We start from the raw sequence: 44,026 nt of genomic DNA, 5'->3' as shown, positions 1-44,026 counted from the left end.
AGGCATTTGTCTTGCTTTTAAAGGTTATTAAAAATATTAAATCTATATCTTAGATTTAACCCTTTAAAAGTTCACTTTTTGCTGACACTATACAACAAAAGGACAAGTTGGTTATTTAAAAAAGAAGTCTTCAACTAATCAAGCATGTTGTGCAATGATTTGTGAAAATGAAATTAAAAGTGCATACCTATACTATTATTTTAGAGTTAATAGAGATGAAATTGTAAGTCATGCTATTGGCGGAGCACAACCCAATCTCTCTAAACAGTTAATTGAAAAATTAATGATAATTGAACCTGTATTTGAAATTATGCAAAAACATCCATTTGTTCAAATTTTAAAGAAAAGAGAGAGCCTTACAAGACAAAATTCAACTTTAGAAAAGTTAAAGGAATTACTTCTCTCAAAAATGACCAAGGTTGTGGTTGAGGAAGAATTAATAAACTAAAAATATAATTATGGAAAGAACGCCAGTTAGCTCGTCAAATTTAGTATCAGTAGGGTACAACCCAGAAACGAATACCTTGGAAGTTGAATTTAAAGGAGGTACAGTTTATCAATATTTTGATGTGCCTTTAGCTATTTATGAAGAATTAATTAATGCAGGTTCCTTAGGAGTTTATTTTGCTGCAAATATTAGAGAGAACTATGATTTTGAAAAACTTTAATAGATGTATTTAGAAGAAATTATCATTTTTAATTACAGGAGTTGTAAGACCATAAACTTGGTGCTGTCAGAAGATAACCCAAATATTTATATTGGCTTGAATGATAGTGGTAAGTCTACTATTTTACAGGCATTTGATTTATTGCTAAATGCAAAGTCTAAATATAATTCATTAGGTGAAGGTAATTATAAAAGCGACTTGTCAAATACTTCAGAAGAGACAACCAAACTTAATGAGTTGCTTGCCAAAAAAGGGTTGCCAAATTTTGAAGATGATGGTGCTTCAACATATATAATAGGAAAGTTTGTATATGACGAAGATGAAGGTAAAGAATATACAGAAATGAATTTGTCAACACCATTAAAATGGTCCATAGAAAGCAATGACGAACGAGTAGTATGGCTGGCTAAAAAATTTAAGGGAGGGATGTCTAAGACTTTTGCGTTAATGAACGATTCAGAGGATTCTGCCGAATTATGGAATTTGGCCGTAAAAGCACTTGATAGCAAAATAAAGGAGCATGAAGTTACTTCTGATGAAATAGAAAATGAAAATGGTAAGGGCAGATTTTCAAATCTTGAAAAGGTTAGGGCTATTTACACTAAAACAGATTCTAAACTTCAATGGTCAGTGTATAAGTTAGCAAAAAGCGATAGTGATATTTTTCCTTCATTTAGCTTATTTGATTGGAATACTAGTTTGGATGAAATTATTGCAACTGCAAATGCAATAATGAAGGAAGAAATAGATGTTCATTTAAAACCTATTAAAGCCGAAGCGGTAGAGTCTGCAAAAAAGGCAGAAGAAGCCATTAACAAGAAGTTTGGCGAAATTAGCGATATAATTAGGGAGGTTGCTAAAGATGTTGAAGGCATAAATTCAAAAGTTTATTTTGATGTAAAGGAGAAAATATCTGATGTAATGGTTACAAAAACTTATAGTGATGGTCCAATACATCTAGAAAATCAAGGAGAAGGATTAAAAAGACAAATTTGGTTTTCATTAATAAAAGCAAAAGCAGATACCGATAAGGAAAGTATTAATAAGTTTATTTGGGCGTTTGATGAACCAGAAACACATCTTTATCCTAAAGCTCAACGAGAATTTTTTGACATACTAAATAAAGTTTCAGAAGGAAATGTTCAAACTATAATAAGCACACATTCTACAATTTTTATAGATAAATCGAATCTTGATAAAATTAATAGTGTAATTCAAGAGGATGATGGTTATTCAGTTATTAATGGATGTGATGATGTTGAAGCAATTTATTCTTCGCTAAACGTAAAGAATAGCGACTTCCTTTTTCATGATAAATTTTTAATCGTAGAGGGTGACACTGAACAGTACTTGGTTCCAAAACTTTATGAATTATATTCTGGTAGCACATTAATTAAGGACAATATCCAATTAATAAACATTCAAGGAAAAGATAAATGGCTAATAAATAAAGCTTTGTTGGATAAAGTAATGGATGGTTTTAAAAAATCAGATGAGCAAGTAGTCTACCTATTTGATAATGATATGAGCTTTGTAATTGGTGCAGCCGCTATTAAAGACAATATGTTTTTTATTGGTATTCAAGACATAGAGGATTCAATTGAAAATGAAGTTTGGCTTGATATTCTCAAGGATTATTATAATGGTGTGTTTGAGTTTAATATTGAAGAAATTAATGGATGGAAAGCGGAGATTCCAAATGTGAAATGTAATAATAATCAGAAGTTTTATTCCATTTTAAAAAGAGGTGTTTATGATAAATGTCTAGTTGATGATGTAGATTATGATACTTTGATTAGGCTACCGTCAAAAGGAATTGATTCATCTGAATTATTGCTAAAGCATATCAATCATATTGATAAAATTCCAAAAAGGATTATAGACGCATTTGATAAATTAAGAGAATAATGACAAATCTAAAACTCAATCAAAAACTGAAACGTGTAGAAGTTCAAAAGTTTGAGCTAGACAACGAAATAGTCTTTAACTATTTTGATAAGCTGCCAACTAATGAGCGTGATAATAAGTTTATACGTGCTTTATATATTGGTGTTTTGGCACTTATGGAAGATAGACTGTCGGCTTTTCTATCCAAAACATCCAATGAGTTGGGTACAGAGCTAGAAAGCCTCAAGATGATTTTTGATATGAAGCAAGAGCTCTTTTATAAATCCACTATAAAAGGCACGCTTGCAGAAGATGAAGTGGCAGAAGCTCTTAATGACTTCTTTGGTTCTAAAAACATGAAGGATGTAGCATTGCTAACAGGTAATGCTGCTGGCGAATTAGCTAAAAACAAAACAGGTGATATAATATGCAATGTCAATGGTGACAGTGATTTAAAAATTGCCATAGAGTGTAAGTTTGATAAAAGTATTAGACTTGGTGAGATAGAAACCAAGGATATTTTTATAAGAAAAACAGATACTGCTTGGAGTCAACTTATAGAAGCTAATGCCAACCGTAATTCAAAGGCGAGTCTAATTGTATTTGATATTTCTTTGGTAGATAATGCTATTTTAAAATTTACAGAAAATGTAGGTTATATTCCAGAGGTTGGGTTCATTGCTATAATAGATTCACAAAAAGGGAACTACAATAATCTATTTATTGCTTATATGCTTGCTAGGGATATTGCATTAAATGCTAAAACATTAGATTTAGATAAAGATTTGTTAGCCATACTAGTTACACGAATCATTAAGGATATATCAGAAGTTAAAGCAATAAAGACCTTAGTAGAAAAAAATATTGACGCGAATAAAGAAATTTTAAAGCATCTAGAGAAATCCATGTTACTAATGGAGTTCAACCAACAGTATTTAACCAAGTTTTTGGAGACAGGCACTTTAACCAAAAAAGACTTACTCGATTTTTATATGGGTGAAGAAATTAAAGACCAGTTTAAGTTGATTGAGAAGGATATTCAAGAACTGTAGATATGACAACTAGAGAGTATCAAAACATAATCGTACCATTACTTCAAAATAAACTACCAGAATTGGAAGTAGTTCCTGAATGGACTGCATTCCGTGGTTACAGTAACCAGTACTCACCAAGAGTAGATATTGCGGTTGGCCCATTTTCTACAATAGCTGGAAATAATCAAATGAATGTCTATAATAGACTTATTAGAAAACTTCATATTCGTAATTTTCTTAAATCAATTTATGATCTACACATTTTAAATATAGGCGAAGAAATTAATAATGAAATAAAAATATTACCTTTTAATAGGGTTCTATCTAAAAACCAAAATGCCAGATGTTTTCTTTCGATAGAAGTAGAAAATAAAAACTCTAAAAAACATTTTATAGGAAGTCTTATTAATGCTGCCTCATTGGGAAGAATAGGTATTGGTGTTGCATATAATGATACTGCTTTAAGAACCTTTATTCGAATAATGAATTATTTAGGTTTTTTGAAGAGGGTTGAGAAAAACACCTATGATACGGGTAACTTTTTATTAGTTACAAAAGATCAATTCTCAAATTTGTTAGGACACAATTTAGACTAAATGAAATTCACCGAAGCACAATTAGAACAAGCTTTTATTGATCTTTTAGCAGAGCAAGAGATTCCGCATGTCATAGGCAATACTATTACCCGAGAACTAGATGAAGTTTTAATTCTTGACGATTTAAAGGTTTTTTTACTCGATCATTATAACAAAGAAAAGCTAACCGAAACAGAAGTACATCAAATAATAAGAGAGTTACAAGTTTTGCCTGCTTCAGATTTATATGAAAGCAATAAAACGTTTATGACAAAGCTGTCTAACGGCTTTAAATTTAAGCGTGAAGACCGCAGTCAAAAAGACATTTGGATATACCTTATAGACTTCAGTAAAAAGAATAACAATACCTATAAAATTGTTAACCAGTTAGAAATCGTAGGATCTAACAAACGAATCCCTGATGGAATTTTTTACATCAACGGTTTACCAGTTGTTGTCTTAGAGTTTAAAACGGCCATTAAAGAAAATACTACCATTCACGATGCTTTTGTACAATTAACCGTGCGATACAAAAGAGATATACCAGAGCTGTTTAAATACAATGCTTTTTGTGTGATTAGTGATGGTGTCAACAATAAAGCCGGTTCTTTTTTTGCACCTTATGAGTTCTTTTATGCTTGGCGTAAAATTGAAGGTTCTAAAAAAGAAGTGGATGGTATTGATTCTATGTTTACTTTAATACAAGGTATGTTTCATCAAGACAGGTTAAGAGATATTATCAGAAACTTCATTTATCTACCCGATTCCTCTAAAAAAGATGAAAAGATTTTAGCGCGTTATCCGCAATATTATGCAGCTAATAAGCTCTATAAAAACATCATAAAACACCAAAAACCCCATGGTGATGGTAAAGGTGGCACCTATTTCGGAGCCACAGGCTGCGGTAAGAGTTTTACCATGTTATTCTTAACCCGCTTGTTGATGAAGTCTATTCATTTTTCAAGTCCAACCATTGTTTTAATAACCGATAGAACAGATTTAGATGATCAATTATCGGGTCAGTTTACCAATGCCAAAGGTTATATAGGTGATAATTTTGTAAAGTCCGTAGAAAGTCGAGCCGAGTTAAGAACGTATTTGCAAGACCGTCAAAGTGGTGGTGTGTTTTTAACCACCATACATAAATTTACTGAGGACACACAATTACTAACCGAAAGGACTAATGTGGTTTGTATTTCAGATGAGGCACATCGCAGCCAAATCAATTTAGAGCAGAAAATCAGAGTCACAGAAAAAGGAGTTGTTAAGACCTATGGTTTTGCAAAATACCTTCATGATTCTTTACCCAACGCCACTTTTGTTGGTTTCACCGGCACACCAATTGACGCTACTTTAGATGTATTTGGAGACATAGTGGATGCCTATACCATGACAGAATCTGTAAAGGACGAAATTACAGTTCGTATCGTTTATGAAGGTCGCGCCGCTAAAGTATTGCTAAAAAACAGTGAGCTTCAAAAAATAGAAGAATACTACGCAAAATGTGCAGAAGAAGGTACCAACGACTATCAAATAGAAGAAAGTAAAAAAGCATCTGCCAATATGAACAGTATATTGGGTGATCCTGATATACTTAAAGAAATAGCACGTGATTTTGTAAATCATTATGAAAATAGATTAAATGAAGGTGCCACGGTTAAGGGAAAAGCCATGTTTGTTTGCAGTAGTAGACCAATTGCGTTTGAGTTTTATCAAAATGTAATTGCCTTACGTCCCGAATGGGCAGAAGTTAAAGTAGCAGAAGAGGGAGCAGAATTAACAGATAAGGAGAAGCGCGACATAAAACCAATGGAACGCATTAAAATGATTATGACCCGAGGTAAAGATGATCCTAAAGAAATGTATGATGCCCTAGGCAACAAAGACTACAGGAAAGAACTTGACCGACAATTTAAAAATGAGAAGTCAAACTTTAAAATTGCTATTGTGGTAGATATGTGGCTGACTGGATTTGATGTCCCGTTTTTAGATTCCATTTATATCTACAAACCAATACAGCAACATAATTTAATTCAAACTATATCCAGGGTTAATAGAAAGTTTAAGGGTAAAAATAAAGGTCTTGTTGTCGATTATATTGGTATTAAGAAGCAAATGAATTTAGCTCTGGCACACTACAATAAAGCCGATAGTCAAAACTTTGAAGATATTAATCAGTCTATAGTAGTGGTGAGAGATCATCTCGATTTACTAAACAAGATATTTCATTCGTTTAACGCCTCAAGCTACTTTTCTGGTAAACCACTCGAGCAACTAAATACCTTGAATAATGCAGCTGAATTTGTTCAACAAACGGAAAGTTTAGAAAAGCGTTTTATGTTTCTAGTAAAGCGTATGAAAGCGGCATATGATATATGTTCTGGTAGTGGGGAAATTACCCAAGAAGAAAAAGACTATATCCACTTTTATTTAGCGGTTCGCTCCATCGTTTTTAAGTTGACTAAAGGTAATGCACCTGATACAGCTCAAATGAATGCCAAAGTCAGGGAAATGATAAAAAATGCTTTGGCGAGTGATGGTGTCGAAGAAATTTTTAAACTAGGTGAAGGAGACAGCACTGAGTATGATATTTTTGATGATTCCTATCTCGCAAAACTCGAGAAGATTAAGCTGCCCAACACAAAAATTAAACTCTTACAACAACTATTAGCAAAGGCGATAGAGGAGTTTAAAAAGGTGAATAGAGTAAAAGGTATCGATTTTTCACAAAAGATGAAAGCCTTAGTAGACCGCTACAATGAGCGTAGAGAAGATGATGTGTTGCGAAGTGAAGTATTAGAGGACTTTACGGATGAAATTATCGATTTATATCATGCCATTAAAAAGGAAAAAGGTTCTTTTAAAGACTTGGGTATTGACTTTGAAGAAAAGGCCTTTTACGATATTCTAAAAGAACTCTGTGTTAAATATGATTTCACCTATCCAGAAGATAAATTAGTTGAGCTGGCGAAAAAAGTGAAAGTAGTCGTTGATGATAAGGCCAAATATACAGACTGGAGTAAAAGAAATGATATAAAAGCAGAACTCAAGGTTGATTTGATCATCCTACTTGCTGAAAACGGCTATCCACCAGTAGATAGAGATGAGGTATATCAAGAGATATTTGAGCAAGCAGAGAACTTTAAAAAGTATAATTGAATTTAGATTTAAAATTCGAATATTAGAATTATATCAAATAGGTATAATTGTTCTATAACTGTAAATTTTTATCGCCGGATACTCTAAAAAGCAAAACTAAAGAAGCGATTAAATACAATATTAAACCCTGGACAGTAATAGTTAGTTCTCAATAAAGTTCTTTATCACCTCCCCCACTGCCAGAGGTAAATCTGCTTTTATAATTTTGTGTTTCTTAATTCCCATAGCCGTAAACCAGTCAGACCAATAGGTACGCATAATATCTAGAGCAAACGGGTTATTGGGGTTCTTACTCTCAATGCCCAGCACCAATACTTCCAAATCTTCCAGGCCACTAGCCACAGGTATAAAGCCTATCTCTTTTTCCTTCATTAAAGAATTCCATCCTACAGAATTTAAAGGTAATGCGCTTAAGGATCTTGGAGTAAGGTAGGAGGACTGGTTAGCAACATCAATAACGGCATTCTTATGATACATATAACCGTCTGTCAGGATAATTAAAATATTTCTATGGCAACTGCTCATCGCATAATTCTGAACATCGTCTTTAAAAAAATTATAAATATCAGCCCCAGGATATTCTCCAGATTTTTGGGCCAAATCATAAATCTCAAAGGGAATTTTGGCATACCGCTGCTCTGTTAAACCAAGCTGGGATTTGGGAGAATCTTTGTTGAATTCCTGCTTTAATTTTTGAGCCATGGCATTGATCTCTATGGTCTGCGGCACCGGATTAAAAAAGACCTGTATTCTATCTTGCATCAAGACTAATTTCTTTGTTTTAACATGATCTGTAAAAGCCTTGGCAATTAAACTTAAATAGGCCGTATCTTTTGAAATGATACCAGGATTGGTAATCCTATCAGACAAATCTAGAAAAACACTCAGATTAAGATTATTCTCTTTATTCTTAAGGATGTAGGGTGGGCAACCTGATTTATTGATGCTATGAGTAGCTTTCGCCTCCTCCTGCTTTTCTGAAGGGTCTTGTCTACAATTGGCTAATCCAAATGCCAGAAGCAAGAATAAAACAATAGGAACATATTTTTTCATACTAGAGCGATTTGGTATAGACCTTGTTCTGGTAGGTATCGGTATCCAGGTCTAGCTTTTTTATATGCTTGTCATACACCTCTCTACAAGCATTTAAATACTGCCGGGTTTCTTCATGCCCCATGGCAATTAGGGACGACACGCATTCCATCCAGCCCTGTAAATACTCAGAAGAAAGTGCTTTGTAATTCCTGATGGGTAGAATAAACCCATCAATAATATTTTCTAGTTCACTACAACGCACCTTTACTTCATCTATACCCTTTTCTATAGCATGGATTTCTTCTTTATGCTTTTCCCTTTTCGGTAGTATATTCCTAATTTCCTTTTCTAGGGTAGCGATGTAATTCTGGATTTTATCCCGGTCTGCGTGTTCCTTCATCACCATATCAAAAACCAATCCCCAGATGGCATAGGAAACAAAACCTGCAAATATGATGACCCAAAAACTTGGACTGCTAAATGCAATGCCCACCGAATAAATAGGATCTTCAAAGGTCTTATCCAGGTTGTATAACTTTTCATCAATAAGATAGGCCAATAAGGCATCAAAAATAAAGGTGGTGATAAAAAGCAGTAGCACTTTTAAGACATTAATGGTGCTCTTCTTATGCCAAAACATATGAATTAGGTATCCTAATCCAAAAAATACAAACGGAATAAAAAGAATAAAGCCCAGTTCCAAAGCCCCAGCATCATATGCTTCTTGCAAGGCTTGTGGATAAAACATACCGCTGAATAATTCCGTAGAGGGGTTAAAAGTTCTAAAGAAAGCAGAGAAAGAAGTAGATATATAAAAGATTAAGATGTAGACAGTGAGAAATGCCAATAATAGCAGCCCGATCCAGAATTTAGAAGTGGATCTTCTATCTGCAGAAATACCGTAAGCCCCGGGATCTCTCCGGACTCCGATAATATCACTTCTAAGATTTTCAATTTGGGTTTCAGTAGCTGCCAGACGTTCTTGCTGTCGTTCTAACTCTTCTTTTCTAGTGATGATAAAGGTTTGCTTGCCCTTTAATTCAGTGATATATGGATGCTTTAGTTTGTTTTGTTCCAGTTCTTGCTCCCTACACTTGTTCTCATATCGGTTATAAATGGCTTCCATACTAGCTGCCAAATTCTCTGGCCTACCCTGGCAAGTTTTACTGGTGTTAAATCCGTCTTCATGATAGGTTTTTCTTTCTGCTTCGAAGGCATTCTCATCAGATATAGTTTCCGTATTATTAGAAGGTTTTATCTGAGCTATACTTTTTAAAAGTCCCATAATTACTTATTTAATTCTAACAATATGTCTTCTTTAGTTTTCCCTTCCTTGGCACTTTCTATCAGATAATCTGCCAAGGCCGTTACATTCTCTTCTAGAAATTCAAACTTGCGGCAATACTTTTTTAAGGTGGTATATTCATCTTCTGTAACTTTCTCATCTGCCCATATCATTAAGGCTAAATCATAGAGGTATTCTATTCGCTTCTCAACGGTTTCAGGAATGGAAATCCACCCGGTATGGCTCACCAATATCTTATCTAATTGCTCTTTGGAAATGTTGCGTTCACTTGCAAATTGATACAGTAGTTTCATCTCTAACTGACTAAATTCATCGTCTGTTAAAGCAATTTGGTAAAGACGTAAAAAATGACTTTTAATTTCTTCTGATATAAGAGAGCGCTCCATCATTAGGCAATTTTATTAATACATTTTATCCCTACCGTAAGATGTATTCTTCTTGTTACGGGAATAGGGTACATAAGATTTCTTCTTTTTAGTCTTAAAAGCATAGGAAACAAAAAGTAAGGCACAGATAATATCTACAGGCTGCCAAAGCGCTTTTTGATACAAATAAACTGGGGCAAAGGGGTTAAACAAATAGGCCACCAAAGCAAAACACCACAAGACTAAGAGCACTTTATATTCTTTAATCATAAGAACAATTGCGATGAGGCATATACAAATTCTTAGGAAATCATAATAAATTCCTGGCATGGGCAACGTAGCAAGTAACAGTAAAATGGCACAGCCAAGGGCCATATAACTAAAGACATCATTTTTAAAGACGTATTGCATAATGATGATTTGGTTTGATATCATTCCAAACCTAAAGGAATTTCTGAGGTTTACTTTACGGATTTCCGTAAGTCCAATGCTAAAATTCTACTACTTTCGCAGCCTATGACAAGAAGACTTTTACTCCTTTACTTCTTTCTTTCCTGCGCCATGGCATTGGGGCAGGAAGACCTGAAACTCATCTCCTGGAACATCCGCGACTTTGGTAAAAGCAAAGACACTGTTGAACTAGAACAGATTGCAGAAATAGTTCGTGATGCGGATATTTTGGCATTACAAGAAGTTGTGGCAGGCTACGGAGGAGCGCAGGCTGTTGCCCAACTTGCAGACCTCCTTAACCGGAAAGGCAGTAAATGGGATTACCTGATCAGTAACCCTACCGAAAGTCCAAAATACGCCACAGAGCGCTATGCCTTTCTTTGGAAAACGCATAAGATAAAAATCCGAAACCGAGGGACGCTGCTTAAGAAACTAGAAAAAGTCGTAGATCGGGAACCCTATCTTATGGAGTTTTATGTAGAAGAGCGGCTGATAACACTGCTAAATTTTCACTCCCGCCCTTTTAATAAGAATCCGGAAGCAGAAATCAGAGCAATCACCCAATATGTTTTACAGCATTTAAAAACTCCGTTAATTCTAGCGGGTGATTTTAATGTGGACGAGGCAGACAAGGTGTTTGATGTATTGAAATCAGCCGGGAAATTCCCTGCGATAACCAATAAGAAAACAACATTGAAAAGAATTTGTGAAGGCAACTATTATTTAAATTATGCCATCGATAATATCTTCTATTCGCAGGAAATTAAAAAAAGGGAAAGCGGGGTCATCGACTTTGTTGAAAAATGTGAGAATTTGCTGCAGGCCAGAAAACTCTCAGATCATTTGCCTGTTTATTTAAATTTCAGCTTAAACAAGTGATGCTTTTATCTAATTCTCATCATAAAAGAATTCGTGCAATTCTATTAAACTGCCACGCTTAATTTGAACAAGATCTTGGGTATCCTTAAGAAATATCCCCAGGGACCTTTCATTGTATACAAATTTCATATCATTAGAATAGTCTGTAACCACATACAAATCCCCACTCAGTTTATAAAAGGGGATAGTTAATTTACTTTTCACTTTTACGCCCTTGTTGACAATCTTCCCTTTAGATAAATTATCCTGCACATAGGCGTCTTCTGTCTCTTTAGATGCCACTTTTACATAGGATGTCATCATTTTTGTCCATTCTGGTTTGTCTATTAAAAACCATCTTACTTTTGTAAAATCAATCCCATATTCATTGATCCAACCCTGACTCGTAAATCCTAACAGAACAGACTTTTTCCCGTCCAATTCTGGGTCATCAGCCGGTTCAAATCCTTGTATTTTAAATGTGATTACAGAAGCGGATGACATATCTTTTAACTTCTTACCGTTAAAATCTATGGTCTTAAGTGAAAAACTTGTTATTTCGGGCCTATTGGCCAAGAGCCATTCTGTAGCGGTTAGTTCTGCTCTTTCCTTCATCTGCTCCACAGCTGCAACCCCAACCCCGATGGCTACAAGTGCCCCAACTGCGGCCCCGATTGCCGCATCGTCTTGAGAATTGACTTGTTTTGGCAGCAGTAGGATTACTACGGCGATAATTAAAAAAAATCGCTTCATATTACTATAACATTTGATTTAAATTATTTGGCCTAGTTGGTAATTATCTACCAAACTGTCGCTTTAGATGGATTATCAATTTTTACACCCATTCTTATCACAAGTGATCCTTGATGAGGTATTTAACCAATGACTTGGATGTTCCTTAGTATCAAAACCACATCCTGTAGTTCCTCCTTTATATCCTTTATGAACTTCATTTGTTGGTGTATGCTTAACTGCCATAGTATTTGCTATTTTAAGTTATTGGTATTTTAGAATTAGGTGGTTTCTAAAAAGAACTTTTTCGGGTTCCGTAAGTTTATATTTATCAGGTAGATTACCTTTTCTTTTTGGGAGCTCTTTGTGACAAAGCACTTCCTGCCGCCTTCTTACTGTCTTTCCCAGTTCTCTTATCCTTTAATACCCTTGATGCAGCAGAGCCAGCACTTTTACTTGTTTTTCTTTGTTTTGCCATTGTTTCAATATTTAAATCTTATGAAGTAAAATTAGGAGCAACGAAACAGTATGCCTTACGGAAATCCACAAAGAGTTAAAATAATAATCCTAAATCAGCCCCAAATCTTTAGTAATGGCTACCAAGTGGATGGCATTATTGGCTTTAAATTGAATGCGAAGTCTATTCAAATGTTTTTCTATAGAACTTAAACTGGAAGGGGAGATATCTTTTTGCTTAAAAAGATGGCTTATTTCATCTTGAGATAACCCCTTAGCCAGGTGTTTGATAAGCAAAATATCATAATCATTTATTTCCAATTCAGATTTTCGGCTAAGGGCATTACTAACCTCTGTAGACAAATAAAGCTGATTGGTATAGGTAGATTTAATAGCCTCAGCAAGCGATTTTAGTCCGGTACGGCTTTTACAGACATAAGCGTCTATTTTGTAATTGGCTATCAATGACCTCACTCTTTGTAAGCGATCTTCAACACTGTATACAATGATCTTGAGCTTCGGAAATTCTGCTCTGGCTTGTGCTACCAGCGCTTCTCCAGAAGCAAGCTTTTCATTTCTATGATCCGATTTAAATGAAAGATCTGTGATGAGTAGCTGAAAAGGATCCTTGTCAAAAACTCCTTTTTTTAGTTTTAAATGGGCATCATCACAATATTGAACCTGCTGAATCTCAGGGATCCCTAGCTCTTTGAGTAAGGAATAAACTCCCTTATTTATATCGTCCATGTCTTCAGCTATCAATACTTTTTCATACATACTCTAGGCAATAATTGTCGCTTTAAATCCTTTGTTCAATTGAGATTTAAAAGTAAGTGATCCACTGATTGAAGAAATACGGTTTTCCGCATTTTGCAGGCCATTGTGCTTTTTCAAAGCAGCACCCACACCATTGTCGCTATATTCTATAATTATTTTATTCCCTTTATTCCCAAAACTCAAGGTGGTTACTGTTGCCTTACTATGCTTCTTCATATTCGTCATCAGTTCTTGCAAAACCCGATATATTGCCGTTTTCCGGTGATTTGAAATAGTGTCCCAGTTAATTTCGGAGATATCTCTTGTTAGCACATTAACTTGCTCAGAATTATAACTCAATAACAAATCGCCCAGAAGTTCCACATAATCGTCTTGTACGTCTAGCGCACTAAGTTCTTTAGAAATATCTCTGGTTTTGCTATAGATAATATCCAAATCATCTAACCATTCTTCCTGTGCAGTAGATGCGTTTTGCAGCTTGGTCATCACCTGGTAAACATCATTTGCCACCTCATCATGCACCTTTTTGGAAATACGAGATTCCGTTTTATATATTTCTTCCAACCTCCCCTTTTTGTAACGATACCGGTAAACGAAATAAGAAGCAATTAATAAAAGAATAGCTCCCAAACTGATCACTTGAAATAGCTGTCGCTGCCGCTTCTCTTGTTCTTGTTGAAGCTTCAGGGCGTCTCCCCGTTTGCGCTCTTCTTCCAGGTTGTACTTGCGAAAGGCGTTTTTATTTTCTTCCAATTGCTTCGCCAAATCAAGACTATCTGAAAGCCTGCCCAATTCACGAACATTGGCATGCTCACTCAAGAGCATTGTTCGAGTTAAGGCATCTTTTAAATAGGTAGCACTGTTCAAGCTCTTTGCTACCTCATATGCCTGGTTGGCATATTGCAATGCCATACTGGTTTCATTCCTATCCATGTAATATTCAGATAGGTTACGATAACTGGAGTACAATCCTTCCCTATAATTTATTCGTTCTCGTAAAGACAGCGCCCTGTTTAAAGATTTTAAAGCTTGTGGATCTTCCTGCTTGGCTTGAATATACCCCAGGTTATCTAATACCATGGCCAGCTGAATGCTGTCTGAAGTAACACCTACTAATTTTAAGGCACTTTTATATTGCAATTCCGCATTTTTAAATTGATGCTGATCTTTATATACATTCCCAATATTGTTGAGGATAGTGATGCTATCCCTAGTTAGTTCTACTAATTCAAGGGCTTGGTTAAAGGCGTTAATAGCTTCGCCATAATTCTTAGAAGTTCTATAGGTGTTCCCCAATTGATTGTAGAGGCCTATTGCCGACTGCACCCAGGTATTGCCATGCTTGGAGGTCTTTATGAGTTGAAGCGCTTCTACAATACTGCTTTCGGTTTCAAATAGATCTCCAATTTTATTTTGTGCTATGGCAATCATCCGCAAGTCTCGGATTGCATTAAGGGTATCGTTGTTAGATAAATCTAATTTTTTCTTCTTATTGTAGAAGGAAATGGCATTGGGTAAATCTGTAGGCATTTTGGGGTTTAATATTGCCTGATAGTAATAATGCAGGCTATCCTGATTGGCTTGGGCAAAAGCATATGTAGTACTAAATAAGAGCAATACTAAAAAATGCGCAAGAAAAAAGAGGAATGAAATTTTTATTTTTCCCATTCCTCTAATTTAACAACTAAATCTTAGATGATTAACCGCCTCCGCCGGGTGGAGGTGGTGGGGGTGGTGGAATGTCACCACTATCACCACAGCAGGCTTCTACTTCTATTGCTTCCTCTACATAGCTCTCTGGCGTACAAGACAGGAAAGCCGTATTAAGGAAAACCGTAAATACAATTACATATATTTTTTTCATTTTATTATTGTTTAATTTTGGACATACCTCTGGCTGTCCGAGTTAATACTCAGTGAATTGCGCGATGATTTATCGCTTTAGAAAAATGAGGGACGTCTCCCTCGGTTGAGAAGTAGGGAGGGTAGAAGACCAATCCTCAGATTACTTCTCATGGATCTGATTCTTGATCTAAATACCCTCCGTATTAGCAATCAAAAATGGTTGCCATTTTTCGGCTTTTATTTTTAATGCTGAGACAAATGAAATGAAGAAAAAGGGGAAGGTTAGGAAATATGCTGGAAGCTTTTTGGAAAGGTTTAGGAAGTAAATTTCCAAGACAATTCCACCCCAGAATAGATAGTTTAAATAACTATAAACCAATACTCTAATGCATAAAACATTGATTATTAAAGCTTTTGAAGAAGCTTTAAAAAAACTAAAGGAGAGTGGAAATAATGACCCATCTAAGTTGGCCATTGGTGAAGAATTATCCGCTTATATATGGGAAAATGAGAAATTCCAAATCGGAAGCAGAATGCTTATTAACTATTTCAATAAAGCTGTAGAAATAAATGAAAAGGATAAAGACATTAGCATTAAGCAGTCGAAAGTAATAAATGGCTTAAGTCATTATTTAGGTTATGAAAGTTATTCGCAATTTGCAAAAGGTAAATTTGGTATTAGCAAGCGTATGAAACGGTGGATGATAATTATCGTATTAAGTCTATTGTCACTAATAGCAATTCTATATTTAACAATGGATGGTCAACGCTGGATGGTGTGGCAAGAAGACCGTTATGTGGAAGTGGAATTTGATCAGGAAAAAATGAGACAAGGCCTTTTGAAAATATACAAAGAAGACCGCATTCAACATTTTAGAAAAATAGTCCCGAATTGTAATACTGAGTTCTTTAAAAAAGATGGCAGTGAAAATCTCTGGTATGGGAAAAATGAAGATGGTGAGTTAGAGTATTTTACTGATCTTGCACAACACCCAGAAACAGGTAAATCTTTAGATCCTATGACTAAATATATGATTAGAAAATATGTTTGCGAAAGTTATCGCTGAGACAGAATAATATAAATTTTCTAGTTAGAACTTCATACGGGGAGAACGACATATCAATATTTGCGATTCTGAAGTAGAAAAAAATTTCCCCTATGCATCACTTCTGATATTATCAATCCCAACCAAATAAAACATGAAAAGCCACCCATTTCAATGGCTGGCTTTTCATAGCTCAAAGGAGTGGAAATTGAAGGATTGGCTAACCTGTTATAAATTATATAGAGCTTAGATAATAATTTGCTATAACTCGGCTTTAAAGAAGGTCGCTTGCCCGCCAAGGGAGGGTAAAGGCTTAATAAGCATCACTTCCAGATCATATCGGATTCTTACTTTACAACTACCAAAACCATTAGGGTCGGCCACGGTGACATCTTGCTCTATTAGGCCGGTTTCGGTCTGGAAGCCCAGCGATCTACTGTGCGTTCCTTTATCATCAGCATTGAGAATGCCATCGGTTTCCCTGAAAACAAAAGAATAGTATATATTATCCCCACCTACCTCATATTCGCGGGCAAAATGGCTGCCATCCAGACGGAAGTATTGAGAATCAGAAAAGAAATTATTGGAAGGTTTCCAACCCCATCTGCCGGTTTCTGTCCCATTAACATTCTGGGTTATTTCAAATTCACTTGTGCTGCCCCCAAAATCGCAGGGACCTAGCAATCTTACAGACGCCTGATAAACCGTCATTCTGTACTTTGGGGTAAGGGTAATGGTCTGTGATCGTTGGTCGACGTTACCTGCACCGTCCTCTATCCTCACGGTAACATGCCTTTCAAATTCCCTGCGGTCTTCGGGTTCCTGATAGGCATGGAAAAGCTCATAAGTGCCATCTGGTAAAGGGTTGGGTTCTCCAAAAACAGGCGACAAATCGATATTTATCCCTGGCCTGATCGTTAAGGTATCCGCCTCAAGATCTCCCCAATCCACACTTATTCGGCGGGTGGAATCGTTGGTGACTATCCGAACTTTTGCCACAACGCTATCTGTAGTAATGGCCAGATCCGAGAAGAAATTGTGAAGTTTACGAGGTTTAAGGCGTTCGATGGTTCCAAAAAGACCCGAATCTTTAGGGATAGTTTTCTTTTTCATTGACTTTGTTGCAGTTCTTTCCATAATTCAGAATTTAATTAAAGGTTTATAATACTCGTATTCAATAAACTGAACAGGGGAACGGCATTGCGCCAATAGAACAATTGGCGCCTTGACTTTAAGAATAAGCTATAGTACGAATTTTCCTGTTTTTCTTGTAGGTAAAATATATGGGTTGTTAAATATTATGTGTAAACCGCACTAAAAGAGCTAGTTATCGCTCAAACTCGAAAGTGAAATTATCGCAACAGGGATCTAAAAGTAAAAGCGAATTATTGTTTATTAATCTGAACTGCTGTTCTACCTGATGATCAAATCCCGGTCCCAATGATTCAAATAATGCCAAGGTGGTAAACTGAATTATACTGTCTTTTAATTGAATGACATAAGGCGAAGTATAGACCAGCTGATTGTCAACATATTTATTGAAGACCATATCTTGAGTGAATTCTATTTCCATAGTCTTTCCTGAACTCTCAGGGGTAACAGTAATACCGGCAATACTACCCGAAGAACGCACCCAGTGCCAGTTGCCATTTAAAGTGCCCTGTTCTTGACCTCCGGTGGTGCTTTCTGGTTCCCTATCAGCAGCAGTGCAACCACATATAGCTATGGAAATAATTAATAATAAATAATTCGAAATCGACTTTAACATAATCACATTTCTCTATATTATCTTAGATACAGAACGTTTAAGAACGTTGCTTTGTTACTCATCAATGGTTTAGTAACCAGCAGTTTGCCTAAGTCATTCTTTTACTAAAAGCATGTTAAACTACCCTTTTACCGGCTTAAAAAAATCAATTTTTTAATATCTTCCAATTGTCCGGATAGCAACCAGGCAAGAGACAGCGTTAGTCTTCTGTAGGTCAGAAGTACTGAGAACCTTAAAATTGAAATCTTATGAAAAGAAGAAATTTTACTAAAACGCTTGCCGCGTCGGCTACCCTGATGGGTCTTGCTCCTTATTATTCCTGTAATCAATCCGCTCAACCTCTAAATATTCTAGTTCTTGGTGGTACTGACTTTTTGGGCCCTGCAATTGTCAGGGCAATTCTTAAAAAAGGACATTCGCCAACGCTCTTTAACCGCGGGAAAACAAATCCAACTCTTTTTCCCAACCTGCCTCTGATTAAGGGAGACAGGGACAAAGGTGCGCCTAGCTATTCCACTTTAAAGAATACACAATGGGATGTTGTGATTGATGTTTGGCCGCAGAAATCGGCATTGGTCCAAGAGGCTGCTGCCTCCTTAACAGCGCATACCAAACATTATGTTTTTATATCCAGTGTTGCTGTTTACAAGGATTTCAATGATTCAGGGAGGGCCGAAGATTATCAACTGGTCCATTTACCTGAGGACAAAAGCAAATGGGACTATCCGGAAGAGAAGACCGCTGCGGAGATGCAGGTTATTAAAAATTTTCCCGGGAGGCATACCATTTTAAGACCAGGCCCTATAAAAGGTTGGCGAGACCCGGCTTATGATTTGCTATACTGGTTGATAAAATTAGATCGGGGAGAAAATATCCTATGCCCTGGTGATGGGCAGGACGGACTTCAATTTATTGATGTCAATGATGTGGGTGCTTTTGCAGTACTTGCAGCAGAAAAAAAACTGATCGGAGCCTACAACTGTACCGGACCTACCCCACAAAAACTCAGTTGGCGTTCTTTTTTGGAACGTGCTAAAAACCATCTTAAATCGCCCTCCGAACTGGTCTGGAGTACTCAGGCTAAACTTCAGGAATTAAATGTCTATCCCTGGTCAGATCTTCCGCTATGGGCGCCCACTACAGACGATTACTTTATGGAGATTAGTAATGCCAAGGCAGTGGCGGCAGGTTTTGAATATACCCCAATTGAAAAAACGATCTCGGATTGCCTGGCGTGGTACAATAAACAAGGTGCTCCTGATGTCACTTTTGGGGAGGGCAATGAGCCTGTTGGTATGGAAAGAGCAAGGGAGTTAGAGGTGCTGGAGTCACTTAAAAAGGGATAGGAAGTAATAGACCTCACCCCAGAAATGAGCACATCTTTAAAAATGGCTCGTTCATTAAGTTTTTGTTCCTGCTATTTTTGTACATTTAAGACAATAAGGATACTTGCTATTTTGGGTAGATAAGTTAGTTGTACAACAGAATGTTTCCGGCTTTTTCTTCCCATCCCTCTCTAGGTATCCTGCAAGCCTAGTTTTATGAATTATGAAGCAATAGACAAAATTGAGGCAGACATTTTAGTGATCACATCAGATAATGATCTACAATCTGATGTTTCCCTTTTCCTTAAACCACATGTACGTGCCATTAAATTTTTGGCTGTAACCCAATTCGACCAGAAAAAAATAGCTGAGGATAAGTCGAGCCTTATTCTTCTGGATATAAAGAACAATTTTGACAGCACCTATAGTTTGTGCCAAAAGCTTAAAACACATAAACGCACCAAAGAACTGCCAATAATCCTGATAGGCGATTTTAGCGATGAGAAAATATCTTTGTTCTTTGAAGCAGGTGCCGATGAGCTTATCTCAGCCCCTCTTAAGGAAATAGAGCTGATAGTAAGGGTTAAAGCGCAATTATCTCATTATTTTACCAGAAAGCACAACCAGCAACTGACCCTTACAGAACGGTTTCATACCTCATCAATAAAGGTAATTAAGGAGGGTTTTGTAGTTCATGATAAAAATGACAAAATTGTCTCTGCCAATGAAGCCGCGGCCCAAATACTTGGTTTAACTTATAATCAGCTCCTGGGGAAAGATTCTTTTGACCCCCGTTGGAAAGCGCTTCACGAGGACGGGCGCCCTTTTGCCCCTGAGGACCATCCTTCTATGATCTCACTCAGAACTGCAACTTCTGTGAACGATGTGATTATGAATGTACATACCGGGGAGAACGAACGCAAGTGGATCTCTATTAATTCTCGGCCAATTTTTGATAAAGACGGTAATCAGACCGGGGCGGTGGCCACCTTTCTGGATATTACCGAACGCAAGGAGGCAAACGAAAGACTCAATGAAACACTTCAGCAACTCAACCTATCTATTGATACCGCCAAACTGGGTGTTTGGGTTTTAAATATAGACAGTGGCGATCTGGAATGGAATAACAGACTACTCGAAATTTATGGCATTACCAGAGACGAATTTAACAATGACATTAATGGCTGGCAAAAGCAATTGCACCCTGAGGATGCCGAATATGCGAATGTCCGGCTCGGAGAAGTGTATGAGAATAAATCTGTTTATGATGTAAATTTCAGGATTCAACGCCCAAATGGGGAAATACGCTATATAGATGGCTCTGCTTCTCCAGTCTTTGTGAATAATACCCTGAAAAAAATAATAGGTATCAACCGCGATATTACAGATCAAAAAAGCACATTAATCGAACTTATTAATAGTGAAACCAGATATCGAACCTTATTTGAAAATGCCCGGGATGGATTTTTCTTGGTAAATGACAGTGGTAAAATCATAGATGGAAATTCTGCCATGATCAAATTGTTTGGGTATGATGAAAAATCGGAAATACTTAATTTGTCCGTTTGGGATATTTGTCCCTATCTTCAACCCAATGGCAGAATATCAAAGCAAATGGTGCTTGAGCAAATGAACGGTATTTTAGTTGGTGACTCGCAACTTCTTAACTGGGACCATCAGCGAAAGGACGGAACGACATTTAAGACAGAAGTATCTATAAATGCACTCCAGTACAATGAAAAAAAGTACATCCTGGGAAGTATACGCGATATCACAGACCGCGTTATGGCAGATCTGGCCCTAAAAGAGAGCGAAGAAAAATTTGCAAATGCATTTAACAGCTCACCAATTGCCCAATCTATCTTAAACTTAAGGAAAGGCCATAGATTAAACGTAAATCAGGCTTTCTGTAAATTATTTGGTTACTCCAGGGAACAACTTTTGAATATGAGTTTTAAAGAGAACAACTTGGCCGTTGACAGTAATCATCTTAAAACAGCTATCAAAAAAGCATTGACCACTGGTCAACTAGATGATTTTGCCTTTGACATGTATCATTCTAATGGCAGTATAAGAAACATCATTGTTAGTGCGACTAATACTTTTTTAAATGATGAAGATATATTTATAGTTTCCTATATAGATGTAACAAAAGCCAGGGAGGCAGAAAAGAAGTTAATAAAAGCAGAAAAAGACGTCTTTAATGCTATAATTAGTTCCGAGGAAAAAGAGCGGGCCAGGTATGCAAAAGAGCTACATGATGGTCTGGGACCTATTCTTTCTACTAGTCTTATCTACCTCCAGACCATGTTAGACGAAGAAGACAAGGAAAAACAGACCGGATATATTAAAAGAACCTGTGCCCTTCTGGAAGATGCCACACAAAGTATTCGGGAAATCTCATCTAATCTTAGTCCGGATATCCTGAAAAAATATGGATTGGTACAAGCCGTCAGATCCTTTATCGAGAGATTACAGGAGGTTTCGAACGTTAAATTCAAAATCAATGCCAATTTAACCCAGGAACTTGATGAGTTAATAGATTTTACCCTTTACCGAACACTTACAGAACTTATCAATAACTCTATAAAGCATGCAGATGCAGACCATATTGTGATTTCGTTTGACCAGTCTCCGACAGGCATAATTATAAAATATGTTGATGATGGCTTAGGATTTGATTATGAAAAAGTGAAAAAGGAAAGTAAGGGGTTTGGCCTTATGAACCTTGAAGGTCGTATTCAAAAAATTGGTGGTCATTACAAAATTGTTTCAAGTAAAGGTATAGGAACAAAAGTTGAAATTAATTTACAAACGATCAGCAATGATACGTATAGCTATAATTGAAGATTTACCAATTGTTCTTGAGGGTATTAAACTGATAATTAACAATATCAAGGACTTGAAGATTGTTGCAGAATTCTCTAATGGAAAAGAATTTACAGAACATCTTCCTTCGCTTTCTGCAGATGTTGTCCTCACAGATATTGATATGCCCATAATGGATGGCATCACAGCTACAAAAATTGCCCTGAGTTTAAATCCCAATCTTAAAATTATTGCTTTGTCTATGTACAACGATCGTAAATATTATTATGAGATGGTAACGGCAGGGGCAAAAGGATTTGTTTTGAAGCAGTCGCCGTCAAACGAATTAGAAACGGCCATAAGGGAGGTATATAATGGAGGTAATTACTTCTCAGAAGAACTTTTGAGATCTGTGATCATAGAAATGCAGAGTATAGAGAGTCTGCTTGTTGAAGAGAAAAAAAAGTTACTGAACCTTACTAATCGGGAAAGCGATATGTTAAACCTTATTTGTCAGGGACTCACCAATAAAGAACTGGCCAATGAGTTATTTGTCAGTGTGCGCACCATAGAATCTACAAAGTCGAGATTAATGGAAAAAACCAATACCAGAAATAATGCAGGTTTAATTATCTGGGCCATCAAAAATAAGATCGTAACCGTCTAATTTAAGTTAACACATAAGAGGAACGAATACGGGTTTTTTAAGGATAGCAAAATTCAGCAGATTTATGTTTTCAGTACCGTTATATTCCATGTCAGATATCAAAACTACCTCCTGACAGAAATCACTTATCCCTGATACACAAACATCCAAATCTTTTATATTCCTTATAATCAGGCATTTAAATTGTCTCCAATGTGGAAAACCACATTAAAAAATAGTGTTCTCCACCTAAACAAATGAAGTTTCCTTAGCTCCGATTTGATTCTGAGCGCTGTAATTTTGTGGTTATACTATATGTTTTTTGAATTAAGCCAATAACTGCTATACCAAACCTATGTCTTGGTAGCATGATTAGTTCCCCCTGCTACCAGGGCAATTTATTAGTAGATTAAACAACCAAAGATCAACCAAAGGCAACAGGAATGCTACTCTTATTGCCGCAAATCAGTTATAATATGGCCAGTATTAAAACCATAAAAAACATTATTCAAAATTGGCTGCATTTAAAATGCAATCTATTCAACACCCACAAGTATGTTCTGGAAAACAAATACTCGGATGATATTCTAAAACTGAACTGCAAAAAATGCAGTAAGAAATTTGGGGTCAATTTAAAGTCGTCCATGATTTTTGCATGGGATGAAGATATGACCTTCTGGCTCTCACTATATCAAAAAGACTTTAGGAAAAAAGCGAAATTACCGCAGACGAGCAATAGTATTGCTCCAATGAAAATTGTTGTTTAATTATAATATATGCCTTTTGGCATTAACTCTAGCTAAGATGCCGAGTTTAAACTGTGGGGAAAGATTTCTAAGTTGTAAGTAATGAACTTTATGAGCCGAATTAAAAATGCTTTAATAATTGATGACTGTCCTATTGATTCTTTCCTGAATGAAAAGGCACTTGCCAAATTTCATGAAGACATCAGGATCAGAACCATCAATTTACCCGTGGAAGCTTTGGCGTATTTAAAATCTATCTACGCCTTATCTCTAAAAAAACAATTGGCACTTAAACCAGATGTTGTTTTCCTCGATATCCATATGCCGAAAATGGATGGATTTGAAATACTGGATGAACTGGAGAGGAACCAGGCCTTTATGCAAAACCCTGTAGATATTTATGTGTTATCCTCATCGTGCCGTACTTATGATATTGAAACTGCGATGAACAAAAAACTCTGCAAGGGATACATCACTAAACCTCTGAACGACACAAAGCTTAACGACCTCTTTGGTTAACACCTTTTTGCTATAGCCGTTTCCAGGCAAAAGCAAGATTCTTAACAAATTATTTAGCCCGCTATCTTGGCCTTACTCAGTACATTAATGTAATACTTCTACCCTGATGGCCATAAAAGTTCTCCTGAGGCCTTTTCCCTTATCCGACCTAATGGCGGTTTCAGAAGATTAAATGACAATGGATGTCCTATCTGGCTTCAATTTTTTTAGGCGTATGGGCCAGAGTTTTCGATTAAAAGCAAAACAAAACTCATTACCGGACCAGGGGGTCATAGGACGATATTTTTGGCCCAGGGCACTTTTTTGTAGGAATTTTGTAACAAACTTTATAAGTTATGAAAGCAATTACACTCGCAATCAAAAAAGAGTTCAGAGGAGAAAATTTACTCGCTGCCATTAGCTGCTTAATCATCTCAATTACCATATTCTTTATTATGGGGGTAATTAACAGAGGGGTGCTTTTGTAAATCCCTATTTATATCGTCTTCAGTCATTAAAATGTTCTTGATTTAGAACAAAATCGGACTTATTTTCTATTAGGTTGGCGAAGAATTGAGCCCCTGATTTGGTCAGGTGTCTTGTATCCTGGCTTATAAATTTACAATTCTCAGTGAACACAGGAACTGTAAGATCCTTATCTATTACTAAGGCAATTAGGTCTATGTATCTGTTCTGCCAATCTTCTTTTAACTGCTTATTGAGTTGTAGATAACCATCTTCCATAGAGGTGCGTTGCAAACAATAGTCCGTACCACGGAAATTATAGAAACGCCCGTTATTAAGCCCAAAATTTTTGGTGCCTACGCACCATATCTTTTCGGCTGATTGCTTATCTAATATCAAATTGCCCATGTCTTCTTTTGAAAACTGAGACCAGAAGACAATATCCGATTCCTTTATTTGTATTAAAAGCGTATCCTGTTGAGTACGTTTGTCATCTCTGTATGCCAGGTCTAGATGGGATGCGTATTTGGACTCTAATAATACATTGGCCCAATCTCTTCCAAAACTATCGCCGATAACCAGCACTTTCGTTTTTCCGTTTTTATTAAAATCCCGGTCATACGTATTGATCCTGTCATTGTATAGGGCATGCATGCCCCTGGTGACATTACTTTTAGATATCCCCAATTCTGATATGTCTTTTATAACGCCCGCTTTATAATAGATAAACAGGGAAGAAATAGTGGTCAGAATTATAACGAAAGATAGCGTATATAGTACTTTGGGCGTACTCAATTTTCTTTTATCCCTAAAAGGTTGCTCTATAAAATAATAGGTCGCCACAGACAACAGTAACGTGACAACCAGCATCATTCCCATTATAGGGACCGTCAGTTCATCTAAAACAAAATAGCGGGAAAAGGCCAGCAAAACCTGATGCCACATATAAATACTAAAACTAATTTTCCCCAGGCCAACTGTAATTTTATTTTCCAACACCCGGGTCGATAGACTGTTTTGAGAAGCAGATGTAATCAGAATGGCCAATGTGAGTAAGACCACCAGGGGAATTAACAAAGCGTCTGGTAAAAATGAAAAATCAATACTGCATAAGAGTACTAACAAGCCGAGATAGAAAATCCTCATTTTAGTAATGATTAGCCTATTCCTGAACAGAACAGCACCAATACCACCAATAGATAACTCGTAAAACCTTGATGGTAAGAGATAGAAATTTGCAGCAGCATCTTCATTTAGAAAATAACATCCCAAAGATATTACTGTAAGGCATAGCAACACCGGCAAGACATAGCGCAATAGTTTACCTTTTAGAAGCAGAAAAAGGAAGGGGTACAAAAAGTAATATTGTTCTTCAATACCCAAACTCCAGGTATGCATTAAAGGCTTAAATTCGTTTACAACATCCCAATAATTCCCTGTTGTTACATACTGAAGTATATTGTTGCCAAAGAAATTTGTCGCCACAATGCTTTGTGCCAAATTTTCCAGATCATCTGGCAGCATCGTAAACAATCCTACCACAAGTGTCAAAAGACAAAAGAAAGAGACTAATGGTATAATTCGCCTTATGCGCCTTAGATAAAAATCTAAAATCGAGAATTTGTTATCAAGGCTTTTTAAATAAATAATCTTGGTGATCAGATAACCACTGATAACAAAGAAAATATCTACCCCCAGATAACCGACAGGGAGATAGCCGCAGTGAAATATAAATACAACGATTACAGCAAGTGCCCTAAGACCATCGATATCCTTTCTATAATCGGTTTTTTCTATAAAGGAGTACAATAAATTTCGAAATTTCTTTACAATTGTTAATAGTAGAAAAAACTACATTGGATCATTTCAGGAAACGGACAAAGGTTTCCCAAGCACAGGATATATTATAGTCAAAATGTATGCTCATTTGAACCATAGCCATAACCATAGCCATAGTTATAGCTTCTAGATTTACCTTGCCCTACTCCATTGAGTACAAAGGCCATATTTTTTAGTCTGTTATTCTTCTTTAACTCCTTTGTGAATTCGAGCAGACGCTTTTCCGTATGACCAGAACGCAACAAAAACAATGTCATATCCGCCTGTTCCGAAATTAAAAAGGTGTCTGTAACAAGAACTGTAGGAGCCGTATCGAGAATTATATAATCGAACTCTTTTCTCGCTTGCTCAATAAATTTTTTAAATCCTTTACCGGATAAGAGTTCGGTAGCATTAGGAGGAATGGTTCTGCTAAAACACACCTTGTGATAACCATTATCACCAATGCCAGGCTGAACAAATTCTCGCCAATCCAAGGTCCTGTGTGTTAAATAATCTGCCAACCCTTTTACAGGTTTCTTCTTATGTAAATATTGGTGGAGTTGAGGATTTCTGAAATCGGCGCCAATTAACAAGACATTTTTCTTCAGACTGGCATAAGCAAGTGATAAATTAAGAGCCACCATTGTTTTTCCCTCTCCTTTAATAGAGGAGGTGACATATATCACTTTGGCATCATCTGCCTTGTTTTCTGGCATCAAATAGTTAACGTTGGTGGTAAGAATTCTAAACGACTCTGCTAAAACCGATCGATCTGTAGTTCCGGAAAAGACCCTTTTTCCTTTTTTCAATCGAGGAATTTCAGCAGCTATTGGTACCTCAGGGCCCAACTTTGAAATATCGGCTCGTTCTCTGACCTTAGTATCTAATGAAAACCTCACAAAAAGCAGTAAAAATGGCGCAAGCAATCCCAGCATCACCGCAACCGGGTAGACCACAATACTATTCGGTGATAACCTCTCATTACTTGTCAGGGCATAATCTACCACCTTTATCGAAGGGGAAGTAGCCGCAAGATTGATAGCAGCTTCTTCTCTTTTCTCTAAAAGAAGTAAGTAAAGATTCTCTTTAATTCTTTGTTGCCTTTCTATGGCCCTCAACATTTTCTCCTTTTCAGGTATTCCGGAAAACTGCGCTGATGCTATGCTCTTCTCCTGATTTAACCTCCTTAAAGAAGATCTTAATTGTGCCTGATAAACATTGACAGATTTGATGATATTGACCTTACCTCTTTCTAACTGTTCCGATAACGCTCTCAATGTCGGGTGGTTAACACCTACATTGGGAAGTAATTTTTCCCGTTCCAGTGCCAATGTATTATAATTGTTTACCAAACCGTTAAGACTACTGTTTTCAAGACCTATGTCTGCTGGAAATAAGCTATAATCTACCTGGTTGATGACAGTTTCCTTTAGTATTTTGGAGAGCGAAATCTGGTTTTCTAACTTGAATACCTCATCTTCCGTATCCGATTTCCTTTGCAGTGTATTATCGGCATCAGATTCAATATAAGAAAGGCTATTTGTCCTTTTAAAATCTTCTTTTCCTATTTCTATGGAATCCAATTCTCCTGCCAAAAAGGCAAATCTCCTGTCTATTACTTCCAGGGTTCTCTTTGAAACCAATTGACGGTCTAAAATACCATCCTCGTCAAATTTTGCTATCAAAGAATTGAGTATAGATTCTGAACGATCAACACTTGTTCCCTTTATTGATAAATACAAAATTTCACTATTCTCATTGGCAGATCTGATATGTAGTGATTTATTCAATTGCATTACCGCTTCCTTGATAGGCTGCAGGATAATCTTATAGTTAAGACCCAGGTAATTTTTGATATCAATATCCTCCGCCAGGCTAACTTCAAAGGGGAATCCTGCTGCAGCTGTTTCATTGGTATCGTAAGAGAATATTGCTTCCCTGCCTTCAGAATTTGCAATGGTTAATTGCTTTTCACCAATAGTAGCAGAATAGGTTGTTGAATGCCTAATACTATCTTCTATAATGGGCTTGGTAAGTACAAAAGGAGGGTTCCAAATTTGTGAAGTTTTGACATTCCCTACCTGATAATAATCGATATCTAAACGGAGATCTCGCACTACCTGACTTAAAATGCGATAAGACTTTAATACTTCAATTTCATTCTCTAAATTAATAGTTGAGCTCCCCTCAAGTTTGGCAAGTGCTTCTGATGCAATATTGGTCTCCTTTTCATCATCTATAATCTTGATTTTCGCTACAGATTCATAGGTTATAGGGGCATAGCGCATATATAGAAATCCCAGAACTACGCTTAGAAGCACTACACCTAAAAACAACGGCCAGTAGTAGAGGTATTTCCCAGCTGCATCCTTTAGTGTAAAAGCATCTTCTTTCTCAATAAAATCTACGCTGATCTGTGATTCCTTCATCTCCCTTTTTATAGCTTTTGCAAGTCGCTAAAAATACTTAATAATAATCTATAAGGCAATCCTTCCCCAGTATAAATTAGGAGAAGTTATCAGCAAATTTATTAATCAGTTTGTATGCCAATATTGGCCGTACTATTGATCAATTCTAATGTTAAAAAAATTGATTGACCTTTGAAATGTTTTTTAAAAATAGGGCCAGCAAAGGATTGCGAATATGGTTTCGTTTTAAAATTTTATAATCTTCACGACTTTTTACAATTATGTTCTTCAAATTTCGGTTACTTGCCCCACCCATTCTCATTTTGGTAATTACTTCCCGCAGGAAAACAAACCTATATGAGGTATCTTTTAGCACCCTTAGCATCATGTCATAATCTGCTGCAATTCTATAATTAAGATTAAATCCTCCGTGCTTTACATACACTTCTTTTTTCAAGAAGAACGTAGGGTGCGCAGGCATCCACCCTTTGCCTAATAGTCCGGGCTCAAAATCGCGGCTTTGCCAGGACCGCACAACTTTAGTACTTTGCTGTTTATCAACATACTGCAGATTTCCATATACCCCGTCGTACGGTCCGTCATTAAAACAATTCATGATCTTCGAAACAATTTTAGGATCGGCGAGCAGATCATCCGAATGTACAAAACCAATTACTTCACCTGTTGCAAGGGCAATTCCTTTGTTAAGAGCGTAGTAAATGCCGTTATCACTATCAGAGAAAACTTTAATATTATAATTATGACACTTGAACTTCTCTACAACAGACAATGTATCATCCTCTGAACCTCCATCGATAATCAGGTGCTCTATATCATTATAATCCTGTTTCCACACAGAATTTAAACAATCCAATAAGACTTTACCACTATTGTAGGTTGCTGTAATTAAGGTAAGTTTCATGGTAACAATTTGTGATAAAATCAACTTGTTCTTATAATACCTGTTTTTACAAGAAATCCATATATCCTAAACATCAAATCAGTAAAATTCTTTCCCAGCCAGATGTTTTTATAATATAAAAACATTTCTAATTTGAAATGCAAAGGAAGGTGTTTCTTGGCGTTAGGGTAGTTCTTTTTGAAGAATTCCTTGTGATATAATTTATCTCTTGCCTTTAGGCCGCCTTTCCTGCAATAGCCAATCCACATCAATGATTTATATAAGGCAATTTCATCTTGCAAAACACTATTTAGGCCTTTGTCCGACAACATTTTTTCAACCATTTCAAATTCATCGAAGAATCCTTCAACCGGTCCTTCGCTTTTGGAATACGATATATTGGTTGTATGAATGATATAATTCAATACGGGTTCTTCGACAAATTCAATCTTCACATCGTGGTTACATAAAATAAAGAAGTTGGTCAGGACATCTTCTGAATAAACTCTTTTTGAAGGCAAATCTATTTCGTCCATCAAATGACGTTTAATTAATCGGCCCCATAGGTAATTCGAAATTTTCCCCAAGAGCATAAAGCTAATAGCCTCAGTTCTATCATAACTGGAGGGAGGGGTATTTCTCATTAACCGTTTTATCCCATTCCTATGTTGATAGTAATTGCCAATTACAATGTCCGCGGATGTTCTCTGCATTTTATTAACAAGTAATTCTATTGCATTGGATTCTAAATAGTCGTCTGCATCCAAATTAAAAATAACATCGCCCGTAGAACTTCTAACACCATTCATTCTAGCCAAATGTGTTCCCGTATTTTTTTGACTTATAAACGAAAGTCGGTTATCAGACTGGCTAATAGATTCTAATATTGAGAGTGTATCATCAGTGCTTCCATCATTAACAACAATAATCTCTATGTCCCGATAGGACTGATTTATTACAGAATTTACGCAGCGTTCTATGTACTGACCACAATTAAATGCTGGAATAATTACAGATACCTTCATTTTAATTTTTAAATCCATATTCAAATCCGATCATAAGACCGATTAAATTTTATACATACCATTTTGTGATGCATTTCCAGAAAGCAAATTCCATTATGAATTAGCATTGTTTCTTTTTAATTCATCATATTTAAGACTGATCATTTGCTCATACATCTCCCTCATCCTACAAAAATGATAGCCTGCTTTTCCGTCTAAAAATCCTCCCTTGAGGACATAAAACGCAAAAAACACAAACTGTGGCCTAAATGGCAGGTGATAGCTTAAACGTTTTTGTTGTTTTCGTCTGACAACGGGGTCCTTTGAAAACAGGCCCCATAATTTTAATGGTTCACCAATCTCTTTCACCATCAATTTGGCTTCCATTTGTGAATAGCGGTTGTGTTTCTCTATCCACCATGTGATGCCTTTGTTAAATGGATAGTGCAACAAATGTTCGTTAAGGCGCCCTTCACTGCCTGATGTAACATACTCTTCGTTTATTGCGCGCTCTACCCTAACATGACCATTCTTAAATAATCGGGGAAACCAGGTAGGATAACCACTGCTGTGCCGTAACCATTTATTTTGAAAAACATCTTTACGCCTCACCCTAAACATGGTATTTTCGCTATCGACTTCAATTCTATTCAGAATTTCATGCCGCAATTCATCTGTCACAATTTCATCTGCATCAACCATCAGAACCCATTCACAATCACTGGGAACTATATCAAGAGCAGCATTCCTTTGCCTTGCATAATTATCAAATTTTCTCTGATGAATAATTGCACCATGGCTTTTTGCTATGCTCAATGTCTTATCTGTACTAAAAGAATCAAAAACTATCACTTGTTGTACAAAATGCAATGCTGACAAACACCTGTCCAAAATCTTTTCTTCATCTTTAGTCAGGACGATAGCTGTAATTAAATTCCTATGCATCAGATATAACTCTTTTCTTGATAAATTTTGCCGGGTTACCCCCAACTACACTCCAATCCTGAACATCTTTGAATACTGCAGCTCTGGCACCTATAACGGCACCTTGACCAACCGTTACTCCAGGTCCTATAAATGAATCTACAGCCACCCAAACTTTATCCTTGATAATAATTGGTTTTGTAATTAAGCGATGTGATTTGTGATAGATGTCATGCGATGCCGTACAGATATGTACATTATGGGAAATGACGGTAGATTTACCTATATATATCTTATCAACATTATATAAAATAGTGTTATATGAAATGCATGCCGAATCAACTTCCAAATTCCAAGGAGCCCAGATTCTCACAGATGCAAAAATCTTGGTATCACCCGTTATTTTTGCTCCGAAAAGCCGTAAAACAAGGTTTCTCCATTCTTTAAAAACATTTCCAATAAAAGGTCTGAAGAAGATATAATAGGTCATACGCCAAACTAGTCTACCCAATTTATTCGAGAAACTTAGTTCGTTTTTATATCGGCTATTTTCAACAGATACTTCGTTATTCATAGTATATATTTTGTAATCATACTTTCAAAGTTTTATTCCATTAAACAATATCACATTTCATTTACATAATATTTTAATAAAGAAATTCAGGTCGGTTTGCAGCGCCAGATAACCATTCATACAATTCGTTCATTTGAGATGCAACAACTCTCATTGAATATTTTTGTTCTATCAAATTCCTGCCATTATCCCCCATTTTTCCGAGATCGTTTACACTGCAGGACAATGCCAGTTCTAAGGCTTTCATTAAAGGTTCAAGTCCAACATCGATCCACCATCCACACTCATTAGTAATCAAGTCTTCCCATGGAGCTCCTTTAGTAGTAATCACCGGTATCCCGCAAGCCAAAGCCTCGGCGACGACCATGCCAAAATTTTCACTATAAGTAGGTAAAACAAATAGACTTGCTTGCTGAAAAGCTTTTATCTTCTCTTCACCATAAAGCGGACCTACTAGATTAATAGTGTCTTCCTGTCCATTGGACTTTATCAATTTCCTAAGTTGATTAATATATTCTTTACGTCCATCACCTACTATCTTTATATTCCAGTCTTTTGTAATATGTCTCGACAATTTGGACCATGCTGTGATAAGCTCGCCTACTCCCTTATTCTCAACGACTCTCGATAAAAATAGAACTGTTTTTTTTGAATGACTTTGATTGTAATGTTTCTGAGGAAATTTGTCCATGGGAATTCCATTGGGAATAACTGCGATCGGATTGGTATAACCCAATTGGCGAAGGTCTCTTGCTTCCATTTTAGCGGTCGCATGCAAACATGAAGCAAGTTTTATATCTCTTCTTTGATATATTCCAAGTGCCAACTTCTTTTTCAAGCTTTTCTGGCGAAACGACCATGAATTTAGCATACCATGAGGCGAAATAATATAAGGAATATCATTTTGTTGAGCCATATTTGCCATTTGGTGTACTGGCAATTCCCATAATCCATGTCCGTGGAAAATAGTATTGGGAGCAATAGATATATTGCTACCTAATCCTGACAATTTTCCCAGTAAATTTCGCTTATAAAATGAAAGACTGAGGTTTGATTCCGAAAATTCGCTTATTATTGGATCGTTTGTTTCCCCACAATGTATATGCTGATAGACCGCCTTATTAAATTCGGCCAATTTAGTCACTAAGTGGGTTATACTGCGAGATGGACCTCCACTGGCATTGTCAATAGTTGAAATAACATGGTCAATTTTCAATTGGCTATATTTTAAAAGACTTTAATGATCTAATTTGTTTCAATAATTTATAGTTTCAATTCTCCTATTATTTCATACGGTAATTACACTACCATCACTAGGTTCATTAATTGCCGTTTCCTTAGTTTTAATCCGAACAAAAACCATATGCGTTAGTTTGTAAATAAAGAACAACTGAATAAAAAAGAATATCCGTACTCTATTCATAAATATCATTGGCCCACCTATTGCAGTAATAGCCCCTAATAGAAGAATAGAAAACATTAATATTCTCTCTTTATAGAATTTACTGTCTATTGATACGCATCTAATAAACAACTTTATTAAAATGGCTAAATACAGACATAATGAAATTACTCCACCTTGATATAAGATCTGCATATATTCGCTATCAAGATGAAGAAGCCCTGCTTGTGTAAAACCATTTCCAAATATTAGAGCAAGAATATCCTGATTTAAAACCCAGCTATAAATACCACTTCCAGATCCTAGTCTTCCGGCAGTAATATTATCAATACTGAAATTGGTAGTAATCTTAATGAACTGGCTTTCTAAGATCCTGAATCCACGCCAACCGCCTGTTAATAAAGGGACGAGTGTGGATAATGAAAATATCCCGACAAATAAGAATATCAATTTATTCCTAATACTACCAATCATAAAAAAAACCGCTACAAAAAGTATAGCTCCAACCATTAAAAAGACCTTAGAGACAGAGGCGATACCACCAATTAATATGGCAAGAAATAACAAGAATTCTAAGATTATTTTTTTATTCTTTTTCTGTGTAAAATTATATAACCAGGTTAATAAGCCCATAGAATAAGCCATTCCACTCTCCATAGGAAGATTAAACACTCCCATATAGCGACCCATAGAGTTAGTGGCCGTCCTGTACCCTTCTGCATCGTTTTTAACATAAAGCTCTAAAAAATAATCTGCGTAAGGGGTAAACATTTCAATCAATACTAATCCAGTATTCACAAACAGTAGTAGATGAAAGAAAGTATTTATTTTAATCATTCTTTCTATTGTAAAATACTCTCTTTTTATAAGGAGGCTGTTGAAAATGAGAAATAGAATCAATGTTTCTATATAATTCTCAAAGTTGGATAAAAACATGGCATCCGGGTCTAATCCATTGGCAAAAGAAATTGTCGTTATCAAATAGATTAACAAAGAAAATATTAATAATATACCCGAAAATGAACTCCGTCTAAAAAAGAAAAAATTATGTCTAAAAAATAATATTAAAAACATGGAATATACCACCAGATGTTCTATTCTTACTCCCGCATTTACAAACGCATAAGGCAGGAATGCAGAAAATAGAATGATATAATCTATCCTTTTCAATATGTATTTTCTCAACATCAAATTATCACTATAAATTTCCTGTTTATTCCAATCAAAACAGATTATGAATTAGTTTTAGTAGTACTATAGTTTTATAAATTTATAATAGATAAAACAAAGGTTAACTGTAAACGCAATACAGGTTGCCAATGCCGCTCCCATAATTCCAAATCTAGGGATCCATATTATGTTCAACAGAATATTAAAGAGCGCTGCCACCATATTCCCATACATAAGTACCTTTGTCCTTTCTTTTGCATAAAAAAGCAATTCAAATAATTGGGTAAGTGTAATTATAAAAAAGGCCAATGCAATCCAAAAAATAATATGAAATCCCTCCCTATAGTTTTCCGATAATAATATTTCGCCTATATAATTTCTAAGGAAATAAATCCCGATTAAAATTGGTACACTTATAATAATATAATACGCTGCGAATTTTTTAATGGATTTTTTCTTGAGATAAGTCCTTGATAAATCGTAGACATGAGGAGTTACTAATATCATAAAAATTGGACTTAATAATATGAAAAATTTCGAGCCTACACTATAACTGGCATTATAAGTTCCTACCTGTTTAACTGTCAAGAAATACTCTATGGCATATCGATCAAAATAATTATTTATCCAGGCCCAAATAGCCAGCAATAAGAGCGGTAGCGCAAAACTCAGATACCTTTTTATGAAGGTATCATACCCAATTTTAAGATAATTAAAAATCACCTTTTTTCGAGTAATGAAAAGGATACTTCCAACAAAAGCACTCATTAATTGAGCTAACCACAATATTTGAACATTGCTAAACCATTGAAATTGCCACAACAGCATTATTGCAAGGAACAAAAGACCGCATGTCGCATTGAGGATTCCCAATTTAGAGTATTTAATCAAATAGTCTTTTACATTTAAATAATTAATCAAGATGCTATTGATCATGGAGGCTGGAACAAATACTACCAGCACAATCACCAAACCAATACTTATTGACTGAAAATAGTATAGAAATAATATTAAGAGACAGATTGTTAAAACCGCTAAAATAGTACCCGTTACCCTAAAAAACATTCCCCCAATTCTTGGAATTAAGGTATTATTACTGGTTTTCGTAAATTCTATAAATGGTTTTAAAAAAAGTGTTGAGAAAAATATGTATGCCGCCCACTGAAGACTATAGGTGCCAAAATCTTCCGGTGGAATATAAATCGCTATTAACTTTCCCGTTATAAGTGCAAAAAGGGCTCCTAATACCTGGGACAATACCACATAGTTACGTTTCTTGTTTTGGAAAGTAGACCTATTTAATTTTAATAGCAACCTAATAAGATTTTGGTTATTTCTAAAGCGTTTCTATTGCTCCTGTTTTACCATCATTTTCTTTAAGGCCTCCAAACGCCTTGCGATAATCGATTGCATCTGTGGACTCGCCGATGGTTTGTTCTTCTTTGCCACTTCCTCTACTTGCTGTTCTTTACTTGTATAGTGCTCCAAAATAAGTTCTTCCTCCATTGGAGGATTATCCTTAAACACATTCAAGTTTGCTAAATCTTCCTTGGTTAATTTCAGCTCAGAAAGCTCTTCAGCATCAATAAGATCCAGGCTTCGAACAGTCCTGCTTTGCTTTCTTCCTAAAATAATAAGAGGTGTAAGATATAGAAGTGCACCCAAACCTACACTCAGTATAAGTTGAAGGCCGTTACTTAAATGATCCATAAATACTACCGCGATGACTATCAGAATATTGGAAAGTGCTACAAACATAGTTGCCTGTCTGTGCTCTAAGCCCAAATGAAGCAATTTATGATGGATATGGTTGCGGTCTGCCTTAAACGGACTCCCTTTTTTAGATATTCGAATGACAAATACACGTAAAGTATCTAAAAGTGGAAAAGAGAGGACCGCAATAAACATTATCTGGGCATTTGGCACCGTAAACACCGTATTTGGCAACTCATTTATTGTCAAAAAACTTACCCCCTGGTAGGCCAGCAAATAACCGATAAACATAGTCCCAGAATCTCCCATAAATAACTTCCGTGAATGCGATAAGTTAAATCGCAAAAATCCTATTAGTGCACCAATAAGCACAAAGGAAACCAATGAAAGAAGTACATTCCCATTGATAAGAAAGTAAATGCCGAAATATCCGCTGGCAATAATAGCAATAGTGCCCGCCAGCCCATCTATCCCATCTATCATATTATATGAATTATTGATCAGGATAAATACGAAGACAGTAAAGAGAACCGAAACAGGATACGGCAATGCTGTAATACCCAATAGCCCGTTAAAATCTGCTATACGGACATCTGTAAAAAATATTACGATTGCCACCGCAAATAGTTGTCCTATAAACTTTTTACGAGGAGAGAGCGCTAGCAGATCATCTTTTATCCCTAAAAAAAGCAAGACCATAGTGCCAGCTAAAAGCGTTAATAATTTAACCAAATCCACTCTGTCTAATTCTTTAAAGACACCAAAAAGTATCAGAGAAACTGCAAAGGCAACAAACACCCCAACGCCACCAAGGGTGGGAGTTTTGGTGCCATGTATACTGCGGTCACCAGGTTCATCCATAAGGTTTTTAGATCTTACCGTATAAATAATAATGGGAAATATCCTGTTAGCAACGAGAAAAGTAAGAATGATAGCAGCTATACTTAATAAATAGGAATTGGAAAGTAGGCTGCTGATGTAGGTCATTAAAAGATTTTAAGCTTATTGTCTTGATATATCTCCCAGGATTTAAACAATTAGAGGGAACATAAATCACATATTTGGATAATAGCAAGATATTTCAATTCCGGGTGAATTAAAGGATTTTACCTACAGAAAGTATTAACAATTGAGACAAGGATATTAACAAAACCTACCCAGCACATTATTTAAGGGGAGCTACTAATGGGGGTTTTTAATTGTTCGACTGGGCACTTATAGCCAGACTTTTTATTTATCTATCCAACGGCAGCCATTGGCTGCGCTCAATAGGTTCTTGTCTTATTAATTATGCGTCTTTGAAATTTCTTATCATCCTCCATTACTTCAAAAAATTCGGCCAGATAATTCCTGGCTTCATCAAATCTTCTGGTGTTATTAAACTCGGTTTCAAGTGCATCTACCACAGCAAATAACTCCGCTTTATGGGCAATATAATCTTGCCTCACTTGCTGCAAGAGTAAATCATCCCGATCGTAGCCTTTGTATACACGTTCTGTAACACTAGCAATGCTTCCCTTCATATTCTGCATGCCTGAAATGGTGGCATAACTCGCATTTACAAGGCCAGACATATCAAAATCATAGGGGATGGGGATGTACTTATTATCAGCGTATAAGAGCTGTTCGTTGTGTAGACTTCTGCTAGAGAAATCGGTATTTCCTATAAAATACTGAAACATTTCATTCTGTAATGAAGTTAAATGGTCTTGCTGCAAGGGGTGTACCCTCTTTTTCATTTCACGACCATTAAAACGCTCGGCCAGTTGATCCATATCCTCTATCAAAATGGCCAAAAGCTGATGTTTCTTCCTCCTTTCTCCCTTCTCTTCAATATATTCGAAACTTGCCAAACGTGTCTTAAGATGATAGGGAGATATCACTTCAAACAATTTGTAAGCCAAATATTCTTTTAATAAATAATCATTATTGTCCATTTCGCGAAGGCAGGGAGAAACCAGCTTCATCTTACGATTCCCTTCAAAGATGGTTCCTCTCACCCTGGACTTACCTATCTTCAGTTTTAGGGGCACATAGTAGCAATTCTTCTTCCTGAAATGACCACGTGCCCTGATCTTTATTTTAATTGAATCCCAGGCTGCATCACCCACTTTGTAACTAAACATAGAAGCAACATAGGTGCTGTCATTTGTTTCGGCTTTTATTTTCTTAGTCGAAAATTCCAGTTGGATGGTTAAAGGCCTGTCATCGTCAAAAAAAGGAATATCGGGTGTTGCAGATTCCATACCAGGATCTTCCTGCGAAGAAACCTCCTGGATTGGGATGCCAAGGAGCACCAGAATCAATATAAATACCAACTTTTTCATTTCAAGGCATTTAACCTGATTAAAGCTAATGAAATAATGCCAAATTCAGGGCGGTAAGGGTAAAACTAATCGCATCCCAGTATATAAGGAGTCAAACAGCAATTACTTGCAGTTGTCGCCAAGTAGTTCAAAGACACCGGTTAAACCATGCACTTTAAGTAAACACCCTTATCTACATTCAATTCAACTCAAAGTTCTTATGCATTTTTTAGTTATTTTTAGTTATGCATATATCACATCGTTTCAATTTTTTATCTGCTCTCTTTAAATCCCGGACATATATTAATTTTCTTTTCTGCATTTTGGTGATGCCCGCCTTCTATAATTGCACCTCTAACCCTCCTGCCGGACCCTGGGATTTTAATATCGATTTTGGCAATGAGCAATCTATGGGAGTAATGAAAATTGAAAAAGAAGCCGGTGAATACAGGGTATCGCTCATCTCACTGGATTGGGGCACGAAAATCCTGGAAAATACCGCTCTGAACGCAAAAGAGCTGTCCGGAGAATTTGAATTTTACGGAGATACAGTTGCCCTAAAAGGCAACTTTCAACCAGGGTATTTTACAGGAGAATTACATTTTACTGAAGAGGTTTTTCCAATAAATGCTACTGAACAATCTCATGATGCCATTGTAATTAACAGATCCCATTTGTCCTATTTACTCCAGGAAACTGATCTTCCGGAATCTGAAAAAAATATAGATCATGCCGGTATTCTGAGCGATAGAGACAAGGAAGGCCTTAAACGAGGCGAACGCATATATAGCTCAAATTGCATCAATTGTCATGGAAATCAGGAGGTGGAGGGCTCTATTCCTTCCGCCGCGAAGTTTTGGGAAGCATCTTTTAAGGCTGGTAGCGACGCTTATTCTATGTATCAGACTATAACTAAAGGGTATGGAACTATGCCGCCACAACCCGTACTTACACCCCAGGAAAAATACGATGTTATTGGCTATATCCAGCATAACTTCGTCAGGCACAATCCACAAGAGGAATTAATTACCAACAGCCCGGGCTATCTGAGCCAATTACCTAAGGGCAACTCCCGAGGCCCCGAAGTTAAACCATATAAACCCTGGGCCGATATGGACTACGGGGATTTCCTGATCAACACCTATGAACTGGCAGATACTGAAACCGGCATCCCGCGGTATCACTCTCCAGGACCGGCGCCCTTTCCGGATGAAGACTACCTTAAAAATAACTTTGCTTACAAAGGAATAGCCATAAGGTTAGACAAGGGAAAAGGAGGGGTCTCTAAAGGCAAGGCATGGATGCTATTTGATCATGACCTCATGCGGGTTGCCGGCGGGTGGACCGGCGACGGGTTTATAGACTGGAATGGAATTTTGCTCAATGACCAGCACGAAACTTACCCCAGGAACATTGGAAAACTGCATTTTGAAACCCCGGTTGGTCCGGGTTGGGCCAATCCTGACACCGGCTCGTTTGAAGACCCCAGATTCAGGGCCAGAGATGGGCGGGCTTTTGGACCACTACCAAAATCGTGGGCAGATTACAAAGGACTCTACCACTTTGAAGACCGTGTTATTCTAGCCTACTCCATAGGCAATTCTGAGGTATTGGAAGTAATGGGCATGCAAAAACAGGACACCACAACTATATTTACAAGAACATTAAATATATCAGGGTCACCCTCCCTTTTAAAAATGAGAGTCGCTCCGCTTACAAATAAAGTAGCCTTGCGGGGCGAAGGAGCAACATTGATCAAAGAAGAGGGGTATTATATGTTGCTGGTAGAGAAAGGGAAAGCCGCAAAAGTAAAGTTGTTTATCAGTGGTTCTGAAATTTCAGGGTTAGACCAATTTGCTGCTTCTGCTGCACCTCCTGAAGAACTATCACAATATACACAGGGTGGAGGACGGCCTCATTACCCACAAATTCTGAAAACTACAATCACCAGAGGCGCAGATAAAGGTGCCTTTGCCGTTGATTTGCTTACCCCGCCTTTTGATAATCCCTGGGCATGCAGAATGAAGTTAAGCGGAATAGATTTCCTGGCAGATACTAACAAGGCCGTTGTTTGTGCTACAGATGGCGACATATGGCTTATTTCCGGACTTACAGATAATTCAGGGGAATTACAATGGCAACGGATCGGATCCGGACTTTTCCAGCCACTGGGGATTAAGGTCATAGATGACAATATATTTGTTATTTGCAGAGATCAGCTAGTGCGGCTGCGCGATTATAATGGGGATATGGAAACCGATTTCTACGAATCTTTTAACCATGATCATCAGGTAACCGATCATTTCCATGAATTTGCCATGGGATTACAGGCAGATGCAGCGGGTAATCTCTATTATGCCAAAAGCGGCAGGCACGCAAGGGAAGCATTGGTACCTCAGCATGGCACCTTATTAAAGGTAAGCAAAGATGGCGCTACAACCGATATAATTGCCACCGGATTCAGAGCCGCAAATGGGGTCTGTATAAACCCCGATGGAAGTTTCCTCGTTACGGATCAACAAGGATACTGGAACCCAATGAACAGAATAAATTGGGTAAAAGGCAAAGGCAATTTCTATGGAAATATATGGGGCTACGACCCACCAAAAGACACTACCAGATTAGCCATGGAACCTCCCATGGTTTGGCTCGATATGAAGTTCGACAGATCACCTTCGGAATTACTTTGGGTTGATAGCGACAAATGGGGGCCGCTCAATGGCAGTCTTCTGAGTTTCTCCTATGGGTTTGGCAAGATTCAGTTGGTCTTACCTGAGCAAATTAATGGGCAAATGCAGGGAGGGGTGATAGATCTGCCCGGAATTAAATTTCTGACGGGAGTTATGCGCGGAAGGTTTAATCCCGGAGACCAACAACTTTACGCCTGTGGTATGTCTGCCTGGGGCACCAATCAAATGTTGCGTGGGGGCGGTTTATACCGCATTCGTTATACCGGCAGACCCTTAACTACACCCGTAGGGCTAAAGGTAACCAGAAGTTCCATAGTCCTAAGCTTTGCCAGTGCATTGGATAAGAAAACAGCAAGTGAAATAAACAATTTTGAAATCAATAGCTGGGACCTTATAAGAAGCAGTGCCTATGGTTCTGACAGATATGAGGAAAAAACACTCAATATATCGGCCGCAGAACTCAGTGAAGATGGTAAAACAATTAAACTCCTTGTAGATAGCCTCCAGAAAGTAGATGTAATGACCATAGATTATGAACTTCGGGATATCGCCGGAAACATTCTAAAGGGGACCGTTCAAAATACAATCCATCAACTTAATGAAGAAATGAATTAGCGGTCTTTCTGCTTAAAATGAAGCTTAAATTTCTATTGTATATTCCAATAGCTGTTGTATATTTAAATGGCGTTCCCTCCATTAATTTATATACTATTATCACAAACAATCTTATGAGAAGTACATTTTTTTTGCTATTAAGCTTTAGTATCCTTTGTTGTTGTGAAAACCCTGAAATTAAAATTACAGACAATAATTATGTTTATGAGGGCGAAATATACCAACTCTATCTATCTAGTGAACTGTTAGCTGTGGATACTACAATCCAGGAACTTGAAGCAATAATTAACAATAATCAAGGCAATGAAGAGACTCAAGCAGCACTTGAAGAGGCAATTGAAAACAAAGAAGCTATAAATGTAAAATTGGCAGGAATACCAGATATTGTTGCTCTTGGAATTGTCCCGCCCCGACCTCCTTGCCCTGATGGTGATTTATGTCTGCCTTCAGGATTTCAATACTTAATTTCCGATTTAAGTAATAACATTACCACTTTCACTGTTTTGGATGATCAACAAAATCCATTAAATGATATAACCAGCGCTAGTGCTAATGGACTTCCAGGGTCTGAAGAAGAATTTGAATATCAGACATTTGATCTTGGACAGTATTCGGGCCCAATAAGCATACAGCTAACGAAGACAGACGCACAAAACAATACTATTAATTATTCAATCCAGGCTTTTAAACAATAAATAACTATAATTATGAGAACAAAAATCCCACTGGCTCTTATTTTATGTGTCTTACTCTCCTCATGTATTAAAGATTATCTTGGAGGAGGTAAAAATGGAATAGAGTTAACCGAAACCAACTACGTCTATGAGGGCGGACTTTACCAGCTATATTTAACAGCTGCTATAGATGATATTACAATAGTAATTAATGATCTGGAAGACATTATCAAGAATAATCAAGGCGACGCTCAAACCCAGGCCGATCTTGATGAGGCTATTGAAGAAAGAGAGAATTTATCAGGAGAATTGCAAGATATTATAGATATTGTGGCAAGAGGAATTGTACCTCCACCACCACCTTGTCCTGACGGAGATCTTTGTTTACCTATAGATTTCCGATACCTGATTGCAACCCGAAACAATCTTGTATTAAGTTTTGAAATATTAGATGAACAGGGTAATAGTCTTGTAAGTGACACCTCTCCGCCGACAAGAAGACTTAGAGGATCCAGGAACTTATTGAATTATCAGGAGTATGATATTGCAGACTACACTGGCTTTGTTGAGATTAAGGTAGTTAAGAGAGATAATCAGCAAAATATAACCAGTTATTCAATTGAGGCATTTAAAGAATAGGAAAGGTTTAAATAGACAAATAATAGCCCTCCTCTCGAGGGCTTTTATTGTTGAGCAAATGCTGTTCCTAATTATCTCCTTATATCCAATTTATAGCATAAATTCTCAAACTGATAACTACACCAACCAAATTGATTCTCTTACCCAACTTGCTTATAGGTATTTGTACACCAAAAAGGATTCCGCGTATTACTACTTTGACCAAATTTCTGAAATAGCAACAGGCGAGAACGATTGGATAAATGTTATAGAAACTGGCATAAGTCTCAACAGAATTGCAGGTTATCATTATGATTTGGAAAAAATGAGAGAGAATATATCTTTCCTGGATTCGCTGTTAAGGAAACAAGAATCTTTTCTCGCTACACTTCCTGAAAGAAAATTGTATTTCAATTCTTTATTGTACGACAAAGGTGCATACCATTTTGAAGTAGACAACTTCAATGAAGCCAGGAATTACTTTGAAAAGTTACTTTCAGCAACCGAAAACTACTCGGATACCTTATTCATTGCCGAGTTTCAAACATTGCAGTCTACTGCTTATTCGTTTATGGCCAAAATGTATACAAATGAGGGTAAATACGACTTAGCAAAACAGTACTATGAAAAAAATATACGTTTTATTTCACAAATAAAACCGGTAGATGAAGCCTCACTCCATATCAATTATAGTCTTCTTGCTGAGGTGTATAAAAAAGAAGGAAAGTATGACCTATCCAATGCCTATTTTATAAGG

The 44,026-nt window shown here is 36.7% G+C and carries 40 protein-coding genes and 1 pseudogene (1 of these 41 only partly in view); 18 read left to right on the top strand and 23 right to left on the bottom strand.

Going from position 1 to position 44,026, the window contains the following annotated elements:
* Positions 1–109: 109 nt before the first annotated feature.
* The 6 genes and pseudogenes from J1G40_RS11810 to J1G40_RS11785 all read left to right on the top strand — a co-directional run.
* A pseudogene (locus J1G40_RS11810) lies at positions 110–448 on the top strand (restriction endonuclease subunit S); the annotation flags it as partial.
* 10 nt (positions 449–458) lie between these two features.
* Positions 459–668, top strand: coding sequence for a KTSC domain-containing protein (locus J1G40_RS11805; RefSeq protein ID WP_265242847.1), 210 nt, complete (start codon positions 459–461; stop codon positions 666–668).
* 3 nt (positions 669–671) lie between these two features.
* Positions 672–2,576, top strand: a complete 1,905-nt coding sequence (locus J1G40_RS11800; RefSeq protein WP_265242845.1) for an AAA family ATPase — start codon at positions 672–674, stop codon at positions 2,574–2,576.
* Entirely contained in the window at positions 2,576–3,607 is a 1,032-nt protein-coding gene (locus tag J1G40_RS11795; protein ID WP_265242844.1) for a hypothetical protein, read from the top strand. The genes J1G40_RS11800 and J1G40_RS11795 overlap by 1 nt, the downstream gene beginning before the upstream one ends.
* 2 nt (positions 3,608–3,609) lie before the next feature.
* Entirely contained in the window at positions 3,610–4,185 is a 576-nt protein-coding gene (locus J1G40_RS11790; protein ID WP_265242843.1) for a hypothetical protein, read from the top strand.
* On the top strand, positions 4,186–7,323 hold the full coding sequence (locus J1G40_RS11785) for a type I restriction endonuclease subunit R (protein WP_265242842.1): 3,138 nt from the start codon (positions 4,186–4,188) through the stop codon (positions 7,321–7,323).
* Positions 7,324–7,464: 141 nt separating this feature from the next.
* On the opposite strand, the gene J1G40_RS11780 is transcribed toward J1G40_RS11785, so the two are convergent.
* Genes J1G40_RS11780 through J1G40_RS11765 form a run of 4 tightly spaced genes read right to left on the bottom strand, consistent with a single transcriptional unit; the run spans position 7,465 to position 10,440 of the window.
* Positions 7,465–8,376, bottom strand: a complete 912-nt coding sequence (locus tag J1G40_RS11780) for a hypothetical protein (protein ID WP_265242841.1) — start codon at positions 8,374–8,376, stop codon at positions 7,465–7,467.
* A gap of 1 nt (position 8,377) precedes the next feature.
* Positions 8,378–9,643 (bottom strand): ABC transporter permease, encoded by a 1,266-nt coding sequence (locus J1G40_RS11775; protein ID WP_265242840.1) that lies wholly within the window; start codon positions 9,641–9,643, stop codon positions 8,378–8,380.
* A gap of 2 nt (positions 9,644–9,645) precedes the next feature.
* Positions 9,646–10,053, bottom strand: a complete 408-nt coding sequence (locus J1G40_RS11770; protein WP_321160197.1) for a hypothetical protein — start codon at positions 10,051–10,053, stop codon at positions 9,646–9,648.
* 12 nt (positions 10,054–10,065) lie between these two features.
* Entirely contained in the window at positions 10,066–10,440 is a 375-nt protein-coding gene (locus J1G40_RS11765; RefSeq protein ID WP_265242839.1) for a DUF6804 family protein, read from the bottom strand.
* Between the two features lie 105 nt (positions 10,441–10,545).
* Between J1G40_RS11765 and J1G40_RS11760 the strand changes: the two genes are divergently transcribed.
* Positions 10,546–11,358, top strand: coding sequence for an endonuclease/exonuclease/phosphatase family protein (locus J1G40_RS11760; RefSeq protein ID WP_265242838.1), 813 nt, complete (start codon positions 10,546–10,548; stop codon positions 11,356–11,358).
* Between the two features lie 9 nt (positions 11,359–11,367).
* Here the strand turns inward: J1G40_RS11760 and J1G40_RS11755 are convergent, their stop codons facing one another.
* The 6 genes from J1G40_RS11755 to J1G40_RS11730 all read right to left on the bottom strand — a co-directional run bounded on the left by J1G40_RS11755 (position 11,368) and on the right by J1G40_RS11730 (position 15,166).
* Positions 11,368–12,090, bottom strand: coding sequence for a hypothetical protein (locus J1G40_RS11755; RefSeq protein WP_265242837.1), 723 nt, complete (start codon positions 12,088–12,090; stop codon positions 11,368–11,370).
* A 75-nt stretch (positions 12,091–12,165) separates the two neighbouring features.
* Positions 12,166–12,315 carry a hypothetical protein gene (locus J1G40_RS11750; RefSeq protein WP_265242836.1) on the bottom strand — a complete coding sequence of 50 codons (150 nt, stop codon included), beginning with the start codon at positions 12,313–12,315 and terminating at the stop codon, positions 12,166–12,168.
* A 94-nt stretch (positions 12,316–12,409) separates the two neighbouring features.
* Positions 12,410–12,547: a hypothetical protein gene (locus J1G40_RS11745; protein WP_265242835.1), complete on the bottom strand. Its 138-nt coding sequence runs from the start codon at positions 12,545–12,547 to the stop codon at positions 12,410–12,412.
* 89 nt (positions 12,548–12,636) lie between these two features.
* Positions 12,637–13,302, bottom strand: coding sequence for a response regulator (locus J1G40_RS11740; RefSeq protein ID WP_265242834.1), 666 nt, complete (start codon positions 13,300–13,302; stop codon positions 12,637–12,639).
* Positions 13,303–13,305: 3 nt separating this feature from the next.
* A complete protein-coding gene (locus J1G40_RS11735) occupies positions 13,306–14,970 on the bottom strand; it encodes a tetratricopeptide repeat-containing sensor histidine kinase (RefSeq protein ID WP_265242833.1) in 1,665 nt (554 codons plus the stop codon).
* 31 nt (positions 14,971–15,001) lie between these two features.
* A complete protein-coding gene (locus J1G40_RS11730) occupies positions 15,002–15,166 on the bottom strand; it encodes a hypothetical protein (protein ID WP_265242832.1) in 165 nt (54 codons plus the stop codon).
* A 367-nt stretch (positions 15,167–15,533) separates the two neighbouring features.
* On the opposite strand from J1G40_RS11730, the gene J1G40_RS11725 reads away from it, so the two are divergent.
* Positions 15,534–16,214: a hypothetical protein gene (locus J1G40_RS11725; protein WP_265242831.1), complete on the top strand. Its 681-nt coding sequence runs from the start codon at positions 15,534–15,536 to the stop codon at positions 16,212–16,214.
* A gap of 240 nt (positions 16,215–16,454) precedes the next feature.
* Here J1G40_RS11725 and J1G40_RS11720 read toward each other — a convergent pair whose 3' ends face one another.
* Positions 16,455–17,330: a hypothetical protein gene (locus tag J1G40_RS11720; RefSeq protein ID WP_265242830.1), complete on the bottom strand. Its 876-nt coding sequence runs from the start codon at positions 17,328–17,330 to the stop codon at positions 16,455–16,457.
* A 190-nt stretch (positions 17,331–17,520) separates the two neighbouring features.
* Entirely contained in the window at positions 17,521–17,961 is a 441-nt protein-coding gene (locus tag J1G40_RS11715) for a hypothetical protein (RefSeq protein WP_265242829.1), read from the bottom strand.
* Positions 17,962–18,209: 248 nt separating this feature from the next.
* On the opposite strand from J1G40_RS11715, the gene J1G40_RS11710 reads away from it, so the two are divergent.
* From J1G40_RS11710 to J1G40_RS11685, 6 genes are all read left to right on the top strand, one after another.
* The gene (locus J1G40_RS11710; RefSeq protein ID WP_265242828.1) at positions 18,210–19,307 is read left to right on the top strand and encodes an NAD-dependent epimerase/dehydratase family protein; all 1,098 of its coding nucleotides are present in this window, start codon (positions 18,210–18,212) and stop codon (positions 19,305–19,307) included.
* Positions 19,308–19,502: 195 nt separating this feature from the next.
* On the top strand, positions 19,503–22,133 hold the full coding sequence (locus J1G40_RS11705) for a PAS domain S-box protein (protein ID WP_265242827.1): 2,631 nt from the start codon (positions 19,503–19,505) through the stop codon (positions 22,131–22,133).
* Positions 22,111–22,761 carry a response regulator transcription factor gene (locus J1G40_RS11700; protein ID WP_265242826.1) on the top strand — a complete coding sequence of 217 codons (651 nt, stop codon included), beginning with the start codon at positions 22,111–22,113 and terminating at the stop codon, positions 22,759–22,761. Before J1G40_RS11705 ends, J1G40_RS11700 begins: the two co-directional genes overlap by 23 nt.
* A 455-nt stretch (positions 22,762–23,216) precedes the next feature.
* Entirely contained in the window at positions 23,217–23,507 is a 291-nt protein-coding gene (locus tag J1G40_RS11695) for a hypothetical protein (protein ID WP_265242825.1), read from the top strand.
* Positions 23,508–23,597: 90 nt separating this feature from the next.
* The gene (locus J1G40_RS11690) at positions 23,598–24,005 is read left to right on the top strand and encodes a response regulator (protein ID WP_265242824.1); all 408 of its coding nucleotides are present in this window, start codon (positions 23,598–23,600) and stop codon (positions 24,003–24,005) included.
* Positions 24,006–24,340: 335 nt separating this feature from the next.
* A complete protein-coding gene (locus J1G40_RS11685) occupies positions 24,341–24,472 on the top strand; it encodes a hypothetical protein (protein ID WP_265242823.1) in 132 nt (43 codons plus the stop codon).
* 19 nt (positions 24,473–24,491) lie between these two features.
* Here J1G40_RS11685 and J1G40_RS11680 read toward each other — a convergent pair whose 3' ends face one another.
* From J1G40_RS11680 to J1G40_RS11630, 11 genes are all read right to left on the bottom strand, one after another.
* Complete coding sequence (locus tag J1G40_RS11680; RefSeq protein WP_265242822.1) at positions 24,492–26,258, bottom strand: acyltransferase family protein; 1,767 nt, start codon at positions 26,256–26,258, stop codon at positions 24,492–24,494.
* A gap of 101 nt (positions 26,259–26,359) precedes the next feature.
* The gene (locus J1G40_RS11675) at positions 26,360–28,699 is read right to left on the bottom strand and encodes a polysaccharide biosynthesis tyrosine autokinase (RefSeq protein ID WP_265242821.1); all 2,340 of its coding nucleotides are present in this window, start codon (positions 28,697–28,699) and stop codon (positions 26,360–26,362) included.
* A gap of 151 nt (positions 28,700–28,850) precedes the next feature.
* A complete protein-coding gene (locus J1G40_RS11670; protein ID WP_265242820.1) occupies positions 28,851–29,600 on the bottom strand; it encodes a glycosyltransferase family 2 protein in 750 nt (249 codons plus the stop codon).
* Positions 29,601–29,620: 20 nt separating this feature from the next.
* Positions 29,621–30,604, bottom strand: a complete 984-nt coding sequence (locus J1G40_RS11665) for a glycosyltransferase family 2 protein (protein ID WP_265242819.1) — start codon at positions 30,602–30,604, stop codon at positions 29,621–29,623.
* Between the two features lie 93 nt (positions 30,605–30,697).
* Positions 30,698–31,528 (bottom strand): glycosyltransferase family 2 protein, encoded by an 831-nt coding sequence (locus J1G40_RS11660; protein ID WP_265242818.1) that lies wholly within the window; start codon positions 31,526–31,528, stop codon positions 30,698–30,700.
* Positions 31,521–32,081 carry a putative colanic acid biosynthesis acetyltransferase gene (locus J1G40_RS11655; RefSeq protein WP_265242817.1) on the bottom strand — a complete coding sequence of 187 codons (561 nt, stop codon included), beginning with the start codon at positions 32,079–32,081 and terminating at the stop codon, positions 31,521–31,523. Before J1G40_RS11655 ends, J1G40_RS11660 begins: the two co-directional genes overlap by 8 nt.
* 73 nt (positions 32,082–32,154) lie before the next feature.
* Positions 32,155–33,297, bottom strand: coding sequence for a glycosyltransferase (locus J1G40_RS11650; RefSeq protein ID WP_265242816.1), 1,143 nt, complete (start codon positions 33,295–33,297; stop codon positions 32,155–32,157).
* 72 nt (positions 33,298–33,369) lie between these two features.
* Positions 33,370–34,464 (bottom strand): hypothetical protein, encoded by a 1,095-nt coding sequence (locus J1G40_RS11645; protein ID WP_265242815.1) that lies wholly within the window; start codon positions 34,462–34,464, stop codon positions 33,370–33,372.
* A gap of 273 nt (positions 34,465–34,737) precedes the next feature.
* Positions 34,738–35,967 carry a polysaccharide biosynthesis C-terminal domain-containing protein gene (locus J1G40_RS11640; protein ID WP_265242814.1) on the bottom strand — a complete coding sequence of 410 codons (1,230 nt, stop codon included), beginning with the start codon at positions 35,965–35,967 and terminating at the stop codon, positions 34,738–34,740.
* A 33-nt stretch (positions 35,968–36,000) separates the two neighbouring features.
* Positions 36,001–37,353: an MraY family glycosyltransferase gene (locus J1G40_RS11635; RefSeq protein WP_265242813.1), complete on the bottom strand. Its 1,353-nt coding sequence runs from the start codon at positions 37,351–37,353 to the stop codon at positions 36,001–36,003.
* Between the two features lie 278 nt (positions 37,354–37,631).
* The gene (locus tag J1G40_RS11630) at positions 37,632–38,693 is read right to left on the bottom strand and encodes a hypothetical protein (RefSeq protein WP_265242812.1); all 1,062 of its coding nucleotides are present in this window, start codon (positions 38,691–38,693) and stop codon (positions 37,632–37,634) included.
* 308 nt (positions 38,694–39,001) lie between these two features.
* Here J1G40_RS11630 and J1G40_RS11625 point away from each other — a divergent pair, with 308 nt between their 5' ends.
* The 4 genes from J1G40_RS11625 to J1G40_RS11610 all read left to right on the top strand — a co-directional run.
* A complete protein-coding gene (locus tag J1G40_RS11625) occupies positions 39,002–41,977 on the top strand; it encodes a DUF6797 domain-containing protein (protein WP_265242811.1) in 2,976 nt (991 codons plus the stop codon).
* Between the two features lie 17 nt (positions 41,978–41,994).
* Positions 41,995–42,672: a hypothetical protein gene (locus tag J1G40_RS11620; protein WP_265242810.1), complete on the top strand. Its 678-nt coding sequence runs from the start codon at positions 41,995–41,997 to the stop codon at positions 42,670–42,672.
* 12 nt (positions 42,673–42,684) lie between these two features.
* Complete coding sequence (locus J1G40_RS11615; protein WP_265242809.1) at positions 42,685–43,290, top strand: hypothetical protein; 606 nt, start codon at positions 42,685–42,687, stop codon at positions 43,288–43,290.
* A gap of 163 nt (positions 43,291–43,453) precedes the next feature.
* Positions 43,454–44,026, top strand: partial view of a CHAT domain-containing protein gene (locus tag J1G40_RS11610; RefSeq protein ID WP_265242808.1) — the 5' end (the start) only. The gene runs 2,115 nt beyond the window's last position; only the first 573 of its 2,688 coding nucleotides appear in the window; it begins with the start codon at positions 43,454–43,456; its stop codon lies off the right edge, out of view.

Source organism: Muriicola sp. Z0-33 (assembly GCF_026126425.1).
In the GTDB taxonomy this organism is placed as follows: domain Bacteria; phylum Bacteroidota; class Bacteroidia; order Flavobacteriales; family Flavobacteriaceae; genus JAFMPW01.
Note: the sequence above shows the minus strand (reverse complement) of the source record. Positions and strands in the feature narration are given on the sequence as shown.

What these genes read in the sequence shown, in the direction of transcription:
- J1G40_RS11805 (WP_265242847.1), top strand. Translation starts at nt 459, where the DNA reads ATGGAAAGAACGCCAGTTAGCTCGTCAAATTTAGTATCAGTAGGGTAC.
- J1G40_RS11800 (WP_265242845.1), top strand. Translation starts at nt 672, where the DNA reads ATGTATTTAGAAGAAATTATCATTTTTAATTACAGGAGTTGTAAGACC.
- J1G40_RS11795 (WP_265242844.1), top strand. Translation starts at nt 2,576, where the DNA reads ATGACAAATCTAAAACTCAATCAAAAACTGAAACGTGTAGAAGTTCAA.
- J1G40_RS11790 (WP_265242843.1), top strand. Translation starts at nt 3,610, where the DNA reads ATGACAACTAGAGAGTATCAAAACATAATCGTACCATTACTTCAAAAT.
- J1G40_RS11785 (WP_265242842.1), top strand. Translation starts at nt 4,186, where the DNA reads ATGAAATTCACCGAAGCACAATTAGAACAAGCTTTTATTGATCTTTTA.
- J1G40_RS11780 (WP_265242841.1), bottom strand. Translation starts at nt 8,376, where the DNA reads ATGAAAAAATATGTTCCTATTGTTTTATTCTTGCTTCTGGCATTTGGA.
- J1G40_RS11775 (WP_265242840.1), bottom strand. Translation starts at nt 9,643, where the DNA reads ATGGGACTTTTAAAAAGTATAGCTCAGATAAAACCTTCTAATAATACG.
- J1G40_RS11770 (WP_321160197.1), bottom strand. Translation starts at nt 10,053, where the DNA reads ATGATGGAGCGCTCTCTTATATCAGAAGAAATTAAAAGTCATTTTTTA.
- J1G40_RS11765 (WP_265242839.1), bottom strand. Translation starts at nt 10,440, where the DNA reads ATGCAATACGTCTTTAAAAATGATGTCTTTAGTTATATGGCCCTTGGC.
- J1G40_RS11760 (WP_265242838.1), top strand. Translation starts at nt 10,546, where the DNA reads ATGACAAGAAGACTTTTACTCCTTTACTTCTTTCTTTCCTGCGCCATG.
- J1G40_RS11755 (WP_265242837.1), bottom strand. Translation starts at nt 12,090, where the DNA reads ATGAAGCGATTTTTTTTAATTATCGCCGTAGTAATCCTACTGCTGCCA.
- J1G40_RS11750 (WP_265242836.1), bottom strand. Translation starts at nt 12,315, where the DNA reads ATGGCAGTTAAGCATACACCAACAAATGAAGTTCATAAAGGATATAAA.
- J1G40_RS11745 (WP_265242835.1), bottom strand. Translation starts at nt 12,547, where the DNA reads ATGGCAAAACAAAGAAAAACAAGTAAAAGTGCTGGCTCTGCTGCATCA.
- J1G40_RS11740 (WP_265242834.1), bottom strand. Translation starts at nt 13,302, where the DNA reads ATGTATGAAAAAGTATTGATAGCTGAAGACATGGACGATATAAATAAG.
- J1G40_RS11735 (WP_265242833.1), bottom strand. Translation starts at nt 14,970, where the DNA reads ATGGGAAAAATAAAAATTTCATTCCTCTTTTTTCTTGCGCATTTTTTA.
- J1G40_RS11730 (WP_265242832.1), bottom strand. Translation starts at nt 15,166, where the DNA reads ATGAAAAAAATATATGTAATTGTATTTACGGTTTTCCTTAATACGGCT.
- J1G40_RS11725 (WP_265242831.1), top strand. Translation starts at nt 15,534, where the DNA reads ATGCATAAAACATTGATTATTAAAGCTTTTGAAGAAGCTTTAAAAAAA.
- J1G40_RS11720 (WP_265242830.1), bottom strand. Translation starts at nt 17,330, where the DNA reads ATGGAAAGAACTGCAACAAAGTCAATGAAAAAGAAAACTATCCCTAAA.
- J1G40_RS11715 (WP_265242829.1), bottom strand. Translation starts at nt 17,961, where the DNA reads ATGTTAAAGTCGATTTCGAATTATTTATTATTAATTATTTCCATAGCT.
- J1G40_RS11710 (WP_265242828.1), top strand. Translation starts at nt 18,210, where the DNA reads ATGAAAAGAAGAAATTTTACTAAAACGCTTGCCGCGTCGGCTACCCTG.
- J1G40_RS11705 (WP_265242827.1), top strand. Translation starts at nt 19,503, where the DNA reads ATGAATTATGAAGCAATAGACAAAATTGAGGCAGACATTTTAGTGATC.
- J1G40_RS11700 (WP_265242826.1), top strand. Translation starts at nt 22,111, where the DNA reads ATGATACGTATAGCTATAATTGAAGATTTACCAATTGTTCTTGAGGGT.
- J1G40_RS11695 (WP_265242825.1), top strand. Translation starts at nt 23,217, where the DNA reads ATGGCCAGTATTAAAACCATAAAAAACATTATTCAAAATTGGCTGCAT.
- J1G40_RS11690 (WP_265242824.1), top strand. Translation starts at nt 23,598, where the DNA reads ATGAGCCGAATTAAAAATGCTTTAATAATTGATGACTGTCCTATTGAT.
- J1G40_RS11685 (WP_265242823.1), top strand. Translation starts at nt 24,341, where the DNA reads ATGAAAGCAATTACACTCGCAATCAAAAAAGAGTTCAGAGGAGAAAAT.
- J1G40_RS11675 (WP_265242821.1), bottom strand. Translation starts at nt 28,699, where the DNA reads ATGAAGGAATCACAGATCAGCGTAGATTTTATTGAGAAAGAAGATGCT.
- J1G40_RS11670 (WP_265242820.1), bottom strand. Translation starts at nt 29,600, where the DNA reads ATGAAACTTACCTTAATTACAGCAACCTACAATAGTGGTAAAGTCTTA.
- J1G40_RS11665 (WP_265242819.1), bottom strand. Translation starts at nt 30,604, where the DNA reads ATGAAGGTATCTGTAATTATTCCAGCATTTAATTGTGGTCAGTACATA.
- J1G40_RS11660 (WP_265242818.1), bottom strand. Translation starts at nt 31,528, where the DNA reads ATGCATAGGAATTTAATTACAGCTATCGTCCTGACTAAAGATGAAGAA.
- J1G40_RS11655 (WP_265242817.1), bottom strand. Translation starts at nt 32,081, where the DNA reads ATGAATAACGAAGTATCTGTTGAAAATAGCCGATATAAAAACGAACTA.
- J1G40_RS11635 (WP_265242813.1), bottom strand. Translation starts at nt 37,353, where the DNA reads ATGACCTACATCAGCAGCCTACTTTCCAATTCCTATTTATTAAGTATA.
- J1G40_RS11630 (WP_265242812.1), bottom strand. Translation starts at nt 38,693, where the DNA reads ATGAAAAAGTTGGTATTTATATTGATTCTGGTGCTCCTTGGCATCCCA.
- J1G40_RS11625 (WP_265242811.1), top strand. Translation starts at nt 39,002, where the DNA reads ATGCCCGCCTTCTATAATTGCACCTCTAACCCTCCTGCCGGACCCTGG.
- J1G40_RS11620 (WP_265242810.1), top strand. Translation starts at nt 41,995, where the DNA reads ATGAAGCTTAAATTTCTATTGTATATTCCAATAGCTGTTGTATATTTA.
- J1G40_RS11615 (WP_265242809.1), top strand. Translation starts at nt 42,685, where the DNA reads ATGAGAACAAAAATCCCACTGGCTCTTATTTTATGTGTCTTACTCTCC.